This window comes from Thermoflavifilum thermophilum (genome assembly GCF_900116565.1).
Classification (GTDB): domain Bacteria; phylum Bacteroidota; class Bacteroidia; order Chitinophagales; family Chitinophagaceae; genus Thermoflavifilum; species Thermoflavifilum thermophilum.
Genome location: NZ_FPCJ01000001.1, coordinates 689982 through 747652, shown reverse-complemented (window position 1 = coordinate 747652; position 57671 = coordinate 689982). Strand labels below are relative to the sequence as shown.

The 57671-nt window shown below is 46.5% G+C and carries 54 protein-coding genes (2 of these 54 cut by a window edge); 27 read left to right on the top strand and 27 right to left on the bottom strand.

Annotated elements, in window-relative coordinates:
* Positions 1-10, bottom strand: partial view of a sensor histidine kinase gene (locus tag BM367_RS03245; RefSeq protein WP_092457652.1) — the 5' end (the start) only. The gene continues 1043 nt to the left of window position 1, outside the view; the window shows 10 of its 1053 coding nt (coding positions 1-10); the start codon lies at positions 8-10; its stop codon lies off the left edge, out of view.
* A 79-nt stretch (positions 11-89) separates the two neighbouring features.
* Positions 90-770, bottom strand: a complete 681-nt coding sequence (locus BM367_RS03240) for a response regulator transcription factor (RefSeq protein WP_092457649.1) — start codon at positions 768-770, stop codon at positions 90-92.
* 171 nt (positions 771-941) lie between these two features.
* Here BM367_RS03240 and BM367_RS03235 point away from each other — a divergent pair, with 171 nt between their 5' ends.
* The 7 genes from BM367_RS03235 (at position 942) to atpA (ending at position 9232) form a co-directional block, all read left to right on the top strand.
* A complete protein-coding gene (locus BM367_RS03235) occupies positions 942-3176 on the top strand; it encodes a hypothetical protein (protein ID WP_092457646.1) in 2235 nt (744 codons plus the stop codon).
* A gap of 58 nt (positions 3177-3234) precedes the next feature.
* Positions 3235-4992, top strand: a complete 1758-nt coding sequence (locus BM367_RS03230) for an ABC transporter ATP-binding protein (protein ID WP_092457643.1) — start codon at positions 3235-3237, stop codon at positions 4990-4992.
* A gap of 47 nt (positions 4993-5039) precedes the next feature.
* Positions 5040-6182 carry a F0F1 ATP synthase subunit A gene (gene atpB / locus BM367_RS03225; RefSeq protein WP_245759878.1) on the top strand — a complete coding sequence of 381 codons (1143 nt, stop codon included), beginning with the start codon at positions 5040-5042 and terminating at the stop codon, positions 6180-6182.
* A gap of 30 nt (positions 6183-6212) precedes the next feature.
* Positions 6213-6464 carry an ATP synthase F0 subunit C gene (atpE, locus tag BM367_RS03220; protein ID WP_092457637.1) on the top strand — a complete coding sequence of 84 codons (252 nt, stop codon included), beginning with the start codon at positions 6213-6215 and terminating at the stop codon, positions 6462-6464.
* Positions 6465-6542: 78 nt separating this feature from the next.
* Positions 6543-7037 carry a F0F1 ATP synthase subunit B gene (gene atpF / locus BM367_RS03215; protein WP_092457634.1) on the top strand — a complete coding sequence of 165 codons (495 nt, stop codon included), beginning with the start codon at positions 6543-6545 and terminating at the stop codon, positions 7035-7037.
* Between the two features lie 25 nt (positions 7038-7062).
* A complete protein-coding gene (gene atpH / locus BM367_RS03210; RefSeq protein WP_092457632.1) occupies positions 7063-7626 on the top strand; it encodes an ATP synthase F1 subunit delta in 564 nt (187 codons plus the stop codon).
* A gap of 28 nt (positions 7627-7654) precedes the next feature.
* Positions 7655-9232: a F0F1 ATP synthase subunit alpha gene (gene atpA, locus BM367_RS03205; protein ID WP_092457629.1), complete on the top strand. Its 1578-nt coding sequence runs from the start codon at positions 7655-7657 to the stop codon at positions 9230-9232.
* Positions 9233-9288: 56 nt separating this feature from the next.
* On the opposite strand, the gene pdxA is transcribed toward atpA, so the two are convergent.
* Complete coding sequence (pdxA, locus tag BM367_RS03200) at positions 9289-10347, bottom strand: 4-hydroxythreonine-4-phosphate dehydrogenase PdxA (protein WP_092460888.1); 1059 nt, start codon at positions 10345-10347, stop codon at positions 9289-9291.
* 83 nt (positions 10348-10430) lie between these two features.
* Between pdxA and rsmA the strand changes: the two genes are divergently transcribed.
* From rsmA to BM367_RS03180, 4 genes are all read left to right on the top strand, one after another.
* Entirely contained in the window at positions 10431-11195 is a 765-nt protein-coding gene (gene rsmA, locus BM367_RS03195) for a 16S rRNA (adenine(1518)-N(6)/adenine(1519)-N(6))-dimethyltransferase RsmA (RefSeq protein WP_092457626.1), read from the top strand.
* Between the two features lie 25 nt (positions 11196-11220).
* On the top strand, positions 11221-12144 hold the full coding sequence (locus BM367_RS03190) for an NAD(P)-dependent oxidoreductase (RefSeq protein ID WP_092457623.1): 924 nt from the start codon (positions 11221-11223) through the stop codon (positions 12142-12144).
* A gap of 140 nt (positions 12145-12284) precedes the next feature.
* A complete protein-coding gene (greA, locus tag BM367_RS03185) occupies positions 12285-12758 on the top strand; it encodes a transcription elongation factor GreA (protein ID WP_092457620.1) in 474 nt (157 codons plus the stop codon).
* Positions 12759-12812: 54 nt separating this feature from the next.
* Positions 12813-13208 carry an HIT family protein gene (locus tag BM367_RS03180; RefSeq protein ID WP_092457617.1) on the top strand — a complete coding sequence of 132 codons (396 nt, stop codon included), beginning with the start codon at positions 12813-12815 and terminating at the stop codon, positions 13206-13208.
* Here the strand turns inward: BM367_RS03180 and BM367_RS03175 are convergent.
* From BM367_RS03175 to ruvC, 3 genes are all read right to left on the bottom strand, one after another.
* Positions 13186-13932 carry a response regulator transcription factor gene (locus BM367_RS03175; protein WP_092457614.1) on the bottom strand — a complete coding sequence of 249 codons (747 nt, stop codon included), beginning with the start codon at positions 13930-13932 and terminating at the stop codon, positions 13186-13188. The two genes, BM367_RS03180 and BM367_RS03175, sit on opposite strands and share 23 nt — an antisense overlap.
* 5 nt (positions 13933-13937) lie before the next feature.
* Complete coding sequence (locus tag BM367_RS03170; protein ID WP_177224088.1) at positions 13938-15206, bottom strand: sensor histidine kinase; 1269 nt, start codon at positions 15204-15206, stop codon at positions 13938-13940.
* A 120-nt stretch (positions 15207-15326) separates the two neighbouring features.
* Entirely contained in the window at positions 15327-15887 is a 561-nt protein-coding gene (ruvC, locus tag BM367_RS03165; RefSeq protein ID WP_092457608.1) for a crossover junction endodeoxyribonuclease RuvC, read from the bottom strand.
* An 88-nt stretch (positions 15888-15975) separates the two neighbouring features.
* On the opposite strand from ruvC, the gene BM367_RS03160 reads away from it, so the two are divergent.
* The 3 genes from BM367_RS03160 to BM367_RS03150 all read left to right on the top strand — a co-directional run bounded on the left by BM367_RS03160 (position 15976) and on the right by BM367_RS03150 (position 18695).
* Positions 15976-16959: a lysylphosphatidylglycerol synthase domain-containing protein gene (locus tag BM367_RS03160; RefSeq protein WP_092457606.1), complete on the top strand. Its 984-nt coding sequence runs from the start codon at positions 15976-15978 to the stop codon at positions 16957-16959.
* Between the two features lie 269 nt (positions 16960-17228).
* Positions 17229-17927 (top strand): DUF3108 domain-containing protein, encoded by a 699-nt coding sequence (locus BM367_RS03155; protein ID WP_245759877.1) that lies wholly within the window; start codon positions 17229-17231, stop codon positions 17925-17927.
* A gap of 51 nt (positions 17928-17978) precedes the next feature.
* Positions 17979-18695: a response regulator transcription factor gene (locus BM367_RS03150; RefSeq protein ID WP_092457600.1), complete on the top strand. Its 717-nt coding sequence runs from the start codon at positions 17979-17981 to the stop codon at positions 18693-18695.
* On the opposite strand, the gene ruvB is transcribed toward BM367_RS03150, so the two are convergent.
* Together ruvB and BM367_RS03140 are read right to left on the bottom strand one after the other, a co-directional pair.
* Positions 18692-19744, bottom strand: coding sequence for a Holliday junction branch migration DNA helicase RuvB (ruvB, locus tag BM367_RS03145; protein WP_092457597.1), 1053 nt, complete (start codon positions 19742-19744; stop codon positions 18692-18694). The genes BM367_RS03150 and ruvB overlap by 4 nt on opposite strands.
* Before the next feature lie 35 nt (positions 19745-19779).
* Positions 19780-22662: a leucine--tRNA ligase gene (locus tag BM367_RS03140; protein WP_092457594.1), complete on the bottom strand. Its 2883-nt coding sequence runs from the start codon at positions 22660-22662 to the stop codon at positions 19780-19782.
* 177 nt (positions 22663-22839) lie between these two features.
* On the opposite strand from BM367_RS03140, the gene BM367_RS03135 reads away from it, so the two are divergent.
* From BM367_RS03135 to BM367_RS03125, 3 genes are read left to right on the top strand one after another with little or no spacing between them, the layout of a single operon-like run.
* Positions 22840-23709, top strand: a complete 870-nt coding sequence (locus tag BM367_RS03135; RefSeq protein ID WP_092457591.1) for a cell division protein FtsX — start codon at positions 22840-22842, stop codon at positions 23707-23709.
* A 39-nt stretch (positions 23710-23748) separates the two neighbouring features.
* A complete protein-coding gene (locus tag BM367_RS03130; protein ID WP_092457588.1) occupies positions 23749-24066 on the top strand; it encodes a DUF3098 domain-containing protein in 318 nt (105 codons plus the stop codon).
* Between the two features lie 11 nt (positions 24067-24077).
* Positions 24078-24875 (top strand): undecaprenyl-diphosphate phosphatase, encoded by a 798-nt coding sequence (locus BM367_RS03125; RefSeq protein WP_092457585.1) that lies wholly within the window; start codon positions 24078-24080, stop codon positions 24873-24875.
* Between the two features lie 4 nt (positions 24876-24879).
* Here the strand turns inward: BM367_RS03125 and BM367_RS03120 are convergent, their stop codons facing one another.
* Both BM367_RS03120 and tsaE read right to left on the bottom strand, forming a co-directional pair.
* Positions 24880-26100 carry an alanine dehydrogenase gene (locus BM367_RS03120; protein WP_092457582.1) on the bottom strand — a complete coding sequence of 407 codons (1221 nt, stop codon included), beginning with the start codon at positions 26098-26100 and terminating at the stop codon, positions 24880-24882.
* An 81-nt stretch (positions 26101-26181) separates the two neighbouring features.
* On the bottom strand, positions 26182-26616 hold the full coding sequence (gene tsaE, locus BM367_RS03115; RefSeq protein ID WP_092457579.1) for a tRNA (adenosine(37)-N6)-threonylcarbamoyltransferase complex ATPase subunit type 1 TsaE: 435 nt from the start codon (positions 26614-26616) through the stop codon (positions 26182-26184).
* Positions 26617-26706: 90 nt separating this feature from the next.
* On the opposite strand from tsaE, the gene BM367_RS03110 reads away from it, so the two are divergent.
* Positions 26707-28842: a heavy metal translocating P-type ATPase gene (locus BM367_RS03110; protein ID WP_092457576.1), complete on the top strand. Its 2136-nt coding sequence runs from the start codon at positions 26707-26709 to the stop codon at positions 28840-28842.
* Positions 28843-28881: 39 nt separating this feature from the next.
* Positions 28882-30837, top strand: a complete 1956-nt coding sequence (locus BM367_RS03105; protein WP_092457573.1) for a RecQ family ATP-dependent DNA helicase — start codon at positions 28882-28884, stop codon at positions 30835-30837.
* Here the strand turns inward: BM367_RS03105 and BM367_RS03100 are convergent.
* The 7 genes from BM367_RS03100 to BM367_RS03070 all read right to left on the bottom strand — a co-directional run bounded on the left by BM367_RS03100 (position 30795) and on the right by BM367_RS03070 (position 37426).
* A complete protein-coding gene (locus BM367_RS03100; protein WP_092457570.1) occupies positions 30795-31172 on the bottom strand; it encodes a co-chaperone GroES in 378 nt (125 codons plus the stop codon). The two genes, BM367_RS03105 and BM367_RS03100, sit on opposite strands and share 43 nt — an antisense overlap.
* Before the next feature lie 35 nt (positions 31173-31207).
* Positions 31208-32047, bottom strand: coding sequence for an MBL fold metallo-hydrolase (locus tag BM367_RS03095; RefSeq protein WP_092457568.1), 840 nt, complete (start codon positions 32045-32047; stop codon positions 31208-31210).
* A 60-nt stretch (positions 32048-32107) separates the two neighbouring features.
* On the bottom strand, positions 32108-32767 hold the full coding sequence (locus BM367_RS03090; RefSeq protein ID WP_092457565.1) for an ABC transporter ATP-binding protein: 660 nt from the start codon (positions 32765-32767) through the stop codon (positions 32108-32110).
* Entirely contained in the window at positions 32751-33557 is an 807-nt protein-coding gene (gene lpxA, locus BM367_RS03085) for an acyl-ACP--UDP-N-acetylglucosamine O-acyltransferase (RefSeq protein WP_092457561.1), read from the bottom strand. The genes BM367_RS03090 and lpxA overlap by 17 nt, the downstream gene beginning before the upstream one ends.
* Entirely contained in the window at positions 33554-34972 is a 1419-nt protein-coding gene (locus tag BM367_RS03080) for a bifunctional UDP-3-O-[3-hydroxymyristoyl] N-acetylglucosamine deacetylase/3-hydroxyacyl-ACP dehydratase (RefSeq protein ID WP_092457558.1), read from the bottom strand. The genes lpxA and BM367_RS03080 overlap by 4 nt, the downstream gene beginning before the upstream one ends.
* 62 nt (positions 34973-35034) lie before the next feature.
* Positions 35035-36093, bottom strand: a complete 1059-nt coding sequence (gene lpxD / locus BM367_RS03075) for a UDP-3-O-(3-hydroxymyristoyl)glucosamine N-acyltransferase (protein WP_092457555.1) — start codon at positions 36091-36093, stop codon at positions 35035-35037.
* 73 nt (positions 36094-36166) lie between these two features.
* Positions 36167-37426 carry an HD domain-containing protein gene (locus tag BM367_RS03070; protein WP_092457552.1) on the bottom strand — a complete coding sequence of 420 codons (1260 nt, stop codon included), beginning with the start codon at positions 37424-37426 and terminating at the stop codon, positions 36167-36169.
* A 98-nt stretch (positions 37427-37524) separates the two neighbouring features.
* Between BM367_RS03070 and porX the strand changes: the two genes are divergently transcribed.
* Positions 37525-39078, top strand: a complete 1554-nt coding sequence (gene porX / locus BM367_RS03065) for a T9SS response regulator signal transducer PorX (protein WP_092457549.1) — start codon at positions 37525-37527, stop codon at positions 39076-39078.
* Between the two features lie 364 nt (positions 39079-39442).
* On the top strand, positions 39443-40204 hold the full coding sequence (locus tag BM367_RS03055) for an MBL fold metallo-hydrolase (protein WP_092457543.1): 762 nt from the start codon (positions 39443-39445) through the stop codon (positions 40202-40204).
* Here BM367_RS03055 and BM367_RS03050 read toward each other — a convergent pair.
* Complete coding sequence (locus BM367_RS03050; RefSeq protein ID WP_092457540.1) at positions 40199-40855, bottom strand: glycosyltransferase family 2 protein; 657 nt, start codon at positions 40853-40855, stop codon at positions 40199-40201. The genes BM367_RS03055 and BM367_RS03050 overlap by 6 nt on opposite strands.
* Positions 40856-40907: 52 nt before the next feature.
* Between BM367_RS03050 and BM367_RS03045 the strand changes: the two genes are divergently transcribed.
* Together BM367_RS03045 and BM367_RS03040 are read left to right on the top strand one after the other, a co-directional pair.
* On the top strand, positions 40908-41855 hold the full coding sequence (locus BM367_RS03045) for a ComEA family DNA-binding protein (protein WP_092457537.1): 948 nt from the start codon (positions 40908-40910) through the stop codon (positions 41853-41855).
* Positions 41836-42996 carry an acyl-CoA dehydrogenase family protein gene (locus BM367_RS03040; RefSeq protein ID WP_092457534.1) on the top strand — a complete coding sequence of 387 codons (1161 nt, stop codon included), beginning with the start codon at positions 41836-41838 and terminating at the stop codon, positions 42994-42996. The genes BM367_RS03045 and BM367_RS03040 overlap by 20 nt, the downstream gene beginning before the upstream one ends.
* Here BM367_RS03040 and BM367_RS03035 read toward each other — a convergent pair.
* Both BM367_RS03035 and BM367_RS03030 read right to left on the bottom strand, forming a co-directional pair.
* A complete protein-coding gene (locus tag BM367_RS03035; RefSeq protein ID WP_092457531.1) occupies positions 42993-43187 on the bottom strand; it encodes a hypothetical protein in 195 nt (64 codons plus the stop codon). The two genes, BM367_RS03040 and BM367_RS03035, sit on opposite strands and share 4 nt — an antisense overlap.
* Before the next feature lie 143 nt (positions 43188-43330).
* Complete coding sequence (locus tag BM367_RS03030) at positions 43331-44986, bottom strand: OmpA family protein (protein ID WP_092457528.1); 1656 nt, start codon at positions 44984-44986, stop codon at positions 43331-43333.
* Between the two features lie 236 nt (positions 44987-45222).
* Between BM367_RS03030 and BM367_RS03025 the strand changes: the two genes are divergently transcribed.
* Both BM367_RS03025 and recJ read left to right on the top strand, forming a co-directional pair.
* Entirely contained in the window at positions 45223-46194 is a 972-nt protein-coding gene (locus BM367_RS03025) for a polyprenyl synthetase family protein (protein WP_092457525.1), read from the top strand.
* Between the two features lie 24 nt (positions 46195-46218).
* Complete coding sequence (gene recJ, locus BM367_RS03020) at positions 46219-47982, top strand: single-stranded-DNA-specific exonuclease RecJ (protein WP_092457522.1); 1764 nt, start codon at positions 46219-46221, stop codon at positions 47980-47982.
* Here the strand turns inward: recJ and BM367_RS03015 are convergent.
* From BM367_RS03015 to BM367_RS03000, 4 genes are all read right to left on the bottom strand, one after another.
* Complete coding sequence (locus BM367_RS03015) at positions 47971-48402, bottom strand: DUF983 domain-containing protein (RefSeq protein ID WP_092457518.1); 432 nt, start codon at positions 48400-48402, stop codon at positions 47971-47973. The two genes, recJ and BM367_RS03015, sit on opposite strands and share 12 nt — an antisense overlap.
* A 66-nt stretch (positions 48403-48468) precedes the next feature.
* Complete coding sequence (locus tag BM367_RS03010) at positions 48469-50028, bottom strand: YifB family Mg chelatase-like AAA ATPase (protein ID WP_092457515.1); 1560 nt, start codon at positions 50026-50028, stop codon at positions 48469-48471.
* Positions 50029-50094: 66 nt separating this feature from the next.
* A complete protein-coding gene (locus tag BM367_RS03005; RefSeq protein WP_092457512.1) occupies positions 50095-51438 on the bottom strand; it encodes a MutS-related protein in 1344 nt (447 codons plus the stop codon).
* Positions 51439-51456: 18 nt separating this feature from the next.
* On the bottom strand, positions 51457-52800 hold the full coding sequence (locus BM367_RS03000; RefSeq protein WP_092457509.1) for a dihydroorotase: 1344 nt from the start codon (positions 52798-52800) through the stop codon (positions 51457-51459).
* A gap of 48 nt (positions 52801-52848) precedes the next feature.
* Here BM367_RS03000 and BM367_RS02995 point away from each other — a divergent pair, with 48 nt between their 5' ends.
* The gene (locus BM367_RS02995; RefSeq protein ID WP_092457506.1) at positions 52849-54552 is read left to right on the top strand and encodes a hypothetical protein; all 1704 of its coding nucleotides are present in this window, start codon (positions 52849-52851) and stop codon (positions 54550-54552) included.
* An 81-nt stretch (positions 54553-54633) separates the two neighbouring features.
* Here the strand turns inward: BM367_RS02995 and rplI are convergent, their stop codons facing one another.
* Genes rplI through rpsF form a run of 3 tightly spaced genes read right to left on the bottom strand, consistent with a single transcriptional unit; the run spans position 54634 to position 55760 of the window.
* Positions 54634-55080 carry a 50S ribosomal protein L9 gene (rplI, locus tag BM367_RS02990; RefSeq protein ID WP_092457503.1) on the bottom strand — a complete coding sequence of 149 codons (447 nt, stop codon included), beginning with the start codon at positions 55078-55080 and terminating at the stop codon, positions 54634-54636.
* Positions 55081-55106: 26 nt separating this feature from the next.
* The gene (rpsR, locus tag BM367_RS02985) at positions 55107-55376 is read right to left on the bottom strand and encodes a 30S ribosomal protein S18 (RefSeq protein WP_092457500.1); all 270 of its coding nucleotides are present in this window, start codon (positions 55374-55376) and stop codon (positions 55107-55109) included.
* A 12-nt stretch (positions 55377-55388) separates the two neighbouring features.
* Complete coding sequence (gene rpsF, locus BM367_RS02980) at positions 55389-55760, bottom strand: 30S ribosomal protein S6 (RefSeq protein WP_245759876.1); 372 nt, start codon at positions 55758-55760, stop codon at positions 55389-55391.
* 138 nt (positions 55761-55898) lie between these two features.
* Here rpsF and htpG point away from each other — a divergent pair, with 138 nt between their 5' ends.
* A protein-coding gene (gene htpG, locus BM367_RS02975) for a molecular chaperone HtpG (protein WP_092457497.1) crosses the window boundary here: on the top strand, positions 55899-57671 show its 5' portion. Its footprint extends 78 nt past the window's final position; 1773 of the gene's 1851 nt are visible here — the first part of the coding sequence; the start codon lies at positions 55899-55901; the stop codon falls past the right edge of the window.

Here is a 57671-nt window from a genome sequence, read left to right as displayed (position 1 = left end):
TAAATAACATAGCAACAGGCTATTGTTTCAAATATAGCAAGAATACACGTACAAAAAAGAAAAGCCTGCGGGAAGAAAAAAGATGGCGTTTAACCTTCGAATTTATAGCCCACGCCTTTTACGGTAGAGATCAGGTCTGCACCTAATTTTTGCCTGATTTTGCGGATATGCACATCTATAGTTCGGTCGCCCACGATCACGTCTGTTCCCCACACCTGATTGAGGATTTCATTGCGCATGAATACCCTGCCTGGCCGCGATGCCAGAAGTTTGAGCAGTTCAAACTCTTTTTTGGCCAGTATCACGGGTTTTCCCTGGTAAACGACATGAAATTTTTCGGAATCAATAATCAGATCCCCTATTTGCATCACAGGTGCATCCTGCTTTTTCAAGCGCCTGAACAGGGCATTTACCCGGCTGATCAGCAGATTAGGTTTAATGGGTTTTGTTACATAATCATCTGCACCCAGATTTAAGCCTTCCATTTCATGTGCATCATCATTCAAAGCTGTGAGAAACAAAATCATGGTATCCTGAAACACAGGCTGGGCTTTCAGTTCCCGGCACACTTCCAATCCGTTTTTTCCGGGCATCATGATATCCAGGATAATCAGGTGTGGCTGATGTGCCCTGGCTTTTTCGATGGCTTCCTGACCATCCGTAGCAACAAAAGTTTCGTAGCCGGCATTTTTCAGATTATAGCTAATAATAGCCAGGATATCGGGTTCATCATCAACTATCAGGATCCTGCCAGCAGAAGGTGTTTGCATGATCAATACTCAATCCTTTGACAAGCAAATTTAATTGGGTTCATATTTTTTTTACTTAAAATTAACATTATGAAATTGTTAATTCAAGCCAAATTCTTTCTGTTTTGCAGACGATTAATAAGGTAAGGCTTGAAAAAAATGGCGGTAAATTTGCAAGCTGCTTAAAAAAAGATGATGCATTATTTACTGATTTGGATGCTGGGATGGAATTTGTTAGGCACGGGAAAACCGGACACCATCGGGATTTCCGTGCCCATTAGCAGGCAGCTAATTCATGAACAGATCAATCATGCACAGGCCGAAGCCTTACATGCACTTTATTCCACGTTAGATACATCTACGGCCAGGGATGATGCCCACCCGACAGATATGCAGGCCCGCGAAGCCCGGGCACGTGAAGCTCTCACGAAGGAAGTAAATGATATACAGCTGTTTGTTGAAAGCAGTGCCTACGAACATCGAATCAAGTATTACTACCTTTATGGCCTTTATCATGTGTTGAGCCTGTATGCCTATCAGGTGCAACATGGTGAGCTGGATGCCCTGCTGGCGCCTGTACTTATTAAGCAATTTCGTGAGATGATGCAGGCCGATATGCAGGGTAAAAGTATCGCAGGCTGTCTGGATGATGTGCCCTATCAAGTAGGTTTTATCAACATTGAAGCTTTTCCCAATAATTTTGGTTATCGGGTTGCCAAAACCATTTTATTCCGCGCATTTGCGGCTGCACATCCTGAGCAGGTGCTTAGTTCATTGCAAGGACCGTATGCTGAGTTTTTGAATGAACCTTTTACAGATAGCATCATTGCAAGGGTAGCCCGCTTGTATCCGCAGCGGGTGTATGATTATGCCACATCCTATACGGCAGTAGGGAACGCCATTCGGCGCAATCCTGACTCACTGGTGCAAACCATTGTGCGCATCGGACAGGCTCCTTACGCAATTCAGATTTTGCCTTTTCTGGATGGATTGGTGCATAAACAATATACGATTCAGCAACTTGAAAAAATCATTCCGGATAAGGATGCATATTACCGTTTATGTGTGCAGACAGTGATTGACATGCGCAGGAAATGGTTAAATGATACGCCCGTGCTCAATCTGAAAGGGATGGAACAAAATGTGAAACGGGCAGCATTGCATTATATCCGTACTATCAATGATTTGCATGATACGCTGGATGCTGTACGATTTGCCTGTGTGGATGCCTTTACCCCGCAGGAAATATATTATTTGTTAATCAATGGAGAAGAAGAACTTTACACGTCGAGTTACGTGGGTTTGTTCAAACGCATGATGCAACGCATGCAGCCACCGCGTGGTGATTGGTTGCTGATGTCAGTGTATTTTGATCGTTTTAAAAAATTTATCACCATGGCTGCAGCCTATAATACGCTGAACGATTTTCTGCAGTCTATGCCTGAAGCCAATTCTACGGCTTTAATGCAACAGTTTGTGAGCGGGCTGGAAAAAACCGAAACGCTGGAAGATGCCGTAGATGTAGCCGATGCATTTGGAAGCATTCGGGATCCCAGGTTGCTGGAGTTCTTGCGAAGGGAGGTTGATAAGAATTTCCTGGCTATGCAAAAGCAACAGGACAAACGCGGACAGGTTATTTATGCTTTGCTTGCTAGCTTATTTTCCAGTCGCGTGCATGATCAGCAGGATTCAGTGTGGTCGCGGGATATCAGCCGGAAATTTCATTTGCCACCTATTGATAAAGTGCCTTTTTCCAACCTCGTTGGTGATGATGGAAGAGTATATGAAGAGGTGTTGTTTTATGGCGACAAAGACGGTTTTCAGTCGTTTAATAGTTTTATGAGCAGCTTTCGTGGCAGTGAATGGAAGATTACCAAAAACACCTATTGGCTCACCATCGAATCGCAGCGGGGCAAGCCCATTACCATTTTCGTGAAATTACCTTTTGCCGATGCTGATCAGGATGAACTGGCCATGAGCAAGCTCAGTGCTTATTTGAATGCCCAGCAAATTCATCCCACCATTTACATTCATCGTGGTCATAGCTATCATGTAAATGCTACTATCGCTCAGCTGCAGAGTTCGGCCCGGATTGTTATTCTTGGTTCGTGTGGAGGTTATAACAGCCTGGCATCTGTACTACAAATTTCCCCTCAGGCACAGATTATTTCTTCCAAACAAACGGGTACTTTGTTTGTCAATGAACCCATCATCCGAGCCCTTGAAGATCAGATCCTGGCGGGAAAAGACATTGTGTGGGAAAAATTATGGAATCAACTATCAGTTGAACTCCGGAAAACACCGCATTACGATCAGTTTGAAGATTATATTCCGCCCCATAAAAACATGGGCGCTATTTTTATCAAGGCTTATCATCAGTTGATGCAGGACAATGCCGATAGGCCCGCAGCCGATGATGAACCCTGACGGGTTTGCCACATGCCTGCGATGGAATCCGTAAATTTGCAGACTTAAGTGGTAGCTTTTGTCCCAGAAGAAAATATTTGATGTGGGGTTAATGCGCCGGCTGTTGCGGTATGCCCGGCCTTATCGCCGCCTGTTTTACACCAGTGTGGTGCTGGCCGTGTTGCTGGCTGCCATTGCGCCGGTGAGGCCCTACCTGATTCAGATGACGGTTGACCGGTATATTGCCAACAACCTGTTGAAGATGGTCATCTGGATTACTGTGATTCAGGTAGGCATTCTGTTGGTGGAAACCCTCATGCGTTTTGCTTTTTCCTATCTTACAAGCGTACTGGGACAATCTGTTATCCGCGATATGCGGATGGAAGTTTACCGTAAAATCATCAGCCTGAATCTGCGCTATTTTGATCGCACGCCGGTTGGCACGCTTACTACTCGTACCATCAACGATATTGAAGCCATCAACGAAATCTTTTCCGAAGGCCTGATTTCCATTGTAGCCGATTTGCTCACCATTGTTTCCATTATGGCCATCATGCTGGCAACGGATTGGCGGCTGACGCTTATTACCCTCTCGGCATTCCCCATTTTGCTGGTGGCTACCTATTTGTTCAAGGAAAGCGTGAATAAATCCTTCTTTCGGGTGCGCAATGCCGTGGCAGCGCTGAATGCCTTTGTGCAGGAACATCTTTCGGGTATGGTGGTGGTACAGGCATTTGCCACTGAACCTCAGGAATTCGAAAAGTTTAAAAAAATCAATCGTGAACATCGCAAAGCCAATATTGATGCCATTTTTGCTTATTCCGTATTTTTCCCGGTAGTGGAAATCATTTCCGCTCTTTGTATAGGTCTGCTGGTATGGTACGGGGCTTATGAAGAAATTCATCAGATCAGTTCAGCCGGTATCATCATCAGCTTTGTGTTGTACATCAACCTGTTGTTTCGTCCGCTGCGTACGCTGGCCGATAAGTTTAATACATTGCAGATGGGAATGGTTGCCTGTGAGCGCATTTTCAAGGTGCTGGATCATGATGCCACCATTCCCGATACAGGTACTTATGCCCCTACCCAGGTAAAAGGTGAGATTCAGTTTGACCATGTGTGGTTTTCCTATGATGGAGAGGAATATGTGTTGAAAGACATTAGTTTTCGGGTAAATCCCGGAGAAACCCTGGCCATTGTAGGCCATACGGGTTCGGGAAAAACCAGCCTGATCAGTGTGTTGAACCGGTTGTATGATATTCAGCGGGGCCGCATTCTGATTGACGGGGTGGATATCCGGTCCTACCAGCTCAAGGCGCTTCGCAGCCGCATCGGTGTGGTGTTGCAGGATGTTTTTCTGTTTTCCGGGTCAATTTACGACAATATCACGCTGCATAACAAGCAGATTCCCCTGGAACGGGTGGAACAGGCTGCCCGGCTCATTGGCATGCACGATTTCATTATGCGTTTACCGGGCGGATATCATTACCGGGTGATGGAACGAGGCACCACGCTTTCTCTGGGGCAGAGGCAGCTCATTGCTTTTATCCGTGCCATTCTGTTTGACCCCGCGATCCTGGTACTTGATGAAGCAACCTCCTCGGTTGATACAGAGTCGGAAATGCTGATTCAGCGGGCAATTGATACCCTGATCAAGGGACGCACCTCCATCGTCATTGCGCACCGGCTTTCTACCATCCGGAAAGCACATCAGATTCTGGTGATGGATAAGGGAGAAATCCGGGAAATGGGCACACACGAAGAGCTGCTGCAACGCAAAGGATATTATTTCCGGCTGCATAGCATGCAATTTCAACAGGCCGAAGCCGAGAGTTAAAAAATTTTCAAAAACAGATGCAGGAGTTGCGCGATTAATCTTTACCTTTGCGCAAATTTTTTGGCCGGATGACGGGAAATTCCATAAAAATAGCTGCAGTAGCTCGTTTCGCTGTTTCATGCCTGCTTTTTGTTGGTTTCGTTTTTCCGGTACGGGCTGAAGAAGCTGGGTTCCGGCCCGATAAGGTGATCCTGGAGCATATCAGCGATGCGCATGACTGGCATTTTTTCACGGTTAACAACCATCCCGTTGTCTGGCATTTGCCGGTGATTTTGTACGTGCCCAAGCAGGGATTCACGGTTTTTTCTTCTGCAAAATTTGAAGAAGGCCGCGTGCCATATGATGGATTTCAGCTGCTTACGGAGGAATATATTCAGAAATATCATCTCGACCCCCAGAAGTTTCTGGAAGGACATATCATTGCTGTACATCCGGATGGCTCGCCCAATCTGGATAAGCCCGTGTATGATCTTTCGTTGACCCGCAATGTGATTCAGATGATGGTGGCGGCGTTGCTGATGATTTTGTTGTTTACCAAAGTGGCCCGTCGCTACCAGGAAGCACCTCATCGTGCACCGCACGGCTGGCAAAACGCCATTGAGCCCATTGTATTGTTTATTCGCGATGATGTGGCTCGAGCTTTTCTGGGTGAGAAAGCCGACAAATACCTGCCTTATTTGCTGACGGTATTCTTTTTTATCTGGATCAATGCATTGCTGGGGCTGATTCCGGGATCGGCCAATGTGCCGGGCAACATTGCATTTACCGGTGTACTGGCCCTGATTACCTTGTTTTTCATTGTCATCAGCTCCACCCGTCAGTATTGGGGGCATATCCTCTGGCCGCCGGATGTGCCTATTTTAGTGAAGATTATTTTGATTCCGGTAGAAATCCTGAGTTTTTTCACCAAGCCCTTTGCTCTGATGATCCGGTTGTTTGCCAACATGCTGGCCGGCCACCTGATCATCATCAGCATTCTGTCGCTTATTTTCATATTTGGCGGATTGGCTGTTGCTGCAGGCTGGGGTTTTTCAATCGTATCCGTGGCTTTTACGGTGTTCATGTATTTCGTGGAGTTGCTGGTAGGTTTTATTCAGGCCTATATTTTCACGAGTCTTTCGGCTCTGTTTATTTCACAGGCTTTTGAAACGGGCCACCATCACGGATCGGAAGAAGAAGCTGTCATTTAGTTTTTATTCACCTATAAAAGTTCAATCAGTATGGTTTCATTAGGGATTTTACTGGCAGCCGACGGACTGGCAAAAATGGGTGCCGCTATCGGAGCTGGTTTTGCCGCTATTGGTGCAGGCATCGGTATTGGCCAGATCGGCCGCAATGCCATGGATGCCATTGCCCGTCAGCCCGAAGTGGTGGGCGAAATTCGCTCCAACATGATTATCATGGCCGCACTGGTAGAAGGGGTTGCCCTCTTCGCAGTGGTTGTGGCTGTGCTGGCGCTGTTCGTTGGCTAACATTTTCATTACTGCATCCGGCGCAAAGGGCAAAGGATGCAGTAATTTTGTTTGTATGTGATTTACAATTTCTGAAATATGAGCTTACTTCATCCTGATTTCGGATTGATTTTCTGGACACTGGTCGTGTTTCTCATCACGCTGTTCATCTTGCGGAAATATGCCTGGAAGCCTATTCTGAACATGCTCGACCAGCGTGAGAAAATGATTGCCGATTCAATTGCTGCGGCTGAAAAGGTAAAAGCTGAAATGTCGCAGATGAAGCTGGAACATGAGCAAATACTGGCTGAAGCCAAGGCCGAACGGAGCCGTATCCTTCGCGAAGCCAAGGAAATGAAAGAGCAAATCATTGAACAGGCAAGAGAACAAGCCAAGGAAGAGGCACGGAAAATCATGGAAGAAACCCGCGAAGCCATCGAACGCCAGAAAATGGCTGCCATTACCGATATCAAAAATCAAATCGGACTGATGGCCGTCGAGCTTTCTGAACGCATCCTGCGCCGGGCATTGTCAGATCCGGAAAAACAGGAAGCTTATATTAAACAGCTGGTGGAAGAAGTAAAACTCAATTGATACTTAATATCCAAATTCAGGACAGGTGAAAAATCCGCTCATTGCTTCACGATATGCCAAATCACTGATTGAACTGGCCCAGAGCATGGGGCAGCTGGAAGCCGTATATCAGGATGCCAGGCTCCTGAACCAGATGTGCAAAGAAAGCCGGCAATGGGTGAGTTTCCTGAAAAGCCCCGTCATCAAACCCGATAAAAAAGAAAAGGTTGCGGCGCAAATATTGAAAGAAAGGGTGCAACCACTCACCTATCAGTTCATCCGGCTGCTCATCAGAAAGGGGCGCGAAGCCTATTTGCCCGAGATCGCCAGCGCAATTATTGATCAGTACTTTGCTCTGAAGGAAATTCATCGGGTAAGTATTACCACTGCTGTGCCGGTAAGCCAGCAAACTTGTGAGCTTATTGTCCAAAAATTGCAGGATTCACTGGGCTGGAAGCAGGTTGAACTGCAAACACGGGTTGACCCGCGGCTGATTGGCGGATTTGTGTTGCAGACGGGCGACCGCCTGCTGGATGCCAGTATTTATCATCAGCTCCAGAAAGTCAAAAAACAATTTCTCGATACCAGTTACGTGTACAATATTCGATAACCAAAAGCATTGCAAATTCTGATAACCTATGGCAGAGATCAAACCAGATGAAATATCCGCTATTCTCCGGGAACAGCTTGCTCACCTGGATACCGAAGTATGCCTTGAAGAGGTGGGTACTGTGCTGGAAGTGGGCGATGGTATCGCCCGTATCTATGGCCTGGAACATGTGCGATCCGGTGAATTGGTTGAATTTGAAAATGGGGTAAAAGCCATTGCGTTGAACCTGGAAGAAGACAACGTGGGTGTGGTGCTGATGGGCGATTACACCGGTATTCGCGAAGGCGATCATGTACGCCGGACCGGCAAAATTGCTTCCATAAAAGTTGGGGAGGCATTGATTGGCCGGGTCATCAATACCTTAGGTGAACCCATTGATGGCAAAGGTCCCATCACAGGGGAACTCTATGAAATGCCTCTCGAGCGCAAGGCTCCGGGCGTTATTTACCGGGAACCCGTAAAACAGCCCCTGCAAACCGGTATCAAGGCTATTGATGCCATGATTCCTATTGGCCGTGGCCAGCGCGAATTGATCATTGGCGACCGGCAAACCGGAAAAACAGCCATCGCGATTGATACGATCATCAACCAGCGCGAGTTTTATGAAGCCGGTCAGCCGGTGTATTGCATTTACGTGGCTATTGGCCAGAAGGCTTCGACGGTGGCCGGTGTGATGAAAACATTGAGCGACTACGGGGCTATGGATTATACCGTGATTGTATCGGCTACAGCGGCCGACCCCGCTCCGCTTCAGTTTTATGCGCCCTTTGCTGGCGCCGCCATTGGCGAGTATTTCCGCGATACGGGCCGCCCGGCGCTGATTGTCTATGACGACCTGAGTAAACAGGCCGTGGCCTATCGCGAAGTATCGCTCCTGTTGCGCCGTCCGCCGGGCCGCGAGGCTTATCCGGGCGATGTGTTTTACCTCCATTCCCGCCTGCTGGAAAGAGCGGCCAAAATCATTGACGATGACGATGTGGCCCGCCAGATGAACGACCTGCCCGACAGCATCCGGCATCTGGTGAAAGGCGGCGGATCTCTGACGGCTTTGCCCATTATTGAAACCCAGGCAGGCGACGTTTCAGCTTATATCCCCACCAATGTAATTTCCATCACCGATGGGCAAATCTTCCTGGAATCCAACCTGTTCAATGCCGGTATTCGCCCAGCTATCAACGTGGGTATTTCGGTAAGCCGGGTAGGAGGAAATGCACAAATCAAATCCATGAAAAAAGTAGCCGGTACCCTGAAGCTCGACCAGGCCCTGTATCGGGATATGGAAGCTTTTGCCAAATTCGGGGGTGACCTGGATGCCGCTACCCGTGCCGTGCTCGATAAAGGAGCCCGTAACGTGGAAATTCTTAAACAGCCTCAATATTCACCATACCCGGTTGAAAAGCAGATTGCCATCATTTACCTGGGAACTAACAATTTGTTGAGTGAAATTCCTGTGCAAAAAGTCAGGGACTTTGAAGCGGCCTTCCTGCACGAAATGGAGCTGCGCTTGCCCGATGTGCTCGCCGAATTCAAAAAAGGTAATCTCCCGGAAGATGGAATCCGCAGAATGGTGGAATTGGCCAAGGAATTGACGCCTCGCTTCAAGTAAAAGCTGCTCAGATCCTGGCAAAAAAATCCCGGGTGATCCATCAACTCGGGATTTTTTTATTCAGGCTGAAGTTCTGATTTTTTCAATGGATTTCGCGTGCTCTCATCGTAGGCCACGCGATTGCGCAGCATATCAATGCAGGCAAAAACAGCCTGGCGGAATGAAGAAGGATCGGCCTGATTTTTCCCGGCAATGTCGAAAGCCGTACCATGATCAGGAGAAGTGCGTACAATGGGCAATCCGGCTGTAAAATTTACACCGGGCTCCTGTGTTAATGATTTAAAGGGAATCAGTCCCTGATCGTGATACATGGCCAGCACAGCATGAAAATGACGGTATTGGGCTCTGGCAAAAAATGCATCCGCACTGTAGGGCCCAAACACCATCCTGCCTTGCTGGCGCAAGGATTGGATGAGAGGGGCTATCATTGTTTTTTCCTCTGTGCCGATATGGCCGTCATCGCCGGCATGGGGGTTTAACCCCAGCACAGCTATCCGTGGCATTTCAATGGCAAAGTCACGGATAAGGCTTTTGCGCAGGAGTTCAATTTTACTTGCAATGATCTCTTCCTTGATAGCTGCTGCTACCTCGGAAATCGGAATATGCTCCGTGACTACTCCGATTTTCAGGTCATCGGCAATCATCAGCATCAGCACATCCGGAACCTCAAAAGCATCACGCAGGAAACCGGTATGACCGGCATAGGGAAAATCAGCCGAATGAGTATTGGCTTTGTGTATCGGAGCAGTTACCAATCCCTGAATCCAACCTTTACGGGCATGATCCACAGCTGTTTTCAGCGCGCGAATGGCAAATTGTCCACCAGCCTCTGTGAGCTGGCCCGGGGTAATATTCACCTCTTCTTCCCAGCAGTTATACACATATACGTGTTTGGACTGAAGACGTTGAAAATCGCGAAGGATCTGAAAATTCAACGGATATTCGTTCAATTGTTTTCTGTAAAAGTTGATGGTTCGGGAAGAAGCATAGATGACGGGTATGCATTGATCAAGCATGCGCTGATCACTGAAGGTTTTGATGATCAGTTCAATGCCAATTCCGTTCAGATCGCCACAGGTGATGCCGATAACAGGTTTGGAAGATATATTGCTCATGGGGCACAAAGATAGCATTTCCGCGGCTTTGGCCGCGAAGCAACAGATCTGTTTAACAGAGAAGGTTTTATTTTTGCTGGCACATGTATCAGATTCATAAATCATTAGGTCAGCATTTTCTCCAGGATGAAAATATTTCCCGAAAAATCATTCAGGCATTGATGTTTCAACCCGGCGAAGCTGTGCTGGAAGTGGGACCTGGCCTGGGTGCATTGACAAAATATCTGATCGCGCTGCCGGAGATTGAATATCGGGCTATAGAGATAGACAAAGAAAAAATCCTGTATTTGCTGAGACGATATCCAGAACTGGAAGGAAGCCTGTTGCAGGGCGATGTGTTGGAGATGGCATTGCCCTTTAGCAGACCGTTTAAATTAATCGGCAATTTCCCTTATCAGATCACTTCTGGCATCATGTTTCGGATCATGGAATGGAAAGCACATATGCAGCTGGCGGTTGGCATGGTGCAGAAAGAGGTAGCCCAGCGCATTTGCAGCTCACCCGGACAAAAAACATACGGGTTATTGAGTGTGCTGTTGCAAACCTGGTTTCAGATTGAATATTTGTTCGAGGTATCGCCCAACTGTTTTTTCCCTCCGCCCCGCGTGCAATCGGCCGTCATCAGGCTGATGCCGAAACCCGAACATCCGTTGATCACAGATGAAAAGCAATACATACAACTGGTGAAAACGGCTTTTCAGCAACGCCGGAAAATGCTGCGCAATGCGTTAAAAGAATTCTTTCCGCCGGAACAGCTGCAGCATCCCGTCTTTAATCAACGGGCCGAGCAACTGGGTTGGGCAGATTATCTGCAATTGTATGAATGGTATAGGCATGTAAACCCATAAATCTAAAACATTTACTTTCGCAGCTATGAGCAAAGTTTTGATTACAGCAAAAACACATCCTTACCTAATTGATCATCTAAAGGAAAAGGGTTATCAGGTATTGTATCATCCGGCTATTAGCTATGAAGAGGCTTATCAGCTCATTCACGAATGTGCGGGCTTGGTTGTTACCACGCGTATTCCTGTGGATCGCCGGCTGATTGACCGGGGCATTCATCTGCAATGGATTGCCCGTTTGGGTTCGGGTATGGAGTTGATTGATGTAGCCTATGCTACTTCGAAAGGAATCCGCTGCGTAAGCAGTCCGGAAGGCAATGCCGATGCCGTTGGCGAACATGCCGTGGGCATGCTGGTGGCTCTTTTGCGCCATTTCAGGGTAAGCTATGATCAGCTAAAAGAAGGAATTTGGGAACGGGAAAAAAACAGGGGATACGAGATTGGCGGAAAAGTAGTGGGCATTATCGGATACGGCCACACCGGCTCAGCGTTTGCCCGCAAACTCAGCGGTTTTGGAGCTACTATACTGGCTTATGACAAGTACAAAACCGGCTTTGGCAATGAATATGTCCAGGAAGTAAGTCTGGAAACCATTTTCCGGCAGGCAGATATTGTGAGCCTGCATGTGCCGTTGACGGAAGAAACCCATCATATGGTGAATCGCAGGTTTATCCATTCATTTACTACGCCGGTATATCTGATCAATACATCGAGGGGAGCCGTGGTAGATACCCATGATCTGGTAGAAGCCCTGAAGGAAGAACGCATAGCAGGCGCCTGCCTGGACGTTTTGGAAAATGAACGTATTGATCAGCTTACCGATGCCGAGCGGGAAGATTTTCAATATCTATTGCATCATCCGCGAGTCATCATCACACCGCATATTGCCGGATATACCCACGAAGCCAGCCTTAAAATGGCTCAGGTGGTATTGCATAAGCTGGGCATCTGATCCGGAAAGGGTGTTATGTTTTAAAAAAAATGTATATTTGCATATAACGCTTCTGTTCCCGGACAGAGGCGTTGATTTTTTTACGCACCTAAAAAATTAACTACCCAACAATTTTATCGAACAGCCAAAACTCTTTTCCTATGAGTGGTGTGCACTATGTGACCAGAGAAACGCTGGAACAGATGAAAGAAGAATTAAATTACTTACGCACAAAGGGCCGCGCTGAAATAGCTCGCGCCATTGCGGAAGCCCGTGAAAAAGGTGATTTGCGGGAAAACGCAGAATATGATGCTGCCAAAGAAGCTCAGGGGCATCATGAAGCCCGTATTGCACAGCTGGAAGAAGCCATTGCCAATGCCCGTGTCGTGGATGAAAAAGATATTGACACTTCAAAAGTGTCTATCCTCTCCGTGGTAAAAATTACCAATCTATCCACCCAGAAAACGATGGTATATCGGCTCGTTTCCGAGCAGGAGGCCGATTTGAAAGCTGGCAAGATTTCCGTGGCTTCACCTATCGGAAAGGGATTGCTGGGTAAAAAAGTGGGTGAAATAGCCGAAATTCAAGTGCCTTCCGGCATCATGAAGTTGCGGGTGGACGAAATTTCAGTATAACTCTTATCCGCCAGGGATGAGCATCTCTGGCGGTATTCTTTTATCTTTCGTGTTATGACTATTTTCTCAAGGATTATCAAAGGAGAAATTCCGTGTTACAAGATTGCGGAAAACGATTTGTTTTTTGCTTTTCTGGATATTCATCCGCTCGTTAAAGGCCATACGTTGGTCATTCCCAAGCGGGAGGTTGACTATTTTCTGGATATGAATGATGAAGAGCTGAGCCAGATATTATTGTTTGCCAGGCCCATTGCCAGGGCCATCCGGCAGGTGATTCCCTGTGAAAGAATCGGGATGAGTGTGGTGGGTCTGGAAGTGCCTCATGCCCACCTGCATCTGGTGCCCATTCGTACGATTGATGACCTGAATTTTACACGCCCCAAACTGCAGCTGAGTGAGGAAGAAATGAAACAGGTTCAGCAACAGATCATTGCCCATCTTTCTTTTTAACCGTAGCTGGCTTTGCTTCAATGCCCGAAGTTTCGGGAGGCATGAATTTAAAACCTACGCCGTGAATGGTTTCCAATCGGATGCGGGGATCATGCCTGAAATGCTTGCGAAGTTTTGTGATAAATACATCCATGCTTCTTCCCAGAAAATAATCATCTTTTCCCCACACATGCAGCAGAATTTCTTCTCTTTTCAGGGTTTTGTAGGGGTTTTCGCAGAGAAATTTCAACAGATCTGCTTCTTTCTGGGTTAAGGTTTGAAAATAATTGTCAGGCCCGCTGATATACAACTCTGGATAGTTGAACAATAGATTGCCGATCTGATATTGTTTATTTTTATCCGCATTCAGTGCCTGCGTGCGGCGTAGGAACACTTCAATACGCAACAGGAGCTCCTGCATGCTGAAGGGCTTGGTTACATAGTCATCGGCTCCCAGTTTAAATCCCGTGATTTTATCTTCTTCCAGAGTTCGGGCAGTAAGGAAAAGCAACGGCACTTTTTCGTTTTTACTGCGGATCAGCCGGGCTAAAGAAAATCCATCTTTTTTGGGCATCATGATATCCAGCAAGATCAAATCAAAATTTTTCTTCTGAAAATATTGCCATCCACTTTCACCATCGGTGCAATGGACGACATCGTAGCCTGCTTCGGTGAGATTATCCTTGATTACGAAACCAAGGTTTACATCATCTTCTATCAGCAGAATGCGTGCCTTGTTTTCCATATTTCTCAGGATGTTTTGCAAATGGGAAATGATAAGGTAAAATTACTTCCTTTTCCGGGCTCACTTTCCACAGAAACCCGTCCTTTAAAAGCTCGCGTGTATAATTTAACATAGTTTAATCCCAGTCCAAAGCCCTTTACTTCGTGAACATTACCGGTGGGTACCCGGAAAAACTGGGAAAACAGCAATTTATGATATTGACGGGGAATACCGATTCCGTTGTCCTGTACAGAAATGTAAATTTTTTGTGAATCATTCCATGTGTGCAGGGTGACAACCGGCGAAGGGGAATATTTAATTGCATTGTCAATCAGGTTGAACAGGATATTGGTAAAATGTACCGCATCAGCCTCCACGCAGGTTTGGTTGGCCTGCAAATCCAGAACAAACCGACCCGATTTTTGTTGAATCTTATATTCGAAATCCATTACACATCTTTGTATGATAGCATGTACATCCAGTTTTTCGATATGCAGCAGGGGATTAGCACGTTCAATTTGGGCGATTTGCAAAACCCGTTCCACCTGTTGTTCCAGATGAGAGGATTCGTGTTCAATGATGCGGGCATAGTTCATTAAACGGGGATTCTGTTTCACTGGTGTAGCTTGTTTTAGCACTTCGGCTGAAAGCTGGATGGTAGAAATAGGTGTGCGGAATTCATGGGTCATATTGTTGATAAAATCCTTTTGAATCTCGGAAAGCAGCTTCTGGCGCAGCAAAATGAGTAAAGTGATGGCAAATGCAATAATAACTATGATTAAGGCAAGTGTGGAAAAAATCCAGAAGTTCATTTCACTGATGATATATTTTCTTCTGTTGGTAAACATCACGGCGAGATAATCTTCGTTTTTATTCACAGGTGGAAAGGGCTGGATACGGGGATTGTCTTCCGGATTGAAAGATTCGGTTTCCACATGCTCAAACTTTCGGGTAGTGGCATTATAAATACCAAACTGATAGCTGGTAAACAAATCGTTTTCTTCCAGCGCTCTTTTCAGGTAATTTTCAATGCTGTCTCCGTTGATGCGATATTTGATATCAGCAATATAAAAGTTGGGTACCGGTTGTTCGACGGCTTCTATGAAAGGAGTGGAATCGCGTTGCGAAAGCCTGATACGCTGCACTACTTCATTGAGGGCACTGTGTACCTTGACATTGAATTCTTTTTCTTCAAGAGCATAGGTTTTCTGCAGCCAGTATACCTGGGCGGCAAGTACGCAGGTCATCAGCAGTGCTCCTACGACTACCAGTTTGCGTAATGTGGAAGATTTCATGTGTATAAAAGATGAAACAGCAGCGGAAAATGCTGATGCAAACATAGGCAGAGAGTGTAATTGTTTGTAAGGGATAATGTTTGTAAGGGATAATGTTTTAATATCCGTTGTCTTTCTTATTCAGGGGATGATCCGATCCGGATGCTGTGCCAGAAACTCTTTCCAGGCCTTTTTCCCTGATGTGGATGCCAAAACCGGCTGCTGTATGGCATAATAGTGGCACAGCGCCACAGCCAGGGCATCGGTTGCATCGTAATATTCTGGTTCATGGGGCAATTGCAGCTGGTGGCGGAGCATCAGCCATACCTGTTGCTTGCCTGCATTTCCATTGCCGGTAACAGCTTGTTTTACCTTTTTAGGCGAATATTCGGTTACCCGCAATCCTGCACGCCTGGCACACACAATAGCCACGCCCTGTGCTCTTCCCAGCTTGAGCATACTCTGGATATTTTTTCCCTGAAACGGCGACTCGATAGCCAGAGCACCCGGGGAGAAAGTTTTAATTAGCTGTGTAACCTTTTCATCAATCAGCTGCAGCCGTTCATAATGATCTTTTTGTCGCGACAATTTCAGCACGCCCATGTCAAGCACCTGTACCCGGGTTGAATGACACCAGATCACACTGTAGCCCATGATCACCGTGCCTGGGTCAATGCCTAATATGGTAAGCTGTTTATGCATGGATGGGTGGATGTGGTATATGGATTTATGATAGCATGATTGCTGCAAAATCCGGAGAATAAGCTATGTTCGCCATGCTGAAACCTATATGTCAAACAAAAGTACCAAAATAATTCTCAATACGTTTATCAGTGTAGGGCTTTTTGCAGGGCTTTCCTTTCTGATTTATCGCCAGCTGCAGCACCAGCAAAACTTGTCGCTTGCCCTGGAGCAGATCAGGCAGGTAGGTTCAGGCCACAGGTTGGTTATATTGATAGCTTTGCTGCTGATGGTTGTACCCAACTGGCTGATAGAGGCACGGAAATGGCAACTGTTGCTGCATCAGTTTCAGCCCGTTTCACTTTTCAGTGCTCTGCAGTCGGTGCTGATAGGGGTGTCGTTGGGCATCAACACTCCCAACCGGATTGGGGAATATGCAGGCCGGATCATGCTGGTAAAACCTGAGCATCGGCTGGAAGCTGCGAGTGTGATGGTGTTGAGCAGCCTGAGTCAGTTAATGATCACCATTGGTTTTGGCATCCTGGGATTGGGTTATGAAGTTTGGGTGGGTAGTTTGCATACTGTGACTCATAATCGCTGGCTGGAAAGCCTGTGGGTGCTCTTATGTGGCGTGTGCCTCGTGGTGGGTATCCTTTATTTCAGAAAAGATCTGATGGTTGCTTTTTTTGCCTATTTCAGGCGGTTTCGCTTTCTGATGAAGGCGGCACAAGCCATTCGCAAGGTTCCGGGTAACATTTTGTTGCGACTGGTAGTGCTTTCAGCAATCCGTTATTTGATTTTCAGCATACAGTTTCTTGCTCTGCTGCGGCTGTTGGGCGCATCTGTTCCATGGGTTGCTGGTTTCTTCAGCATCAGTCTGATTTATGTAATCATGGCTTTTCTACCTACGGTGGCGCTTGCTGAAATCGGCATCAGAGGTGAATTAAACATCTATTTTTTAAGTCCCTATACTTTGAATACCCTGGCAATTGTGAGTGCAGCGGTTGTGATCTGGCTGATTAATCTGATATTGCCTGCTATTGTAGGCAGCATGTTGTGGTTAAAAGTGAAAATGATTCGCAGAAAAACATAAAACTGCGTTAAGAGAACGTGAAATTTGGGTGAAGATTGTGGCATATTCTCAAAAACAAACAATTGTGCATTTAAATTGTAATGGCTTAATTGTCATATTTATGTGTAAAGGAAATCAGTAGGAATGAACGGAAAAGCATTAAACATGAATTTATGTATGGATCAGGTTTACGTTTTTTGATACGCAATTTTTGCATCAGCAGTACATGCCTGATGTTTCAGCTCTCTGCATTTGCACAAGGCTTTTGCAATATTGATAATACCAGCTTTATGGCAGGCGAGAAAATTACCTATGAAGTGTTCTACACGCTTGCGGGAATCTATGTGGGAGCAGGAGAGGTTAGTTTTACCGTATCGCTGGAAAAACTCAAAGGCAGGCCAGTGTTTCATGTTGTAGGTGATGGCAAAACTTATCGATCTTACGATTGGTTTTACAAGGTAAGAGATCGGTATGAAAGTTATATTGACACGGCTACCTTATTGCCTTTGAAATTTATCAGAAACATTCATGAAGGAGGCTATCGGAAATACGAACTGGTGAATTTTGATCAACAGGAACATACAGCTACTACCCTGAAGGGTGTGTATAGTGTGCCCAACTGCATACAGGACGTATTGAGCGCCGTATATTTTGCACGCAATCTGAACTATGATCAGTATCATCCCGGAGACAGAATTTATTTTGACATGTTTCTGGATAATAAAGTTTACAACATCTACATTCGCTATTTAGGAAAAGAAAAAGTGCAAACGCGTTTTGGTGAGTTTAACGCAATTAAAATCAAACCTTTGCTGATAGAAGGTACCATTTTCAAGGGGGGTGAAGGCATGGTGGTGTGGGTAAGCGATGATCCCAATCATATTCCGGTACGCATTGAAAGTCCGATTATTGTTGGAAGCATCAAAGCTGATATGATTGAATACCGGGGTATTCGTTATCCTTTTAGTTCACTGATTAAAGCCAATTGAAGATTTCATTAAAAAGTTTGTAAATTGGTAAAAAACTCAAAACCTGCAGATATGGAAGAACGTAAACCCAAAATCCTCCTGGCCGAGGATGATTCCAATCTGGGCATGTTGTTGAAGAATTATCTGGAATTAAATGAATTTCAGGTAGAGCTTGCGCGGGATGGCATCCTGGCATTGGCGGCATTCAGGCGCGAAAAATTTGATCTGTGTCTAATCGACATTATGATGCCGAACATGGATGGATTTACCCTTGCCGAAGAAATACGGGATGTGGATCCGGATATTCCGCTTTTTTTCATCTCGGCCAAAAACATGAAGGAAGATATCATCAAAGGCTATAAGCTCGGCGCCGATGATTACATCACCAAGCCTTTTGATAGTGAAGTATTGTTGATGAAAATCCGCGCTATACTGAAGCGAAACCAGGAGCTGAACAATAAGGAGAGTGAGCCCGTTGAATTTGATATTGGCAGTTTTCATTTCAATGCCAGGCTGCGTACCCTGGAGCGTGGGGAACAATCGCATACCCTTTCTCCCAAGGAAAATGAGCTGCTGAAAATGTTGTGTGAGCACATGAATGATTTGTTGCCCCGTGAGATTGCGTTGAAAAAAATCTGGGGCAGTGATACCTATTTCAATGGGCGCAGCATGGATGTGTACATTGCTAAGCTCCGGAAATACCTGCGTGAAGACCCCAATGTGGAGATTGTGAATATCCACGGCAATGGCTTCAGGCTGGTGGTACGCACGCCCAAAAATGTATCTTAGTTCGGATCGTCGAGGGGGATGCTCAGCTGGAGCGAGTTTCCGTTGTCCATTCGTTTTCTGCCCAGGTGGCGGTAAGCTTTGTCGGTTGCCTCGCGTCCGCGAGGGGTACGATGTATAAATCCTTCCTGGATTAAAAAGGGTTCATACACTTCTTCGATGGTACCAGGTTCCTCGCCTACGGCGGTAGCGATGGTGTTGATACCTACAGGGCCGCCTTTGAACTTATCTATGATGGTGGTAAGGATGCGGTTATCCATTTCATCGAGCCCGTATTCATCCACTTGCAGGGCTTCCAGGCCTTTGCGTACGATGGCTTCGTCAATACATCCGTTGCCGATGACCTGGGCGAAATCACGCATGCGGCGCAGCAGGGCATTGGCAATACGCGGTGTGCCGCGACTGCGGCGAGCCAGTTCCATGGCAGCTTCGGGTGTGATGGGTACCTGCAAAAGTTTTGCAGAACGGATGATAATTTGTTGCAAAACATCTGATGTGTAGTAGGAAAGCCGGAAACGCATGCCAAAGCGAGACAGTAGGGGGGCTGTAAGCAATCCGGAGCGGGTAGTGGCTCCGATCAGGGTAAAGGGTTGCAGGCTGAGCTGAATAGATCGGGCATGCGGGCCGGAATCAATCAGGATATCAATGCGGTAGTCTTCCATGGCAGAATACAAATACTCTTCCACCACATTGCTCAGCCGGTGAATTTCATCAATAAATAGAATATCGCCCGCTTCCAGGCTGGTCAGCAATCCGGCCAGATCAGCCGGTTTTTCAATAACCGGGCCTGAGGTCTCCCGGATTTTCACTCCCATCTCCCGGGCTACGATGCGGGAAAGCGTGGTTTTGCCCAAGCCGGGCGGGCCATGAAACAAAATATGATCCAGTGCTTCGCCCCGCATTTTGGCTGCCTGAATGAAAATACGCAGGTTATCTGCAATGGCAGGCTGCCCCAGAAATTCATCCATCGCCTGTGGCCTGACGTGATTTTCAAATTCACGATCAGCCGTGTTAAGCAAGCGGAAATCGGTTCCGGGCGGGAATGCATCCATATCACAAAAATACAGATTCTGAATGGCCTTGCAGATCAGGCTACCACATTTATCATTCGGCCTTTTACCACGATTACTTTTTTCACGGCTTTCCCTTCAATCCATTTCTGCACAACGGGGTGCTGCAATACCTCCTGACGGATGACATCTTCCGATGCATCAGCCGGAAATTGAAGCTGGGTACGGGTTTTCCCGTTGATGGCTATCGGATAGTTGAGCATTGTGTCGACGAGGAATTTTTCTTCGTAAGCCGGTAGCGGTGCAGCTGTAACGGAATCGCCATGTCCCAGCTGATGCCAGAGTTCTTCGCTGATATGCGGGGCATAGGGGCACAGCAAAATCAGCAGGGGTTCCAGTATAGCGCGTGCATGACAATTGAGATCGGTGAGCGTATTCACACAAATCATGAACTGGCTGACAGCCGTATTGAAAGAAAAACGCTCCGTATCTTCTGTAACTTTTTTGATGGTCCTGTGCAGTACACGCAGTTCTTCAGCAGTGGGTTGCCGGTCTTCAATCAGCCAGTTGCCTTTTTCATCAAAAAACAGTCGCCAGAGTTTTTTCAGAAACCGATGCACGCCTTCAATGCCCTGGGTATCCCAGGGTTTGCTTTGCTCGATGGGGCCGAGAAACATTTCATACATCCGGAATGTATCGGCACCGTATTGTTCTACCACTTCATCCGGATTAACCGTGTTGTATTTGGATTTAGACATTTTTTCCACTTCCGATCCGCAGGTATAGTTCTGGGCCCGGAATGCTTCGGATTCAGGTATGTTAAGCCCATCTTCGCATAGCAGGATGGCTTTTGCATATTCGGGTTTCCAGCGGCGGAAACCGTCAATCTGCAAGGTTACACCATTGACCAGATGGATATCCACATGCAGAGGCGATAGTTTAAACGATTCAGGAATGCTGATATGGGGCAAGGCAGGCTGCAAGGCCTGGATGAGTGCGTGTGCGGGAAGATTGCCCTGTTGCCATTTTTCATAATAGCTCAGGGAAAGAAAAATGGGTTGCGATAAATGATTTTCCGTATCCAGGCGATACACAAAGCGAGAACTGCCCTGGATCATGCCCTGGTTGATAAGCTTTTTGTACGGTTCGTCGAAGGGTATATAGCCCCGATCGTATAGGAATTTCGTCCACATGCGGGAATAAAGCAGGTGTCCCACGGCATGTTCGGTACCTCCTACATACACATCCACCTGTCCCCAGTATTGGCTGGCTTCGCGGCTGCAGAATTCTTGTTCATTGTGCGGGTCCATGTACCGCAGGAAATACCAGGATGAGCCGGCATAGCCGGGCATGGTGTTGGTTTCCAGTCCGCGAGATGTCCATTCAGGCAAATTGGCGAGGGGGCCCTGGCCTTCGGGGCCCGGGCGGTAGTTTTCCACATAGGGCAGTTCCAGGGGCAATGCAGATTCTGGCAACGGGCGGGCAATACCATTATCCCATACGATGGGGAAGGGCTCGCCCCAGTAGCGCTGGCGGCTGAATGCTGCATCGCGCATCTTGTAGTTCACCTTTCGTTTACCCAATCCTTCTTCTTCCAGTTTCTGTATCACCACTTCAATAGCATCGCGCATGCGCATGCCATTCAGGAAATCACTGTTTTCCAGGATGGCATCTTTGGTGGGGTTAGCCTGCTTTCCGTCGTAAGCAGTGCCCAGAATGTTGGTGATAGGCAACTGAAAATGTTTAGCAAAGCGATGGTCTCTTTCATCGCCGCAGGGAACGGCCATGATAGCTCCTGTGCCATAGCCGGCCAGTACATATTCCGATATCCAGATGGGTAAAGGTTTACGGGAAAACGGATGCAGGGCATAGCTACCGGTAAAGCAGCCGGTGATGCGCTTTTCGGCCATGCGCTCGCGTTCGTTGCGGCTGCGGGTATATTCCAGATAAGCCTGTACTTCAGCCTGATGTTCGGCAGTGGTAAGTGTTTCAACCAGCGGATGCTCGGGTGCCAGCACTAAGAAATCCACTCCAAAAATGGTATCCGGGCGGGTTGTAAACACTTCTATCTGAATATCTTTTCCCTGTACGGGAAACAGGATGTTAGCTCCGTAGCTTTTGCCGATCCAGTTGGTTTGCATTTCTTTCATGGCCTCGCTGAACCCGATATGCTGAAGGCCTTCCAGCAGCCGGTCGGCATATTCCGTGATGCGGAGATACCATTGCCGCAACCTTTTTTTGACAACCGGATAGCCTCCACGCTCGCTGACGCCGTTCACAACCTCATCATTGGCCAACACAGTACCCAAAGCTTCGCACCAGTTTACTTCACCCCAGCCGCAATAAGCCAGCCGATAATGCATCAGGATATCTTCTTTTTCCTTTTCAGAAAACTGTTTCCATGCATCGGCTGTAAAATGAATGGAGGGATCACCCGGGCATTCGTGGTGCTGATTTCCTTCCCGTTCAAAAATGGCTATCAGGTTTTCAATGGGCTCAGCCTTTTGGGTTTGGCGGTTAAACCAGCTTTTGAACAGTTGCAGAAAGATCCACTGGGTCCAACGGTAATATTTCGGATCAGAAGTATTGATTTCCCGATTCCAGTCGTAACAAAAGCCAATTTGTTTAAGCTGGCGTTTGAAGGTTTCGATATTTTTCCGGGTTGTGATGGCAGGATGCTGGCCGGTTTCAATAGCATATTGTTCGGCCGGCAAACCAAAGGCATCCCAGCCCATGGGATGGAGTACGTTATAGCCCTGGAGGCGTTTGAAACGTGCGTAAATATCAGAAGCAATATAACCCAGGGGATGACCCACATGCAAGCCGGCTCCGCTGGGATAAGGAAACATATCCAGCACATAGTACTTGGGCCTACGGATATCGTTTTCTACCCGATACGTTTGATGCGTTTCCCAATAGGTCTGCCATTTTTTTTCAATATCCCTGAATGCGTACTCCATAATAAACTGCGACTATGATATGATTGATTTGTTTGTGATGTTTTTTAAAAAAACGACTGTCCATGTTTGGCGGGGGAAATAAATCACATGCCTCTCATCCGCAAATTGTGATGATAACGGGCAAAGATAAGCCAAACCCTGAATTTTTGTTATTTTCGCCGGCAAACCATTCGAAGCATGCTGGTAGCAAAAGCTGGGACAAGACGGGCGCGGCCTTCGTATCTGATGTCAATCATAGGTGTAGCACTGGTCTTGTTTTTTCTGGGCATTGTGGGTTTATTGTTCATCAATACGCGACAACTCACCAGCTATTTCAAGGAAAACATTGAAGTGCAGGTAATTCTTCGTGATGATGTGCAGCAAGCAACGGCACAGGCGTTGAGAGATAGTCTTGCACAATTGCCTTTTGTGAAGAGCATTGAATATGTCAGCAAAGAAGAAGCATATCGGCGATATGTACAGGAAACGCATGACTCTGCACAGGCTTTGCTGGGGTATAATCCGCTTTATGCCAGCATTAATTTCAAGGCGCGTGCCGCGTATGTAAATGCGGACAGTCTGCAACAAATTTCCCGTCAGTTGCAGCAACTACCCGAGGTAAGAGAAGTATTTTATCAGCAGGGACTGGTTGACCAGCTAAACGAAAATATGCAACGCATCGGGTTGGTATTTCTGGCCCTCAGTATTTTGCTGGCTTTGGTCGTGATTGTGTTGATTGATAATACCATTCGGCTGGCTATGTTCAGCAACCGGTTTCTGATCAAGACCATGCAAATGGTAGGTGCTACGCGATGGTTTATTGCCAAACCGTTTGACAAGAAAAGCATCTGGAATGGCTTTATCAGCGCTTTGATAGCCATTTTGGGAATTTGCATCGTGATATATGCAGCCGAACAAATTTTACCTGAACTTCGGGCATTGCAGAATAATTTGCAGCTGGCGATATTGTTTGCAGGCCTGATTGCAGTGGGTATTCTGATTTCTCTGATCAGCACCCATCGAGCTGTCATGAAATACCTGCGTACCCGTGTGGATGATTTGTATTAATGGAATCTATTCTTATCTTGCATGCAAACTTGATTTATTATGGCTAAACAGCCCGTTTCTCACAAGACTACCCAGAAAAATCTGCGTAATCAGCGCCCTTTTTTATTCGATAAAACCAATTACATAATCATGCTAACAGGTCTGGCCATCTTCATCATTGGTTTATTGCTGATGGTAGGTGGCGGGAGCAAGGATCCGAATCAATTTCATCCTGAAGAGATTTATAGTTTCCGTCGGATAACGTTGGCTCCGATAGTGGTGATCCTGGGGCTGGTAATTGAAGTATTTGCCATTATGAAAAAGCCTACACATAAACCATCTGCTGACTCACAACAAACTTCTGCTTCATCTCGCTGAACTTGCTTGGCATGAATCTCTGGCAGGCCATTGTATTAGGCATTATTGAAGGAATCACGGAATTTTTGCCGGTATCATCCACCGGTCATATGATTATTGCCAGTTCGTTGATGGGCATTGATGCGCAGGACTTCACCAAACTGTTTGAGGTTGTCATTCAGCTGGGAGCCATTCTTTCGGTAGTGGTGTTGTATTGGCGAAAGTTTTTTGATCGCGGACGACTGGCATTTTACAAGAAAATTATTTTAGGTACAGTGCCTGCATTGATTATTGGTTATTTGTTTGCCAATGAAATTGATCAGTTGCTTGATAGTCCGCTTACAGTGGGCATTATGCTGCTGCTCGGAGGTGTGATATTTATTTGGGTAGATCAATGGTTTAAAGTCCCGGAAGTGCTGGAGGAAGAGAAGATGACGGTGTGGCAGGCAATTCGCATTGGTTTCTGGCAATGCCTGGCTATGATACCGGGTGTAAGCCGCAGTGCAGCGGCCATTATTGGCGGTCTTCAGCAAAAGCTGATCAGGGAACTGGCAGCTGAATTTTCATTTTTTCTGGCAGTGCCCACCATGGCCGCTGCTACAGGGTATAAATTGCTGCAGGCATTCAGGCATCAACCACAATTCATCACTGAAAAACATTATCTTCTGTTACTGTTGGTGGGCTGCTGTGTGGCTTTTCTGGTAGCCATGCTGGCCATTCGTTCATTTATCCGATATCTACAGCATCATGGTTTTCGTGCGTTCGGCTATTACCGCATCCTGATAGGCATAGTGGTGTTGGTGCTGGTATGGAAAGGTGTTCTGAAATAGTCCATCATCCTTTAACAGCAAGCAACAATTCCAGATCCGTATATTTTAACTTAAACCGTTCACTCAGGTGAAAATTGGTGAGTGCGCCCTTGTACACATAAATGCCATTTCGCACGCCGCGCTTGATCCATACCAGATTATCAAAACCGCCTTCATCGGCAGCACTGAGCAGTAATGGCATGATCACATTGCTGATAGCCTGAGAGGCCGTGCGGGAAAAAGCAGAGGGGATGTTGGGTACGCAATAATGGATGACGTCATATTTTTTGAACACCGGATTTTCGAGAGAAGTTACTTCAGATGTTTCAAAGCAGCCACCTCGATCGATGCTAACATCCACGATTACCGAGCCGGCTTTCATGTTTTTAACCATTTCTTCTGTGACCACGATAGGCGTACGTCCGCTCTGTGAAGAAAGCGCTCCTACTGCTACATCGGCGGTTTTGAGTTGTTCAGACAGGGTTTTGGGCTCAATCACGGAAGTATATACACGCACCCCAATATTGGTTTGCAATCTTTTGAGTTTGTAAATGTTGTTGTCGAAAACCTTTACAGATGCACCCAACGCGAGGGCGGTGCGGGCTGCATATTCGGCCACCACACCAGCACCTATGATCACCACTTCGGTTGAAGGCACACCGGAAATACCTCCCAACAATACGCCCTTTCCCTTTTCTGTATTGCCCAGATAATGGGCTGCAATCAGCATCACGGCACTGCCTGCAATTTCACTCATGGAGCGTACAATGGGAAATGTACCGGCATCGTCTTTCAGATTTTCAAAGCTTAATGCGGTGATGCGTTTCTGCATCATTTTTTGCAGATGCTCGGCTTTCAGCATGGGCAGATGAATGGGCGAAATCACTATCTGCCCGGGATGCAGCAACTCCAGCTCTTCTTCACTCAAGGGAGCCGATTTTACAATGATTCCGGCCTGGTAAACATCTTTTTTATTGTACAATATTTCGGCACCAGCTTCTGCATAATCGGTATCATAGAAGTGTGAACGCTCACCAGCTGCATGCTCTACCACTACCCGATGTCCGTTGTTTACCAGTACGGCCACAGCATCGGGTACCAGGCTGATGCGATTTTCATGAAAAGCATCTTCACGGGGAATACCAATATGCAGCTGAGCTGTATTATATTTTACAGCAAGAATTTCTTCTTGGGGAGTAATACCTGGGAATACATGTCCTCCATGTGCAACTGTGCGTGATTCCATGTTTTCAATTCAATCATCAAAATAAATGATGCTTCCACGCAGGGAAGCGAGTTACCAGTTGTATTCCAAAGATAAGAAAACCTATGGTGCAGGAGTTATCCGCAGCCTTCTTTTTTTCTCTCCAAGTATATCGATATACACATGAATGGTATCATCCGGCAGCAGGGATGTTATCAGTTCGGGCCATTCAATCAGGCATATACCCGGAGCATCCAGACAATCTTCCACACCGACCCTGATAGCTTCGTCCACACTGCGCAGGCGGTAAAGGTCAATGTGATAAATTGTGTGTATCTGTTGGGTATCGTCCAGAAAAGTATATTCATTGATGAGTGAAAATGTGGGGCTGCTTACGTTTTCCCGTACATGTTTCTGCCGGCACATGGTCTGAATAAGGGTTGTTTTCCCGGATCCCATTTCACCGTGAAAAGCCATCACATGCCCCTGCTGCAGTTTTTCCCAACAAATACGGGCAGCCTGTTCTATTTGCTCAAGCGAATATTCGAATTGCTCCATATGCAAATTTTACAACCCAATCTGCAAAGATGATAATTGTCAGCCTTTTGTTGCAACCTAATTTTGTATAAGCTTGAAATATTTACCGCAATGAAAACCGTAAAATGCAAAGTGGAGGGCATGTCGTGCAGTGGATGTGTAAACAATATCACCCGGTATCTGGAAAAATCGGGCATGAAGCAGGTGTCGGTAAGCCTGGCTACAGGAGATGTGCAGTTTGAAGCTGATGAAGCAGTTGTTCTTGATCCTGTTTGGAATGGCATTGAACAAATGGGTTATCATGTGGTCAGGGAGGAAGGATTGGGGCGAAAACGATCTGCAAACTTCCCTTTGCTGGTGAGGTGGATAGTCTGTTTATTGTTTACCCTGCCGCTGTTGCTGCACATGTGGGTGTCATGGGCGTGGTTGCATCTGGCCTGGGTACAGGCTTTGCTTGCCACACCGGTTGTGGTTATTGGGCTAACCCATTTTGGTAAAAGTGCCTGGCATGCGGTGCGCAATGGGGCTGCCAATATGGATGTATTGATTACCATAAGTGTGGTGGCGGGATATGTGTACAGCATGCTGGCCTGGTTGTTTCCCGGTTTGTTTGGGACAGCCCATCCTCCTGTATATTTTGAAGCTCCGGCGGCTATTGTAAGCTTTGTGCTGTTGGGCAACTGGCTGGAACAAAAGGCGGTCAGGCGCACGGCTTCTGCCGTGGAGGAGTTATTACGGCTGCAGGTGACGCGGGCCCATCGGATAGATCCCGTTTCGGGCCAGATGGAAGAGGTAGATAGTCGCCTGTTGCAGGTGCACGATGCGGTATTGATCCGGGAGGGTGAACAAGTGCCGGCCGATGGGGAAATTGTATGGGGAGAAGCCTGGGTGAATGAAGCTCTTTTTACAGGGGAGAGTGCTCCGGTAGAACGGCGGCAGGGCGATCAGCTCATTGGGGGAACCATTTTGCAACAGGGTACGGTGCGTATGCAGGTGCAGGCCGTGGGTCAGCAAACGGTGCTGGGCAGGATGATTGCCCTTGTACAGCAGGCTCAATCGCGCAAGCCTTCTGTGCAACGCCTGGCAGATCGCATCAGTGCCGTGTTTGTGCCAGTTGTGGTTGCTATTGCTGTCCTGACGGTCATCATAAGCACAGGTATTTTTCATCTCCCTATATCAGCAGCTCTGCTGAGGGCAATGGCCGTATTGGTCATCGCCTGTCCCTGTGCGATGGGATTGGCTACCCCAGCTGCTATCATGGTAGGGCTGGGGCGGGCAGGTAAGATGGGAATCCTCATCAAGGATCCTGAAATACTGGAAAAAATCCGCAAACTGTACACCCTGGTATTCGATAAAACGGGGACCCTTACCCGGGGACAACTAGCAATAACCCGCAGTGTTTGTTTTCAGATGCCCGAACAAAGTTTTCGTGCCATAGTAGCGGCCTTGGAACAGCATTCTACACATCCTGTTGCCCGAGCTATAGTAAGAGACTGGGGAGGGTATGCGGCTTTTGAATTTGTTCGAGTTGAAGAAAAAAAGGGGTGGGGAGTAGAAGGGATAGACAGTAAGGGAAATATTTATCGGCTTGGCAATGAGCGTTGGTTTGCCCGGGATTTGGAACTGCCACTGGGACACCAGCTTTACCTGGTACGCAGGTCTACAGCTGGTAGCCAGGCTGAATTGCTGGGCTGGATAGATCTGGCTGATGAGCTAAGACCTGAAGCCAGGGAAGTGCTTGGTATATTGAAGCAGCAGGGATATCGTATGGTGCTGTTGAGCGGCGATCGCCGGGAAACCTGCGAAGCCGTGGCCAGAGAACTGGGAATAGAGGAAATATATGCTGAGCAAACGCCGGAAGGCAAGCAGCAGGTGCTGCATCGTTTGATGGAACAAGGTGTGGTGGCTATGGTGGGAGATGGCATCAATGATGCTCCGGCACTTGCCCAGGCCGACATCAGCATTGCAGTAGCCGAAGCTTCTACCATAACCATGCAATCGGCCAGTATGGTGCTGCTGGGCAACAGCCTTCAGCAGCTTCCCCTTGCCCTGCAACTATCCCGGCATACTTATCGCACCATTCAGGAAAACCTGCTCTGGGCACTGGCATACAATCTGGTGGCTATACCATTGGCTGCTCTGGGAGCGTTAAGCCCTGTGATTGCTGCCTTTTCGATGGGATTTAGCGATCTGGTATTGGTAGTGAATTCACTGCGGCTTTATACCCGGAAAATAAAACCTGCATAGGATTAAATTTCGGAAAATCTGCTTTCTTTTGGATGAGATATGGATAATCTGCCCCTTTTTCGTAAAGAAGCATATCGTCTGCTGAAGCAATATTGGGGATACGAAGACTTTCGTCCCCGGCAGTTATCTATTATGGAAGCTGTGGTGGAGGGGAAAGACGTGATAGCCGTTTTGCCTACGGGTGGCGGTAAATCTCTTTGCTACCAGCTTCCTGCCTTGTATCTGCCTGGTGGCGCCCTGGTTATATCTCCTCTGATTGCCCTGATGAACGACCAGGTAGCATGGGCAAGAAAAAGGGGAATACCAGCTGTAGCGCTTCATTCGGGAATGGATGCTTCCATACTTGAGCAAGCGCTTGAACGCATGTCTGCAGGCATGTACAAGCTGGTATATGTATCTCCCGAACGCCTCCGCAGCACGCGTTTTCTGGAGGCACTGGCCGGTTGGAAATTTAGCTTTCTGGCTGTAGATGAAGCCCATTGTATTTCACAATGGGGGCATGAGTTCAGGCCGGCCTATCTGGAAATCGTGCATATACGCCAGGCTTATTCCCGGGTGCCTGTCATGGCTGTAACGGCTACAGCTACCCGTCAGGTTCGGGAAGATATCATCAGGCTGTTGGATTTACATCATCCTTTTGAGGTTATAGGTTCTTTTTCCCGTGCCAATATTCATTATGCGGTAGTTCGTACGGAAGATAAGTTGCATGCGCTGCTACAGATAATAAAAGCCAAACCAGGTAGCAAACTGGTATATTGCCGGGATCGGAGAACCACTGTTCAGGTAGCACGGTGGCTTTCAGAGCAAGGAATCCCGGCAGCAGCTTACCATGCAGGACTTAGCTATGAGGAGCGGGAGCAACGTCAGCAAGCCTGGTTGACCGGCAATGCGGACAATATGGTTTGCACCAATGCCTTTGGGATGGGGATTCATAAGGATGACGTGCGGGTGGTAGTACACTACCACATGCCAGAAAGCCTGGAGGCCTATTTCCAGGAAACGGGGAGGGCCGGCAGGGATGGCCTGCCGGCTCAGGCAACCGTGTTGGTAGGACTTCACGACCTGGATCAACTCCAAACATGGGTGATGAGTCGCTACCCCGATCTGGAAACGGTGCGTCAGGTATTTGCTTCGCTGATGAATTACCTGCAAATACCAGCCGGTACGGGAGGCGGACGTGCATTTGATTTTTACCTGCCAGATTTCTGCCAGCGTTTCGGTTACAGACCCGTAGTGGTACAGGCCGTGCTCCGCATACTGGAATGGGAGGGTTGGTTGTATCGCACCGATGCCGTGGTACATCCTTCGGTTGCAAGGTTTCAGATTTCCCGCAGTGATTTGTTAGCACTGCAGCAGATCTATCCGCTTGAGGCTTTAGTTGCAGAAATTTTGTTGCGGCTTTATCCGGGTATTGCCGACGTTCCGGTGGCTATCGATGAAGGCGAAATAGCCAGGCACGCGGGAGCTTCCCGCATGCAGGTGTCAGATGTGCTGATGCATATGCATCAGATGGGATGGATCGTGTACAAAGCATCGTATGAAAGTCCGCAGCTGTTGTTGCTGGCAGACAGGCCACCCGCAGCGGCATTATTTCTGAAAGCTGAACACATATATTTTCTGAAAGAAAGAGCGCTGGAACGACTCAAGCAAGTACGTCAATATCTGGATGCAACCTCTTGCAGGATGCAGATAGCTGCGGATTATTTTGGCGAACAGGCCCATGATCCATGCAATCACTGCGATCTGTGCGAGCAAAGTATATCTGCCCATTCAGGCTCTGCCCGGCTCGAAAACATCATGTTGCGCATCCTGGAACTGTTGCATAAACCCTGTACTTCCGATGAAATTTACCGCGCGCTGCCGGATATCGATAGAAAAAGAGTCAGGCAGGTTATTGATCATCTATTGGCAGAAGCCTATATTAGCATGGATCCATCAGGTCGCCTCTGGGTTTATAATTCTTCTTCCCGTTCCAACATGAGGATGGCCGATTGAGGCACGATAAAATATTTTTCACCCTCATACATCACTTCCGTGGATGCGCTGGCCAAGAATATAGCCAAATCTCCTTCCTTGGCCTGCAGAGGGATGTATTTAACCCGATCTTCATCGGGTTTCCAGTCTTCGTCATCCACCGGAACAGGAATGGCATAACCAGGTCCTGTTTTAATGACATATCCCTGTTGTACCTTTTCTTTTTCCTGCACGCCTGGAGGCAGGTACAGACCACTGGCTGTCATTTCACTGGGCTTCAAAGGCTTTATTAATACCCGGTCGCCCACCACAATCAGCTTTTTCAATTTATTATCAGCGGTTAAATGAACAGACATATACAAATTTGATGCTTTTAGGTTTGCATTTACGTTCAAATTTCATGCAATGAGAAAAAACGATCGGCACGAATTCCTTTTTCTGTCATTTTTACAGTACAACATTCAATTTGTGGATCGTGTTCGAAAAATAAAATGTATTCCTTTTCAAGAGCTTCCTGGAGAAAAGATTTTTTTTCTTCCAGGGTAGTAAGCGGGAAAACGTCGTAAGCCATGATGTAAGGCAATGGAATATGCGCTACAGAGGGCAGCAGATCAGCACAAAACACCAGGGTTTTTCCTTTATACTCGATGAAAGGGATCATCATAGCACGAGTATGCCCGTGGGCAAAACGCACGCGGACGTGGGCAGAGAAAGGGTAGTCTTTTTCTTCAGGTACCATTTTCAGCTGACCGCTTTCCTGAATAGGCAGGATATTTTCTTTCAGAAATGAAGCTTTTTCCCGTTCATTGGGCTGTGTGGCCCATGTCCAGTGGGCTTCAGTACTCCAGTAGGTAGCGCTGGGGAATGCAGGCACGAGCCTATCGCCTTGCCTGATAATGCTGCCACCGCAATGATCAAAATGCAGATGGGTAAGGAATACGTCCGTAATATCATTCCAATGGAAACCATGTTGTTGCAGAGAGCTTTCCAGCGAATGTTCCCCATGCGGTTCATAATGGCTGAAAAATTTTGCATCCTGTTTGTTGCCCATGCCATTGTCAATCAAAATCAGGCGATCTCCATCTTCCACCAACAGGCAGCGCATAGCCCATGTACATCGGTTGTTGGCGTCGGCAGGATTCAAGCTATTCCACAGCACTTTGGGTACCACACCAAACATGGCACCCCCATCCAACTTGAAATTCCCGGTATGAATCGTAAACAATCTCATTGGAAATCAGGCTTTCAGGCAAAGATCGAAAAATACCGTTAGTTTGGTGCATATCCAGCCTCATTCACCATTCCAATCGGCATGAGTAGGGGCTGACGGCTTGAAAGCTTCGATTGACAATATCTTCGTACATATATCATATTCTTCCGGGCGATTGGATGCGATAACAAGAATACGGTTCTCGGTAAAACGTTCAACCAGGCGATGATACATCTGTACCCCCTGCTTGTCGAGATTCGTACAGGGCTCATCGAGCAGCAAAACAGAAGATTGCACAAAAAATGCGTGAGCCAGCTTTACTCGTTGTTGCATGCCTGATGAAAGGTAGCGTATAGGCTTCCGACTGGCTGTGGGTGGCAGCTCCACCCATTCCATCATCTCTGCAAGAGAGGTATTGGGCCATAATTTTCGGAATCTGCTGATGAACTTCAGCGATTCAAGGGGGGTAAACTCATCTGGCAAGTCCAGATAAGGAGCCGTAAAACTTATGTGTCGATAAAAATCTTCAGGATAAACGGGGTGGTTCTCTGCGTCCAGATAGCTCAGTTTGCCTTCTGTTGGCAACATGCTGCCTGAAAGAATTTGCAACAGGGTTGATTTGCCGGACCCATTGGCTCCTACAACAGCTGCAGGTGTTGCAGTTTCAAACACGCAGCAAAGGTGTCGAAACACCCATTCGTAATTGTATCTTTTGCCGATATGGTCAAGCGATATCGTCATGGGTAGGCCGTACGCGGGAATAGCCTTTCATGATACCCCGGTTTGACTCTCTGACGAAGGTAACGATTTCATCGCGTTCGTCGCTGGCAGGCAGTTCTGTTTCAATGATATGCAATGCCTTGGTTACGTTGTAACCCCTGACAAATAAAATTCGGTAGATGTCGAGGATGTGGTTAATTTTTTCCAGCGAATAACCTCTGCGTTTAAGGCCGATGGAGTTTACGCCCACATAGGAGAGTGGGTAGCGGGCGGCTTTTACATAGGGAGGAACGTCTTTGCCCACCAGCGAGCCCCCTGCAATAAAGGCATGAGCGCCGATGTTGCAAAACTGGTGAATAGCCGTCATGCCGCCAATGCGTGCATAATCACCGATGGTAATATGTCCGCCCAGGGTGGTGTTATTGGCCAGCACGCAGTAGTTGCCCACAATGCAGTCGTGCGCAATATGGCAATAAGCCATGATCAGGCAATCATGGCCTACGACGGTTTTCCAGCGATCCCGTGTGCCGCGGTGGATGGTCACACATTCCCGAATGGTAGTGTTGTCGCCAATTTCCACAGTTGTTTCTTCACCAGCAAATTTCAGGTCCTGGGGAATAGCCGAGATAACAGCTCCCGGGAAGATACGGCAGTTTTTACCGATCCGGGCGCCTTCCATAATGGTGACATTGGAAGCAATCCAGGTGCCCTCGCCAATTTCCACGTTTTTATGTATAACGGTAAAAGGTTCAATCTTCACGTTGGGTCCGATCTTGGCGTCGGGATGTATGTAAGTGAGTGGATGAATCATGATCTTGCAGAATCTTTTCTCACGATTTGAGCCATTAAATCTGCTTCTGTAGCAATTTTGTTGCCAACAAATACGGTGCCGCGCATTTCGCAGATGCCCCTGCGGATAGGCCGCAGCAGCTCGAGTTTCAGGATCATGGTATCGCCCGGCAGCACTTTATGCTTGAATTTGCAATTATCGATTTTCAGGAAATAAGTATCGTAATTTTCCGGGTCCTGGTAAGTGTTCAATGCCAGGATTCCGCCGGCCTGAGCCAGGGCTTCAATCTGCAAAACACCCGGCATCACCGGATTTCCAGGGAAATGACCCTGAAAGAAATATTCGTTGAATGTTACGTTTTTCACACCCACCACATGGGTATCCGAAAGTTCAATGATTTTATCCACTAACAGAAAAGGATAGCGATGGGGCAGGGTCTTTTCAATCCGGCGGATATCCAGCACTGCGGGCTGGTTAGGATCATATACCGGCACGCCCGCTGCGTGGCGGTTTTTCTTGATGTATTCCTTGATTTTTTTTGCAAAGGCGATGTTGGATGAATGTCCGGGCCGGCTGGCAATAATATGAGCCTTGATAGCATATCCAATCAGGGCTAAATCGCCCACCACATCGAGCAGTTTGTGACGGGCAGCTTCATTCGGGAAGCGGAGTTGGATGTTGTTCAGGATGCCTTCACTTTTCACCGAAATTTTTTCCCGCTTGAAGGCTACTGCCAGCTTGGCCAGCTCTTCTTCACTCACCACTTTGTCGACCACCACGATAGCATTGTTCAGATCTCCGCCTTTGATGAGGTTATTTTCCAGCAGGAATTCCAGTTCGTGGAGAAAGCAAAAGGTGCGGCAGGGAGCAATCTCGTCCCTGAATTCGCTGATATGCTTCATGGCAGCATGCTGGGTGCCCAGCACCGGAGAATTAAAGTCGATAAGCGTGGTGATTTTATATTCCAGTGAAGGCAGTGCCAGCAGCTCTACCTTTTTCTCCTCATCGGTAAACTGAATATTGGTATCAATGGAATAGTAAATCTTTTTTGCATCCTGTTCTTGCACACCGCCTTTTTCAATTGCTTCTACAAACGGCAGGGCGCTGCCATCCATGATGGGCACTTCCGGTGCATCCAGCTCAATGTGGGCATTATCAACACCCATACCCACCAGTGCAGCCATCAAATGCTCAACGGTGCTTATTCTTACACCGTCGAGCCCCAGCGTGGTGCCGCGTGAGGTATCTACAACATAATCTACATCGGCTTTGATAATAGGCTGGTCGGGCAAATCAACCCGCTGGAACTTGATGCCATAGCCCGGCGTAGCCGGTTTAATGGTCATATTTACTTCAAGGCCCGTGTGGAGTCCAACTCCTGAAATCTGAATAGGCTCTCTGAGGGTGTGCTGATATTGCGTGTTAAATGGTTTCATCGATACTGCGACAATTTTTTCGCGTTAGCTCTTGCAAATAAAAAAGAAGCTTACAGTCAATTTCATGAAACGCGTTCTTTTTCTGCAAGCAGCTGGCGAACAGTTTCTTCCAGCTCCCTGACGCGTTTTTCTAAATTCGGCAAATTTCGAAAAATTGCCTGACTTTTCAGTGCACTTTTATAATCAAAAGCAGGAGTTCCAGTGATAGCGGCGCCGGGATATTGGATAGATTTTGTAACACCACTCTGGGCATTGATTCGCGTGTGATCCGCTATTTGAATGTGCCCCACCAGGCCAGCCTGCCCCCCGATGACACAATACTTGCCAATTTTGGTGCTGCCCGAAATTCCGGCCTGTGCAGCAATTGCTGTGTGGGAGCCAATTTCAACATTATGGGCAATCTGGATGAGATTGTCAAGTTTTACACCCCGATGAATAATGGTGGCACCCATCGTTGCCCGATCGATGGTGGTATTGGCTCCAATTTCCACATCATCTTCCACAATTACCTTACCCATCTGCGGGATTTTTTTATACTGCCCGTCGTCTTGCGGAGCAAATCCAAATCCATCGCTTCCAATCACGGTGCCCGAATGAATGATCACCCGTTCTCCGATTTCACAATCATGATATACCACCACGCCTGCATACAGCAATGACGAAGCGCCAATGCGGGCACGATCTCCAATGTAACACAGCGGATAGATCTGTGCCCCGCGTCCGATATGTGCATGGGCTCCGATATAGCTGAACGCGCCTATGTAGGCACCTTCTTCGATTACTGCATCGGGATGGATAAAACAAGGTTGTTCAATCCCTTCCCGCTTTTGATTGGATTGAGCAGCATACAGCTCAAGCAGATAGGCAAAAGCTGAATAAGCATCTTTTACCCGGATGAGCGTGCTCTGCACCGGCCGCTGCAATTCCAGCGTTTCATTTACAATCAGAATAGATGCTTGCGTGGTGTAAAGATATTCTTCATATTTGGGATTGGCTACAAAACTCAAACATCCTTCGGTCGCTTCCTCAATCTTGGCAATCCGGTGGGCTGTGGCATTCGGATTACCTTCGATACGACCGTTCAGAAGCTGGGCAAGCTGGTGTGCAGTGATGGAAGTCATACATGATGCCTTGTAATGAAATCAATGAAATTTTACCCGCATAAAAATCAGGCTCACTTCTGCAGCCAAAACGCTAAAGTGGCTCATAGAATTGCCCGGTTAGGGATTTTGGGTAACAAATGTAAAATTTTTTTATGGGGATGGACACGGTATGGTTGATTAAGCTGTTTTCCACTTCCGAAATATCCCTTATCCGATGCTGGCCGGAAATGATACGAATGTTTTCATCGGCCGGATTGTATGCATAGCTGGATGCTGTACCTGTGTACACAAAATAATGCAGGGTATGCGCCTGCAGAAACGGAAATTGCCTGAGGCATTCTTGCTGCAGCCCGGAAATGATGGATTGATCGAATGGAAGCGAACTTAATTTCAACCGGAAAAGTTGCCTGTTCAGCAGGGCCTGGCTTAGCCAGGAAAGCACGGGATCTGGGTGAGCACACCATGTTTTAATAGCCATCAGCACATCCACATCGTCGAGCTGGCAAAACAGGGGAAGCCATTCTGATGGGGGGCAATCGGCTGGATTTTGCAGGGTTAAGAAAAACTGCAAGGCAGGCGATGCAGGAACGGAAATGCCCTGTAGGGCAAGCTCGCGGGCGCGCTGTATGATTTTCTGCAACATCGTCTCCGCACTCAGCACCGTTTTATGCAGATATACCTGCCAGTACATCAACCGGCGGGCAATAATGAATTTTTCAACGGAATAAATGGCCTTTTCTTCTACCATCAGCTCATCATTCGCCACTGTCAGCATTTTCAGGATGCGGTCGTAGCCGATAATTCCTTCAGCCACACCCGTATAAAAACTATCGCGCATCAGATAATCCATGCGATCCACATCCAGCTGGCTGGAGACCAGCTGATAGAGGAAGGGACGAGGATAGGTATGATCAAAAATCGACAGAGCCAATTCCAGTGGGCCATGGGCATCCATAATCAGCTGTTTCATCAGCAACCGTGAAATCTGTTCATGTGGCATGCCGGCCACAATCTGTCCTTCCAGGGCATGGGAAAAAGGGCCATGGCCGGCGTCGTGCAGCAGTATGGCCAGCTTCACGGCGGTTTCTTCTTCGGCGCTGATGGATATTCCCTTGTTTTTCAACTCCTGCAAGGCAAGCGATAACAGGTGATAAGCTCCCAATGAATGCTGGAAGCGCGTGTGCACAGCCCCCGGAAATACCAAATGCGCAAGTGCCATTTGCTGTATCCGTCGCAACCGTTGATAACATGGATGTTCAATGACCCCAAACACTACCGGATCATCAATCCGGATAAAACCATATACCGGGTCGTTGATGATTTTTTGTTTTTGGAATAAGGATTGGCTCATGCAGGCGTCTAAGAAAAAGTTAAAAACAAGCTGGATATTACAGGCAAAGCTACAATGCCTGAGAAGAAAAAGTATTTTTGAAAAAATCACGTGGATGCATGTCCCAGGCAAATATCTTATGGATTGATGATGAAATCGAATCCCTCCGGTCGCAAATCCTTTTTTTGGAGAACAAAGGCTATGCCGTACAATCGGTTACCAATGGATTTGATGCACTGGAGTTTCTGAAGGATCATCCGATAGATGTGATTCTGCTGGATGAAACCATGCCGGGCATGACCGGGCTGGAAACCCTTTCCCGGTTGAAAGAAACTTACCCACACATCCCGGTGGTGATGGTAACCAAAAACGAGGCTGAACACCTGATGGATGAGGCTATTGGCGCCCAAATCAGCGATTATCTCATTAAGCCTGTCAACCCTAACCAGGTTCTGCTGGCCCTGAAGAAAATCATTGATAACAAACGGCTGGTGGCCGAAAAAACCACTTTTGCCTACCAGCAGGCTTTCCGGGAATTATTCCTTGCTCTCAATAGCCAGCCTGATCATCATGAGTGGATGGAGCTGTATAAAAAGCTGGTGTATTGGGAAATGGAAATGGGCAAAGCCGATAGTCCCGAGATGCAGGATGTGTTTATCACCCAGAAAGCTGAAGCCAATACTGAATTTGCCAAATTTATTGCCCGGCATTATGCGGAATGGGTAGGTCCAAAGGCAAAAAATGCGCCGGTAATGTCGCATACCGTTTTTCAGAAAAAAATCCTGCCGGCTCTTTCCAAAGATGTGCCTAACTTCTGGGTGCTGATTGATAATTTGCGATTCGATCAATGGCGGGCTATTCAGCCCATTTTTGCCGAAACATTCCGCATACTCGAAGAAGATAGTTTTTACAGCATCCTACCTACATCTACCCAATACAGCCGCAATGCTGTGTTTGCCGGCTTGTTGCCTGCTGATATTGAAGCTCATTTTCCGGAAGAATGGAAAAACGACGATGAACAAGGCGGCAAAAACCTGTATGAAGAGTTATTTTTCTCCCATCAGTTGAAACGGCTCAAAGTGGATATCCGGTTTACCTATACCAAAATTACCAGTCATCACGACGGGCAGCAGCTGGTCAATCACATTCATAATTTGTTAAACTATCCCTTAAACATCATTGTGTACAATTTTGTGGATATGCTATCGCATGCCCGAACGGAGATGGAAGTGCTAAAAGAGCTGGCCAGCGATGAAGTGTCTTACCGTAGCATTACGCGCAGCTGGTTTTTGCATTCGCCCCTGCATCAGGCCCTGAAAAAAATTGCTGACCGGCCTGTACGTATCATCCTGAGTACGGATCATGGAAGCGTGCGTGTGAAAACCCCATGCAAAGTGATTGGCGACCGGCAAACCACAACCAATCTTCGATACAAGCATGGCAGAAACCTGAATTTTGATCCGAAGGAAGTCATTGCATTCCGCGATCCCCGTGAAGCCGGGCTGCCCAGGCCCAATGTAAACTCATCGTATATCTTTGCCAAAGAAGATGGATTTCTCTGTTATCCCAACAACTACAATTATTTTGCGAATTATTACAAAAACACTTTCCAGCACGGTGGTGTATCGCTCGAGGAAATGATAGTTCCTGTTGTGATTATGGAACCCAAATAAGCAATCGGATATCTTCCGCTGTTCATCTGGCAGGGAAAAAGATTTTTTATCTTCGCTGTATGGGTTTTAAATACAATTCACATACTTTATCTGCCATCGAAAAACTGTTGCAAGAAGCGGGATACCAGGTCCGGTATGAAAAAGGAAATTTTCAATCCGGTTATTGTGTCATTGAAGAAAGAAAGGTGGTTGTGATGAATAAATTTCTGAACACCGAATCCAGAATCAATGTGTTCATAGACATTCTGCAAGGTTTAACAATCGTTGAAACTGACCTTAGTCCTGCATCGCAGAAATATTATCGGTTGATTCAGGCAGCTGTTTCAACGCCATCTGGACATTCATCAGAAACAAAGGTTGAATCGTGAGAATCACCTTTTTAGGTACAGGCACTTCACAAGGTGTGCCCATGATTGCCTGTACATGCCGGGTTTGCAGCTCTGCTGACCCGCGTGATAAGCGGTTAAGAAGCAGTGTGTTGCTGGAGGTTGATGGTAAAAATATTGTGATTGATACCACGCCTGACTTTCGCATGCAGATGCTGCAGGCGCATGTGCGGCATCTGGACGCGGTGCTCATTACCCATTCGCACAAAGATCACATAGCTGGCATGGACGATGTGCGGGCATTTAATTATTTTCAGCAATCACCTATTGATATTTATGCCACCCATGCTGCACAGGAAGTCATTACCCGCGAATTCGCCTACGCTTTCGCAGAAGTTAAATATCCCGGCGTACCTGATATTCGTCTTAATACAGTAGATGAACAACCTTTTGATGTAAAGGGTGTGGAGGTAATCCCCATTCGGGTTTGGCATTACAAAATGCCGGTATTAGGCTTTCGCATTGGTGATTTTACTTACATCACCGATGCCAATCGCATTCAGGATGAAGAAAAAGCCAAAATCAAAGGTTCAGCGGTATTGGTACTGAATGCGCTGCGCAAGGAACCCCATATCTCGCATTTCAGCCTGGATGAAGCGTTGGCACTTGCAGATGAATTATCTGTTCCTCAGGTTTATTTCACCCATATCAGCCATCAGATGGGATTGCATGCAGAAGTCAATCAGCAGCTAAAACCCGGCAGAGCATTGGCTTATGATGGACTTGTGCTGGAACTATAGTTGTTTGTCATTTTGATCTTTCAATTTAACCCGGGTCAGAAAACTATCCGAAGAATTTCGGTAATAAACATAAGTTGGTGCATCTATTTTTACGACAGTAAAACGAGCTGCTGCTCTTTCCAGAAAATCGGCATCGGGAAATAATACCGGCCTGTATCCGCCCAGTGTTTCCCAAACTTTGCGCTTCATGAAAAAGGTAGCTCCGATGGCACAATCCTTTAGATGAATATTTCGGGAAGGGTCATGCCGGTCAGGCACCCAGAAATCTTCTTCCCGACCGATCAACATTGCCGTAGAGTGTAGCAGATCCGTTTCGGGATGTGCTTGTATGTAATGCACACGAATTTGCAAATGATCCGGCTGGTAAGCATCATCTGAATCCAGAAAGGTAATCCATGTGCCCTGAGCTGCACGGATACCCGTGTTCCAGGTATCAGCAATGCCGGTATGAGTTTTTTGAATCAGTTGTACATGGTGAAATGACGAAGCATATTTTTGGGCGATTTTAAATGAACCATCTGTACTTCCATCATCCACAGCAATCCATTCGAAGTCCTGAAATTGTTGCTGGAGTAGGGATTCAATAGCTCTGGACAAAGTATTGCTTCGGTTATAAACGGCCGTAACCACGCTTACAAGGGGTATTTGCATCTTCGCTTGTTTGATGCTAAATTTAAACTGTTTTGCTTAAAACCCTATTCAGATGTCATTCCCAGACCGGATGCGGACATGGCTAACCTTCAGCCGGAATCAGCGCAAAGCTATACTGGCCATGTTTCTGCTCATAGGTATAAGCATGTTGTTCCCTTTGCTCATAACCAGGTTTTATCCCGAACAGCCACTAAAAATTGAAATAATAACTGGCGATTCACTTCAGGCACGAACAGGTGGTTTATCCCAGGCATCAGCACAACAGCAATCGTCACATTCCTTGCCTAATCAATTGTTTTATTTTGATCCGAATACAGCCACACTTGAAGATTGGCTGAGATTGGGAATATCCAAACACACCGCAGTTATCATCTTGCATTATCGGGAAAAGGGCGGACGTTTTCGGAAGAAAGAGGACCTGATGAAAATTTACGGATTTCAGCAGGCCGATTATCAACGCCTGGCTCCTTATGTGCGAATGGGCGATAAAACGAATGATTCCGCAAAGCATGTCCGGCTGCCAGCTGTAAGCGCATCTGGAACATACATTCATCAGAAACAAACTTCATTACAGCAAAAGATTGAATTGAACAGTGCGGATACCCTGCTGCTGATGCAATTACCGGGTATCGGATCAGCGTATGCCAGGCACATCATTCGTTACAGGGAGCGATTGGGAGGATTTTATACGGCAGATCAGCTAAAGGAAATATCTCATATCCCTGATTCCATCATCCAGCGCGTACTTCCATGGGTTAGCATTGATACGGGTTTGATTCGTCCGATGGATCTAAACACGGTTCAGCTGGGAGAGTTAGCTATTCATCCCTACATTGGCTATGCACTTGCCAGCTTGATCATTGCTTATCGTGAACAACATGGCCCATACCGGGAAGTAGCTGACTTGCAGAAACTGGTGTTGGTCAACGAACAGATTTATCGTAAACTTGTTCATTATTTAGTGGTCAATCCTATTCAACATGCATCTCGATCTCAGTGAATTTCAGCTTCAGATAGCTGAAACCTTCCGTGAATTTGCCCAAAAGCGAATACAGCCTCATGTCATGGAATGGGATGAAGCACAGCATTTCCCACGCGATTTATTTCGGGAGCTTGGAGCTATGGGTGCCATGGGTGTGTTGGTGCCTGCACAGTATGGAGGCAGTGGGCTGGGCTATGTGGAATATGTACTCATTGTACGTGAGCTGGCCAAAGTATGCGGAGCGGTAGCGCTGAGTGTAGCAGCCCATAACTCGCTGTGCACAGGGCATATTCTGCAGTTTGGCAATGAGTTCCAGAAACAGAAATATTTGCCCAAGCTGGCGAGTGGTGAATGGTTGGGTGCCTGGGGGCTTACGGAAGCCAATACCGGTTCGGATGCTCTGCACATGAAGACTACGGCTCGCCTGGATGGAAATGACTGGCTACTGGACGGCACGAAATCCTGGATTACTCATGGGCAGTCAGCAGATGTGGCCGTGGTGATGGCCCGTACTGGAGAACCCGGAAACAGCCACGGGATTAGTGCTTTTATCGTCGAACGGGGTACGCTGGGTTTCCGGGGAGGAAAAAAAGAAAATAAGCTGGGCATGCGTGCATCTGAAACTGCAGAAATGATTTTTGAGCAATGCCGGGTGCCCTCCGAAAATCTGCTGGGTCAGCTGCATGAAGGCTTCATTCAAGCACTTCAGGTACTGGATGGAGGTCGCATATCCATTGCAGCACTTTCACTGGGTATTGCTGAAGGAGCTTATGAAGCAGCCAAGCACTATGCACAGGTGAGGCATCAATTTAATCAGCCTATTGCCCATTTTCAGGGTATTGCTTTTAAATTGGCCGATATGGCCACACAGATTCAGGCAGCCGAATTGCTGGTGTTAGAAGCCGCAGCTCGCAAGGATGCAGGCGAAAAAATCACCCAGCTTGCAGCCATGGCCAAATATTATGCTTCCGAACTGGCCGTGCAGGTGGCTACAGATGCGGTTCAGATTTTTGGAGCCTATGGATATACCAAAGACTATCCTGCCGAAAAATTTTATCGCGATGCCAAACTCTGCACCATAGGGGAAGGTACGTCTGAAATCCAAAAAATTGTGATTGCCAGAGAAGCCCTGAAAGCTATAGATAGCATAGCCAGTTAGAAAGCTTCTTCATCAGATTCGGAAGTATGATTTTCCTTGCTTTGCATCATACCCATCATTTTTTTTACCTGTCCCTGAAAGAAAGGCGGAACCCGATCACTTACATAATTCCATAGCACTTCCAGTGTTTTGCGTGCTTGTTCTTCGGTGAGGCCTGCTTCCTGTTTGAGTTTTTCAATTAATTCTTCCACAGCAAATGAATTAAGATGTGAAAAATAAATAGCGGCACCAAACTTAAGCTAATTTTCTATGTTTTTGCTGAACGGCTGCAACGATTAAAAAAAATGCCTGGCGCAAGGCCAGGCATGATATGGATTAGCAAAAAGCCTCTACCTTATTTTGACCTCCGGAGATTGGGATGAGGAGGCGGAGTCATATTCGGACCGTTATCGGCCGGGGTAGCAGCTCTCAGATCAACTGCATTCAGATCACCCGGAACACCGCTGTACTGGAAGATAAAGCGGTCGGGGCTGATGCCTAATTTTTGGGTCATGTAGGTGATAACTGCATTCACCCGATCCCATGCCAGTTGTTCGCTGGCCTTGGAAGCCTGAGCGTGACCAGTTACTACAACTTTGCAATCCGGATTTTGCCGCATCTGATTGGCTACGTTGTCGAGCAGGTATTGTTGATCACGGCTGATGGTTACCGAATTGCCACGGAACACGATGCTGGGCAATGAAGTCAGGTTACAGGTGGGTTTCACATATCCAGCAAAGCAGGTGGAGTCGGGGCATGGGCATTTGCCTACACCATCAGCATCCACGGGCTGGCAGTAGGTGGGTGTGATAAGCTGCTTGTCTTTATAGTCAGGAACGCCATCACCATCGGTATCAAGCGGGCAGCCATGCACATCTACAGCCACGCCAGCAGGTGTATTGGGACATTTATCGAACTGATCGGTTACCCCATCACCATCAGCATCTGGCAATACAGGCGTGGGGATTTTCATGTGGCGGGGCGAATTGAGCTCGCTGTAAGCATAGTTAAGCGGATTCATCCACCAGAGCGGTTCTACACGGCGAGAAGGATTACCCAGTGCGATACTCAGGTTTACCGAAGTATAGGAAACCAAATCTTTATCGGGCGTGAGCACTCCTCCAGACCCCAAATATTTTCCATCCAAGTAGTCATCAAAGGGTAAGGTAAACTTCTGTTCCAGTGCAAGAGAAACCCGTTTGCTGAGCTTGAAATCCACACCAGCCCCTAAATCCAGGCTATGACGCCATTGACGGTGACCAGGGGTATTGTTATTGAAATTCTGTTGGCGGGATTGGGTTGTGGCATCCGTTTCATAACTGCCATCCAGGTAATTCTTCAATGCTTTCCGAATATCTTTTTTCGATGCAGTGAAGTTGATGGAAGCATAATTGTAAGGATTGCCATTTGCATCCAGTGCATCTACCTTGGTTTGATATGAGAAAATTGAATACCCCGCTAAAGCGTAAAAGTCAACTTTGTTTTGTGGTTTGTGAAATGCGATGTTGTTTAAAGAAGCAATCAGGTCTAAAGATCCCTGATAGGCGGTAGATTTGAAATTGGCTACATAGGTAGTAAGTCCGGCTGCAGCATATTTTGCAGCTACGGCTGCCGGCAAGTTCTGGATGGGGGTTCCATTCCGATAGTCAAGACCCTTTGCCTGGCCATAGTTCAGACCTGCACGCAACGAAAAGGTATAACCCAGCGATTTGCGCAATGATGCACCAAATCCATATCCTAACTGGAAAGGCACGTCACTGAAGTAATTAAACTCCCCTGCATTAATGCCTAATACCCACATGTCGCGTGGTTTAGCAGGATAAATGGATTCATTGTTCAGAAAACTGCGCTGTTGTGCCTGCCTGGATGGCGGAATAAAGGCTGTATCCAGGTAATTGTAACCTCCTGTCATCGTGCCGGAGGATGTAGCAGGGGCATTTTGCGCCCATACTGCTGAAGCGCCTAACAGACTGAATAAGCCGGTTAGAACGAGGTACTTTTTGCTTGCCATAGGTAAGTGTTTTAATGAACAGATTATGAAAAAAAATTTTATTTAACAATCTAATATGGGCAAAGATAGATATTAGGCTATGAAAGTACAAAATTTTCTTATGTCTGATAACAATTTTTTGTCTTTTCCCAAACACAAAGCTCGCTTCATCATTTGTTCATGATGTTTTAAAGACAAACAAAAATAGTTCCAATTTTGTGAATACTTTTGTTTTTCCAGCTGTTAACGATTTACTCATGAACAACATGCAGGCTATCCGGCGGGTGATTGAAAAGGAATTGCAGGAGTTTGAATTGTGTTTTACGCAGGCTGTACGAAGTCAGGTGCCGCTTCTCGATCGTATCATGCAATATATTGTGAAGCATAAAGGCAAGCAGATACGCCCCATGTTTGTGATTTTTTCAGCCAGGCTTGCAGGACCGGTTAATATGGCCACATACCGGGCTGCAGCGCTTGTGGAACTGTTGCATACTGCCACACTTGTACACGATGATGTGGTGGATGACGCAAATGAAAGAAGAGGTATATTTTCCATTAATGCTTTATGGAAGAATAAAATTGCCGTGCTGGTTGGGGATTATTTGCTTTCCAAAGGCTTGTTACTTTCCCTCGATCATGGTGATTATGGAGTGCTGCAAATCCTTTCAGAAGCCGTGAAGCGAATGAGTGAAAGCGAATTGTTGCAAATGGAAAAAACCCGTCATCTGGATATGGAAGAGAATGTGTACTTTGATATCATTCGTGGTAAAACGGCTTCTCTGCTTTCAGCAGCCTGCAGTGTGGGTATTTATTCCGTAAGCCATGATCCACAGCTCACGCAGCAGATGAAGGTTTTTGGCGAAAAGGTGGGTATGGCTTTTCAGATTAAAGATGATTTATTTGATTATGGACAGGCTTCTGTGGGTAAGCCTATTGGTCATGATCTGCGCGATAAAAAAATTACCTTGCCACTGATATATGCCCTTCGAAAAGCCTCTCCGGCACAAAAACGCAGAATGATCCATCTGATCAAACATGAATACCGGAATAGAAAAAAAATTCAGGAGGTCATTCAATTTGTTTTGGATATGGGCGGTATTGAATATGCCAAGCAGCAGATGTTTGCCTTTCGCGATGAAGCTTTTCAAATTCTTCATACCTTCCCGGATGAGCCCATTCGCAGGGGTCTGGAAGCCCTTGTGAGGTTTACTACGGATCGCGAATATTGATGAATTTGTAACATCTGTTTTTCCATGACAGGAAATGCTTTACCGAAACGATGGATACTAAGAGCCATTGATGCACAACATCCTTCATGGCCTGCTGTTGTTGCTTTGCAGCAGCAGTTGGGGGTAAAGCTTTTATGGTGCCAATTGCTTGTGCAACGGGGCATTACAAGCTATGAACAAGCCTATCGTTTTTTCAGACCTTCATTTGAGCATATACATGATCCCTTTCTTATGCCTGATATGCATCGTGTTTGCAATCGTATTCGTCAGGCTATTGAAGACAGGGAACCTATTCTTGTTTTTGGTGATTATGATGTGGATGGTACTACATCAGTAGCTATTCTGTGTGATTATCTGCAACGATGCGGTGCAAAACTGAATTTTGATATCCCGGACAGGCTGAAGGAAGGATATGGTCTTTCAAAAGCAGCAGTGGATCGAGCTATACAATCGCATACCCGACTGTTGATTACGCTTGATTGTGGGATGAAAGATTTATCCTCTATTGATTATGCGAATGAGGCAGGGATAGATGTGATCGTGTGTGATCATCATTTGCAGGGCACATCCTTACCAAATGCTTATGGTATTTTAAATCCATTATTGAATCACCATTCCGGTCAGGTATATCCTTATTCCGATTTATCAGCCTGCGGAATTACGTTTAAGTTAATACAGGCTTTGCAGGCTGAAATGAAAATCAATATCCATATTGAGGATTATCTGGATCGCGTGGCGCTCAGCATAGCCGCAGATATTGTGCCGCTGACAGGTGAAAATCGAACTTTGTTGGCTTTGGGTTTGAAGCAAATCAATACAAATCCTTCCACGGGTTTGCAGGCTTTGATAGAAATGAGCGGGCTGTCGCGTCAGGCTCAGCGGTCAATCGGCATGCGTGAATTGGGATTTATATTGGCGCCCCGTGTGAATGCAGCCGGGCGGATGAAAGATGCCCATACAGCTGTGCAATTGTTTATGGAAAAAAATATCCAAAGAGCCAGGGAGCTGGCTGCTGAGCTGCATGAGCGAAACCAGCAGCGCATGGAAAATGACCGATCCATAGCACAGGAAGCAAGGGATTGGATAGAAAGCCATCCGGAAGAAAAAAATCGGAAAACAATTGTCGTTTATCAGCCGCACTGGCATAAAGGTGTAATTGGTATTGTTGCATCCAGATTGGTGGATTGGTATTTTAAACCTACTGTTGTGCTTACAACTGCTGATGATCAACAGTTGGCCGGATCAGCGCGTTCCGTACCGGGTTATAATCTGTATCAGGCAATTGATGCCTGCGGACATTTGCTGGAAAGATACGGAGGTCATGATTATGCAGCAGGATTGGTGATGGAAGCCCGTCAACTGAAGGCTTTCAGAGAAACATTTGAAGAAGTGGTTTCATCCACAATTCAGGAAGAACAGCTTATGCCGGCATTGTATATTGATGCTATCGTGTGTCCCGATGATATTACGGAATCCTTTATCAGGATGTTGAAGCAATTCGAACCATTTGGCATGGACAATGAGCCTCCTGTATTTCTCATGCGCAACATCACATCTGTCACCAATATTCAGCCGGTAAAAAATGAGCATCTGAAATTTCAAATTCCGCGAAAGGCTGGTACACCGCTGGAAGCAGTGGGCTTTCAGATGGCCGACTATTTCGATTTATTCAGGCAGCAGAAGCCGATAGATATTTGTTTTACGATTGAAGAAAATTTCTGGAACGGACAAGCTTCCATTCAGCTGAAATTGCTGGATATGCGCATCAGCCGTGAGTCAGCCCGGTAAATTGTGATCTCTCAGGGGCAAATGTGGAGTTTCATGCGGATCATAATGCACAAAGAAACTTAAATACAAAACTCTTGATAAGCGCATCAGATAAGGCATGGCAACCAACACAATAGCGGCATTGGTCAGTAACCAGTACAAGATGCTGTTATCTTTCCAGCTGATGCCAAAAAAAATCCAATACCAGGCGAGATTAAATGCAGATAAAGCTACACTTAAAGCATAACTTACATAACCTGTTCCGTACCAGAAGCCGGTTTCTAATTCGGTTTTCTGTCCGCACACCGGGCAATGTTCATGCATATCCAGGGTGTGTTTCAGGTTGTATGGATTGGAAGTGCGAAATAAAAATCCCTTTCTGCACCTCGGGCATTTCAGGTGAAGGATGGCATACAAGTAGCTGGAATGGTGTGCTGACATAGAACGTGAACCATTTGTTTCTGCAAACAAGATATGCAGTTGCAAAGGTATTTATAATCTCCGGTTTTATAATCCCCAGTTTTCTCGATCCAGGCTTCGATATTGAATAGCTTCTGCTACATGCTGGATCTGGATATTTTCAGATTCCTCCAGATCGGCAATGGTACGGGCCACTTTCAGGATGCGATCATAAGCTCTCGCTGAGAGATGAAGCCTTTCCATGGCTGTTTTCAGCAACTGCATGCCGGCCTGCGGAATAGTACAATATTTTTTCAGCAAGCTGCTGTTGATCTGAGCATTGCAGTAAATGCCCGGATAGTCTTGATATCGTTGTTGCTGAATTTGCCTGGCTCGGATCACTCTTTCGCGGATGGATGAGCTTTTTTCGGTTTCCTGAGAGGAAGAAAGCTGAAGGAAAGGTACGGGAGTCACCTCCACGTGCAGATCTATTCTGTCGAGCAGGGGGCCTGAAATGCGGCTCAGGTATTTTTGTACGGCACCAGGCGGGCAGGTACATGCTTTTTCAGGATGATTGAAATAACCACAGGGACAGGGATTCATCGAAGCCACGAGCATGAAACTGGCTGGAAATTCAATGGCTACTTTTGCACGCGAAATGGTAACTTTTCGTTCCTCCAGGGGCTGTCTCAATACTTCCAGCACAGATCGTTTGAATTCAGGCAATTCATCCAGAAACAATACGCCGTTATGTGCCAGTGAAATCTCGCCCGGCTGGGGAATGCTGCCGCCGCCTACCAACGCGGTATCGCTAATGGTGTGGTGGGGCGCCCGAAAAGGCCGATGAGCAATGAGGGTGGCATCAGCAGGTAGTTTGCCAGCAACCGAATGAATTTTGGTTGTTTCCAGAGCTTCATGCAGGGTAAGGGGCGGTAGAATGCTGGGCAATCGTTTGGCCAGCATGGTTTTTCCGGCTCCGGGTGGGCCTATCAGAATGACGTTATGCCCGCCGGCGGCCGCAATTTCCATCGCTCTTTTGATATGTTCCTGCCCTTTTACATCACTAAAATCTTCTGCGAATGTTTGCTGGGCATGAAAAAATTCTTCTCTTGTGTCAATTTTTAGTGGTTCAGGATGAATTTTTCCTTCCAGAAAATCGACTACTTCTTTGATATGCGACATGCCATACACTTCCAAACGATTTACCATGGCGGCTTCCCGGGCGTTCTGGCGGGGCAGGATAAAGCCTTTGAATTGTTCCTTTCGCGCTTGAATGGCAATGGGAAGTGCGCCCCGAATGGGCTGCAAAGATCCGTCGAGCGAAAGTTCACCCATGATGATGTATTGGGAAAGTTTGCTTTGGCCACCTTCCGGCTCATGGGCCAGCATTTGTCCGGATGATGCCAGAATACCTATAGCAATTGGTAAATCGTATGCCGAGCCAGCTTTTTTGATATCAGCCGGAGCCATGTTTACCACCACGCGCATGCGGGGCATCCTGAATCCACTGTTTTTCAGTGCGGCTTCAATGCGTTGCTGGCTTTCTTTTACTGCATTATCGGGTAAGCCAACCATGAAGTATTTCATGCCTTGGGTAACATCAACTTCGATGGTAATGGTGATAGCGTCAATACCATGTACCGCACTGCCAAAGGTTTTTACCAGCATGTGATAGGGTTTGTCAGGTTGAAATTACACATTCATCATTATATCTGCAAACGGGCAGAACCTTCATCAGGTTTGTGTATGTTGTTGCAGATGGTTGAGCATATCAAGTACTTTTTCCTGTTTTAATATCAGATATCCAAGCCTGTCGTGCGATATGCCTTCTCTTAAATGATAGTTGAACTGAAATTTACCTTCTTCCATCTGTACTTCAAAGTAGCGAAACTGAATATTGCTGCAGGATTTTAATTGTTCGGCAATTTCATACAAATGTGTGGACAAAATAAACAAGCTATCGCGCACCGAAGCGAGTCCTCGTATAACAGCTACTGAACAATTTCTGGCATCATCCACATTGGTGCCTTTAAACAGCTCATCAATAAGCACCAGCCAGTATTTCCCATGCTGAATTTTTTCAATGGTGTTTTTGATGCGATGCACTTCATTGTAAAAATAACTTTTGCCATGAATGATATCATCATCCACATGAATATTCGTCAGCATCCCGTCAAACAAACTCAGTTCCATTTCATAGGCAGGAACACCCATCCCAATATGAGCCAGAAAAACAGCAATACCTACCGCCTTAATAAGTGTACTTTTACCGGCCATATTGGCACCGGTTAGAAAAAGAAAATTTTGCTCGCGACTCAATTGCAAATCATTTCTCACCGGTTGTTTCAGCAATGGATGGAATATACCCTTTACTTTCAGAAACGGCGGTTGCGCAGATGTAAATACAGGTATCACCAAATCATAAGTTTTCATGGCTTTTGCCATGGCATACCATGCATCCAGGTGTGCGTATAAACGCATTAGTTCCTGCAGGCGGGGCCTAAAAAAGCGCCTTGCTGTTTCATGTGCTTTTAATACCACCCTTACCGGTGTGCGGCCATGAAAAGGATGATCGAATGCTGAAGTTTCTGGGAGCGAAAGCACCTGCTTCATGGATTGCAGCACGTTGGCAAGCTGGCGGGGGGTGGATGGTTTCAGCAGAAGCTGCACCAGATACTCACATCCTTTGATCAGATCAGCTACATGAGAAAGAGCAAAACATAAATAAGAATAATCGCTTTTTCTCAATGTATGGAACCACAGATGCTGGAAAAATCCGGTTAATGGATTATTTCCGGGTTTATCGGTATCAACGCGTGCATTCAGATATTCTTCAATCATTACAATGGTGCCATTTGTTACCGAATGTTCCCATTGATTTATGTGTTGAAAAATAAATTGTACAATTTGCTGAACAGCATGAATTTCTTCTATGTTTTTCAATGGATGCAGAAATATACGTCTCAGCTCAGCTTGTCCAACACTGGTGCGCGTAAAATCCAAATGATGAAAAAGTGAAGATTCTTCATCTGCAAAAAATATGGACAGATCCTGATATGTGGTTTTATCAATTTCCATGCAAATGATACAGTATCATCAACGGTTAAACAAAAGTCTTTGTCCCATACGAGTTTCGTTGAATTTGCCATCGGCATAAGCCAGGTGACCACTTACAAAAGTATGTGTAATGGATGCCGGGAATACGTGTGATTCAAAAGGGCTCCACTTGCATTTGTATAACAGTTGATCTTTATTGACCGGTGTGCTGGTTTTCATATCCACGATAACTGCATCTGCAAAATAGCCTTCCCGTACAAATCCTCTTTCGCGCACCTGAAAACAAATGGCCGGATGGTGACACATTTTTTCCACAATCTTTTCCAGCGATATGGTACCCTGCTGATAATATTCCAGCATCAGCAGCAAGCCATGTTGCACCAATGGCAATCCGGCAGGAGCCTGCAAGTAGGGTTGTTGTTTTTCTTCCCATGTATGAGGTGCATGATCGGTTGCAATTACATCAATGCGTCCTTCCAGCAAAGCCTGCCACAGTGCATCCCGGTGATGGGCTGCTTTAATAGCCGGATTGCATTTGATGAGATTACCCAACCTGGGATATGCATCGGCTGTGAAATGCAGATGGTGTACGCAAACCTCGGCCGTAATTTGTTTTTCGGCCAGAGGGATATCGGCTGTAAACAATTGCATTTCCTCTGCTGTGGTGAGATGCAAGATATGCAGGCGCGTACCATATCGTTTTGCCAGAGAAACGGCAAAGGATGATGAGCGCAGGCATACTTCTTCGTTGCGGATCCACGGATGATCGGCTGCGGTTAAAGCCTCACCTTTCTGTGTTTTAGCCATTTGCAGCCGCTGCCTGATTAGTGATTCATCTTCGCAATGAGTGGCAATGGGCAACTCGCAGCTGGCAAATATTTGTTCAAGTGTAGGAATATCATCCACAAGCAATTCACCGGTGGATGAGCCCATGAAGATTTTCAAACCACATATTTCCTGGCGATGGGCATTAAGTCGTACTATCTCTTCCAGATGATGATTGGCGGCTCCCAGGTAAAAGGAATAATTGGCCAGCGAATGCCTGGCTGCGATCTCATATTTCTGCTGCAGCAGTTCCAGCGTAACGGCAGGTGGATAGGTGTTGGGCATTTCCATATAACTGGTTACTCCACCCGCAACAGCTGCGCGCGATTCGGTGTAGATAGTAGCTTTGTGGGTATATCCGGGCTCACGGAAATGCACCTGGTCATCAATCACACCGGGCAGCATATATTTGCCTGCGCCATTGATTTCGGTTACCGGGTTTTTGACCTGAATGTGAGGAGCAATTTTTTCAAAACGTTCTCCTTCAATCAGTACATCGGTTGGAATGATTTTCCCTTCATTAACAAGTAAAATGTCCTTGATCAGATATCTTTGCATGTGATAAAAATAAAGAAACATTCACATTCCTCAATCTGTCGTTACGCTATGCAGTATCCTTCGCGCATTCTTTCCCGACCTGCAGCCTGTTTGCTTTTCCTGGTAGCCCTGATATTATGCAATAACAGGATTCATGCCCAATCTACCGAAATTCCTCTGCATCAGCCGGCCTATCATGTAGCAGATCGTCTGGAAATATTGTCGGGCAGACTCCCGGGCACGTACTCCAGTTTTGTGAAGCCTTATGAAGCATCAGCCCTGATACCTTTTATACAACAGGTTGATTCGCAATTGAACCACAAACTTTCTTCTGCGGATCGTTATACCATCAGTGAGCTGTACACAGATTTTCCTGAATGGCTGAATGATTCCACTTTAGCAGAAAAAAGCCGGCAACCTGTATGGAAGCATTTCTATACATCGCCTGCTTATCTGTTTCAATATAATAGTCCCGACCTGTATTTTACCATCAATCCCGTATTGCTGCTACAGGCAGGTAAAGAAGCGCATAATGGAGATTTCCTTTTTATCAATACCCGTGGCCTGGAGTTAAAAGGTCGGCTGGCAAATAAAATCGGATTTTATTCTTTTTTATCGGATAACCAGGAAAGGCCTCCGTTGTTTGTGCAGCAATGGATTCAGGATTATAAAGCCGTACCTGGTATGGGGTTTTACAAATCATACAAGGGTAATGGTGTGGATTATATTCATGCAACGGGATATATTTCATTTAACGTCACAAAGTTTATTGATGTGGATTTCGGATATGGTAAAAACTTTCTGGGTGAAGGTTTCCGCAGTTTATTCCTGAGTGATTTTTCCAGTGATTATCTGTATCTGAAATTGAATACCAATGTATGGCGATTGCATTATTACAATTTGTTTGCTGAATTAACCTCACAGTTTAATCCGGACAGTGATTATCTGCGACCCAAAAAATACATGGCGTTGCACGACCTTAGCATGGATGTAACACGATGGTTAAATGTAGGTGTATTTGAAAGCGTGATTTTTTCCCGACCCGATCATTTTGATTTTCAGTACCTGAATCCGGTTATTTTTTATCGATCGGTAGAACAGCAGCTGGGCAGTCCGGATAAGGCACATGTGGGTTTTCATGCAAAGGCCGATGTGGCGCATCATTGGCAGTTTTACGGGCAATTTCTGTTTGATGAGTTGCGTATCAGCGAGTTTCTCAGCCATGATGGCTGGTGGGGCAATAAGTGGGCTGCACAGCTGGGAGGGAAATATATAAATGCTTTCGGAATAAACAATCTGGATTTACAAGGTGAAATGAATATTGTGCGGCCTTATACCTATACGCATAGTGACACCATTACCAATTACACGAATTACAATCAGCCGCTGGCCGACCCGATGGGAGCCAATTTCAAAGAATTTATCGGCATTGCCCGTTATCAGCCCTTTCCCAGATGGGTATTGCAGGGTCAGCTTTTATTTGTGCAACAGGGGCGCGACAGTGGGAATGTAAACTGGGGGAGTGATATTTTCAAAAGTTATGATACCCGTCAACAAGATTACAATAACCGCATCGGGCAAGGGTTAGATGCAAAAATTGCCAGCCTGAATCTGACCCTTTCCTACGAACTTAAATACCATCTTTATTTGGATCTTTCGTATCTGTACCGGAAAACAGGCGGTGCATATTTCAGTTACGATCCGCAGGCCAATACCAGCTTTGTAAGCCTTGCTCTGCGATGGAATATTGCGCGAAGGACCTATGATTTTTAGACATGAAAAAAGCTGCATACGAAATATGCAGCTTGGAGTTGAAAACCTGCCTGTCCGGCAGGCAGGTTTTCATAGCTTTATTTATTCGGCTACCACTTCAAATTGTACATCTACTTCATTGCCTTTGCCAAAATCAATGCGGGCGGTATATACACCCAGTTCCTTTACTTCTTCCAGCAGGTGAATGCGCCGGCGATCAATTTCATATCCTTTCTGGGATTTGATAGCCTGTGCAATTTGTACGGGCGTGACGGAACCAAATATTTTGCCACTGGTACCCACCTTGGCTCCGATGCGCAATGGGGAGGCCTGAAGTGCTTCTTTTACCTGGGCTATGGTGGCCAGCAAGGCTTCTTCTTTGCGGCGTTCGGCTTTTTTGCGCTGCTCCAGCTGCTTCAGGTTCGAAGGATTAGCTTCTACAGCGAGTTTGCGGGGAATGAGATAATTGCGGCCATATCCGTCTTTTACGGTCACCAGATCGTTTTGATGTCCCAGGTTTTCAACGTCTTGCAACAAGATCACTTGCATAGGAAATGCACTTTTTTAGAAGAGAATTATTTCAGCATATCAGTTACATAGGGAAGCAATGCCATCTGGCGGGCTTTTTTTACGGCTGTAGCCAGTTTTCGCTGATATTTCAGGGAATTACCGGTAATGCGGCGGGGAAGCAGCTTCCCTTGTTCGTTCAGAAATTTTTTCAGAAATTCTGCGTCTTTGTAATCAATATATTTGATACCCAGCTTTTTGAAACGGCAATATTTTTTTTGCTTTTTTTCAATGCGGGTAGCCGTTAGATATTTGATCTCAGGTTGTTTGGTCGCCATAGTTATGAATAATTAGGCATTCAGGTTATCAAATTCTTTTTGAATGGCATTTTGCTGAATTCCAGCTCTGCGCTTGGCGTTGTATTCTACCGCATATTTATCCAGGCGGGTAATCATGTGTCGCATGACCTGTTCATCGCGGTTCAGCTGAACGGTAAGCCTGGCATTGAGGTCGGATGGCGCCTGATATTCCAGCACCCAGTAAAGACCGGTAGTCTTTTTCTGGATGGGGTACGCCAGTGATCTGAGTCCCCAGGGTTCCTGATGGACGATAACGCCGCCATTTTCCTGGATAAAATCCACATACTTCTTCTGCATGGCGGCATATTCTTCCTCAGAAAGAATCGGGGTGAAGATCACCATCAATTCATAGTTGTTCATCATACCAGTGTTTAATGAATTTGGGAGTGCAAAGATAGGAGAATTTATGAAACCATACCAAGACAATCTGTCAGCAGTTGGGGGTGGCACAGGGTTTGAAAAGCGGCAAATCGTAGTTTTGCCTGCTAAACCCAGATTGTTATGCAAAAAGGTCAGATACGCGTCCACACAGAGAATATTTTCCCCATCATCAAAAAATTTCTCTACTCCGAACATGAAATTTTTCTCCGGGAGCTGATCAGCAATGCAGTGGATGCTACCCAGAAACTGAAAATGCTGGCCAATAGCGGCGAATTTAAGGGAGAGCTTGGAACGCTTGACATAGAAGTGAAGCTCGATGCGGCTAAGCGCACGATTACCATTTCAGACCGGGGCATCGGGATGACAGCTGAGGAAGTAGACCGGTACATTAATCAGGTGGCTTTTTCCAGTGCAGAAGAATTTCTCAGTAAATACAAGGGAGATGGGGCATCCATCATCGGCCATTTCGGGCTGGGTTTTTATTCGGCTTTTATGGTAAGTGAGCGGGTAGAAATTGTGACCCGTTCCTATCGGGAAGGAGCGCAGGCTGTGCGCTGGGTTTGCGATGGAAGTCCCGAATTTACCCTGGAGGAAGCTGAAAGACCCTGGCGGGGTACTGATGTCATTTTGCATCTATATGAAGACAGTCTTGAATTTCTGGAGCCCGAACGCATCCGGGCTATTTTGCTGAAATATTGCCGTTTCCTGCCGGTTCCGATTTATTTTGAAGGAAAGCAAATCAACAATACCGAACCCATCTGGATCAAAAGGCCTTCAGAGCTCACGTCGCAGGATTACCAGAAATTCTACAAGGAGCTATATCCTCACTATGATCCTCCGTTATTCTGGATTCATTTGCATGTGGATTATCCGTTTCATCTGAACGGGGTATTGTATTTTCCCAAAATCAGCCGCAACTTCGATATTCAGAAAGACCGCATCAGCCTGTATTGCAATCAGGTGTTTGTGACGGATGAGGTCAAGGATATTGTGCCCGAATTTTTAATGCTATTGCATGGGGTGATTGATTCTCCCGATATTCCGCTAAATGTAAGCCGCAGCTATTTGCAGGGCGATCCCAATGTGCGCAAAATCAACAGCCATATCACCAAAAAAGTAGCCGATAAGCTGGAAGAAATCTTCAAGCAGGATCGCAAAGAGCTGGAAGAAAAGTGGGAATATATCGGGTTGTTTGTGAAATATGGCATGATGACCGATGATAAGTTCCGGGAAAGGGCACAGGCTTTTCTGCTTATGCAGGATGCCTTTTCAACGTCCACCTGGTATACTTTGGCTGAGTACCGGGAAAAAGCTGCGCCGCTGCAGACCAATCAGGATCAAAAATTGGTAATCCTCTACACGACCGATGTGGATCAACAATACAGCTATCTGCAAGCTGCACGTGACAGGGGATATGTGGTGGTAAAACTCGATTCCATCATTGATGCGGCCTTTATCCAGTCGATGGAAGAAAAATGGGAGGATGTGGTATTTACGCGTGTAGATGCCGATATACCGGAACGCCTTGTGAAGCGCGATGAAAGTTCACACAGTGTACTTACTGCCCAGCAAGAAGCCAGGCTGAAAGAGCTGTTTGCCAAAGAAGTACCGAATCCGGCTTATCGGGTGGAGCTGAAGGGTCTTTCTCCGGAAACTCAGCCTGTGGTGGCCACCCGGCCTGAGATGAATCGCCGGTTAAAAGAAATGGCTTCCATGAGTGGGCAGGCTGCCAGCTGGTATGGACGCATTCCCGATGAGCTGGTGCTTACCGTGAATACCAACCACCCCATTTACCAGCAGATTTTACAGGAACAAAATGAAGAGCAACAGCGGAAAATGATTCGCAACCTGGCTGATTTGGCCCTTTTGTCGCAACAAATGCTCAGTGGGGAA

Bases quoted from the DNA above. Each gene is read 5' to 3' on its own strand.
- BM367_RS03050 (WP_092457540.1), bottom strand. From the start codon at position 40,855: ATGCAAATACCCCTTGTAAGCGTGGTTACGGCCGTTTATAACCGAAGC.
- BM367_RS03045 (WP_092457537.1), top strand. From the start codon at position 40,908: ATGTCATTCCCAGACCGGATGCGGACATGGCTAACCTTCAGCCGGAAT.
- atpE (WP_092457637.1), top strand. From the start codon at position 6,213: ATGGTTTCATTAGGGATTTTACTGGCAGCCGACGGACTGGCAAAAATG.
- porX (WP_092457549.1), top strand. From the start codon at position 37,525: ATGTCCCAGGCAAATATCTTATGGATTGATGATGAAATCGAATCCCTC.
- BM367_RS03015 (WP_092457518.1), bottom strand. From the start codon at position 48,402: ATGTCAGCACACCATTCCAGCTACTTGTATGCCATCCTTCACCTGAAA.
- rplI (WP_092457503.1), bottom strand. From the start codon at position 55,080: ATGCAAGTGATCTTGTTGCAAGACGTTGAAAACCTGGGACATCAAAAC.
- BM367_RS03005 (WP_092457512.1), bottom strand. From the start codon at position 51,438: ATGGAAATTGATAAAACCACATATCAGGATCTGTCCATATTTTTTGCA.
- BM367_RS03125 (WP_092457585.1), top strand. From the start codon at position 24,078: ATGAATCTCTGGCAGGCCATTGTATTAGGCATTATTGAAGGAATCACG.
- BM367_RS03110 (WP_092457576.1), top strand. From the start codon at position 26,707: ATGAAAACCGTAAAATGCAAAGTGGAGGGCATGTCGTGCAGTGGATGT.
- atpF (WP_092457634.1), top strand. From the start codon at position 6,543: ATGAGCTTACTTCATCCTGATTTCGGATTGATTTTCTGGACACTGGTC.
- BM367_RS03130 (WP_092457588.1), top strand. From the start codon at position 23,749: ATGGCTAAACAGCCCGTTTCTCACAAGACTACCCAGAAAAATCTGCGT.
- BM367_RS03190 (WP_092457623.1), top strand. From the start codon at position 11,221: ATGAGCAAAGTTTTGATTACAGCAAAAACACATCCTTACCTAATTGAT.
- BM367_RS03155 (WP_245759877.1), top strand. From the start codon at position 17,229: ATGGCAGGCGAGAAAATTACCTATGAAGTGTTCTACACGCTTGCGGGA.
- BM367_RS03080 (WP_092457558.1), bottom strand. From the start codon at position 34,972: ATGAAACCATTTAACACGCAATATCAGCACACCCTCAGAGAGCCTATT.
- BM367_RS02995 (WP_092457506.1), top strand. From the start codon at position 52,849: ATGCAGTATCCTTCGCGCATTCTTTCCCGACCTGCAGCCTGTTTGCTT.
- BM367_RS03040 (WP_092457534.1), top strand. From the start codon at position 41,836: ATGCATCTCGATCTCAGTGAATTTCAGCTTCAGATAGCTGAAACCTTC.
- BM367_RS03090 (WP_092457565.1), bottom strand. From the start codon at position 32,767: ATGACGATATCGCTTGACCATATCGGCAAAAGATACAATTACGAATGG.
- BM367_RS03000 (WP_092457509.1), bottom strand. From the start codon at position 52,800: ATGCAAAGATATCTGATCAAGGACATTTTACTTGTTAATGAAGGGAAA.
- ruvC (WP_092457608.1), bottom strand. From the start codon at position 15,887: ATGCATAAACAGCTTACCATATTAGGCATTGACCCAGGCACGGTGATC.
- lpxD (WP_092457555.1), bottom strand. From the start codon at position 36,093: ATGACTTCCATCACTGCACACCAGCTTGCCCAGCTTCTGAACGGTCGT.
- lpxA (WP_092457561.1), bottom strand. From the start codon at position 33,557: ATGATTCATCCACTCACTTACATACATCCCGACGCCAAGATCGGACCC.
- BM367_RS03235 (WP_092457646.1), top strand. From the start codon at position 942: ATGATGCATTATTTACTGATTTGGATGCTGGGATGGAATTTGTTAGGC.
- BM367_RS03150 (WP_092457600.1), top strand. From the start codon at position 17,979: ATGGAAGAACGTAAACCCAAAATCCTCCTGGCCGAGGATGATTCCAAT.
- BM367_RS03025 (WP_092457525.1), top strand. From the start codon at position 45,223: ATGAACAACATGCAGGCTATCCGGCGGGTGATTGAAAAGGAATTGCAG.
- pdxA (WP_092460888.1), bottom strand. From the start codon at position 10,347: ATGAGCAATATATCTTCCAAACCTGTTATCGGCATCACCTGTGGCGAT.
- tsaE (WP_092457579.1), bottom strand. From the start codon at position 26,616: ATGGAGCAATTCGAATATTCGCTTGAGCAAATAGAACAGGCTGCCCGT.
- greA (WP_092457620.1), top strand. From the start codon at position 12,285: ATGAGTGGTGTGCACTATGTGACCAGAGAAACGCTGGAACAGATGAAA.
- BM367_RS03180 (WP_092457617.1), top strand. From the start codon at position 12,813: ATGACTATTTTCTCAAGGATTATCAAAGGAGAAATTCCGTGTTACAAG.
- rpsF (WP_245759876.1), bottom strand. From the start codon at position 55,760: ATGATGAACAACTATGAATTGATGGTGATCTTCACCCCGATTCTTTCT.
- rsmA (WP_092457626.1), top strand. From the start codon at position 10,431: ATGTATCAGATTCATAAATCATTAGGTCAGCATTTTCTCCAGGATGAA.
- BM367_RS03070 (WP_092457552.1), bottom strand. From the start codon at position 37,426: ATGAGCCAATCCTTATTCCAAAAACAAAAAATCATCAACGACCCGGTA.
- BM367_RS03100 (WP_092457570.1), bottom strand. From the start codon at position 31,172: ATGTCTGTTCATTTAACCGCTGATAATAAATTGAAAAAGCTGATTGTG.
- recJ (WP_092457522.1), top strand. From the start codon at position 46,219: ATGACAGGAAATGCTTTACCGAAACGATGGATACTAAGAGCCATTGAT.
- atpA (WP_092457629.1), top strand. From the start codon at position 7,655: ATGGCAGAGATCAAACCAGATGAAATATCCGCTATTCTCCGGGAACAG.
- BM367_RS03170 (WP_177224088.1), bottom strand. From the start codon at position 15,206: ATGAAATCTTCCACATTACGCAAACTGGTAGTCGTAGGAGCACTGCTG.
- BM367_RS03105 (WP_092457573.1), top strand. From the start codon at position 28,882: ATGGATAATCTGCCCCTTTTTCGTAAAGAAGCATATCGTCTGCTGAAG.
- BM367_RS03120 (WP_092457582.1), bottom strand. From the start codon at position 26,100: ATGGAATCACGCACAGTTGCACATGGAGGACATGTATTCCCAGGTATT.
- BM367_RS03135 (WP_092457591.1), top strand. From the start codon at position 22,840: ATGCTGGTAGCAAAAGCTGGGACAAGACGGGCGCGGCCTTCGTATCTG.
- BM367_RS03140 (WP_092457594.1), bottom strand. From the start codon at position 22,662: ATGGAGTACGCATTCAGGGATATTGAAAAAAAATGGCAGACCTATTGG.
- BM367_RS03240 (WP_092457649.1), bottom strand. From the start codon at position 770: ATGCAAACACCTTCTGCTGGCAGGATCCTGATAGTTGATGATGAACCC.
- BM367_RS03030 (WP_092457528.1), bottom strand. From the start codon at position 44,986: ATGGCAAGCAAAAAGTACCTCGTTCTAACCGGCTTATTCAGTCTGTTA.
- BM367_RS03010 (WP_092457515.1), bottom strand. From the start codon at position 50,028: ATGCTGGTAAAAACCTTTGGCAGTGCGGTACATGGTATTGACGCTATC.
- BM367_RS03095 (WP_092457568.1), bottom strand. From the start codon at position 32,047: ATGAGATTGTTTACGATTCATACCGGGAATTTCAAGTTGGATGGGGGT.
- BM367_RS03160 (WP_092457606.1), top strand. From the start codon at position 15,976: ATGTCAAACAAAAGTACCAAAATAATTCTCAATACGTTTATCAGTGTA.
- BM367_RS03175 (WP_092457614.1), bottom strand. From the start codon at position 13,932: ATGGAAAACAAGGCACGCATTCTGCTGATAGAAGATGATGTAAACCTT.
- rpsR (WP_092457500.1), bottom strand. From the start codon at position 55,376: ATGGCGACCAAACAACCTGAGATCAAATATCTAACGGCTACCCGCATT.
- ruvB (WP_092457597.1), bottom strand. From the start codon at position 19,744: ATGGATGCATTCCCGCCCGGAACCGATTTCCGCTTGCTTAACACGGCT.